We start from the raw sequence: 57,671 nt of genomic DNA, 5'->3' as shown, positions 1-57,671 counted from the left end.
CCCAGCAGCGAGCCGAACGGGTTCGCCGAGCCGGTGGAGGTGCTGCCGTTCAGGAACGTGCCGCCGCCGCCGACGGTGTTGCCGGTGGCAATCACCGTGTTACCGAGTGCAGTCACGACCGGGTTCGACGACGTTCCCTGCATCGTCGTGCCGACCGTGGAGACCGCGCCGCCCACCGTCTGCAGCAGGCCCTGTGCCTGACTGCCCAGGCCCGTGGTCGTCCCTACCGTGCGGGTCGTGTCCGACACCACATTGGTGATCGGCGTGATGGCCGATGAGAGTGCCGTCGTGGCCTGCACGACCGGGCCGCCCGTGAAGGCCTGCTTCAGGATCGCGCCGCCCGCAATGCCGCCCTGGCCGACGGTCGCGACGACGTTGCCGACCGCGCCGGTGAGCGTGTCGACCGGTGTGCCTGCCAGCGGGCCGCTCTTGCCGATGCCGGCGACGCCGCTACCCAGCGACACGCCCGCCTGGCCGAGGTCGGTCACGACATTGCCCGTGCTTGCGAGCGTGGTGCCGACGGGATCCGACGAGGCACCCGTTTGGCCGAGACCGCTGCTTACGCCGTTGCCAAGGGCGGTGACGGCGTTGCCGGTCTGCGTGAGCGCACCGCCGAAGCCTTGCGACGCTTGCGAGGACACGAGCGGCAATTGGGTGCTGGACACCTGGTCGCCCAGCGCGCTGACGACGTTACCGGCGGAGCTCACGATACCGCCGGCGCCGCTGGCCGTCGTGCCGACAGCGTTCGGGCTGCCCGAGGTGCCGGCTGAAGCGCCGCTGCCGCCACCGCCGCTGGAGCAGCCGGTCAGGGCGATGAGTGCGATGGCGGCCGAAGCCAGGAGGGTGCGTTGAAGTGCGTGGGTCATGATGTCTATCTCCCTTGATCGTGCTGAATGGTTGTCTGGTTACTTCTTGGCGCCGAGCAAACCGCCGAGCAGGCCGGTCACCGGCGCGAGCGGGCCGCTGCTGCTGCTCCCCGAGCCCGTGGCACCGCCGAGCGCGCCCGTCACGGAACCGAGCAGTGTCGTCACCGGCGCCAGGGCACTGCCTGCCGCCGTGCCGCCCGTCCCCGTCGATGCCCCGCCAGTGGCGCTGCCGAGTGCGCCGGTCAGACCGGACACCAGGCTCGTGACGGGGGCGAGCGGGCCGCTGCCCGATGTTCCGCCGGTGGCACCACCGAGTGCGCCGGTCAGGCCGGAGACGAGGTTCGTAACGGGAGCGAGCGGGTTGCTGCCCGAGGTGCCGCCAGTGGCGCCACCGAGGGCGCCGGTCAGGCCGGAGACGAGGTTCGTGACGGGGGCGAGCGGGTTGCTGCCCGAGGTGCCGCCCGCGGCACCACCGAGTGTGCCGGTCAGGCCGGAGACGAGGTTCGTGACGGGGGCGAGCGGGTTGCTGCTCGAGGTGCCGCCCGCGGCGCCACCGAGTGCACCGGTCAGGCCGGAAACGAGATTCGTGACGGGGGCGAGCGGACCCGAGCCCGATCCACCACCGAGGCCACCCGTCAGCCCGCCAAGGGCCGAGGTGAGGGGGGCGAGCGGGTTGGTGCTCGTCGGCGTGCCATGGGCCGCGCCGCCCAGGCTGGCCACGGTGTTGCCGACACCCGCGACGATGCCGCCGACGTCGGTGGCCGCCGGGTTGTTGACCTGACCGGCGATCTGGGTGCCGACACCGGCCAGGCCGCCGCCGATTTGCGCCAGCAGTCCGACCACCGGCGCGCCGAGGCCTGTCGTGTTACCTACCGTTTGCGTGGTGTTGGTCACGACGTTCGTGATCGGCGTGATGGCCGACGACAGCGACGTCGTCAGTTGCTGTACGGGGCCGCTCGTGATCGTTTGCGTCAGGCCGTTGCCCAGACTCTGGCCCGCCATGCCGACCGATGTCACGACACCGCCGAGCAGCGATGTCACGCCATTGACCGGCGTGTTGGCGAGCGGGCCGGTCTGCCCGAGGCCGGCGACGGCACTACCCAGTTGGGTGCCGGCCGTGCCGAGGTCGGTGACCGCACCGCCCACGCTGGCAAGCGTCGGATTGAGCGGATCGCTCACCGAGCCCAGCTTGCCGAGACCGTTCGTGATGCCGTTGCCGAGGGTCTGCACGGCGTTGCCGGTCGAGACGGCGGCGCCCGCCAGACCGCTTTGCGTCTGCGTGCTGACCAGCGGGAGTTGCGTGCCGGCAAGCGTGGTGCCCAGATCGCTGACAGTCTTGCCGACTTGCGTCACGACACCCGTGCTTGCGGTGGCGGCCACGGTGCCGATCGGATTGGTCGCGGCGCTCGTGCCGGTGCCGCCGTCCCCGCTGCCATTGCCATTGCCGCCGCTTCCGCCGCCGCCCCCGTTGCTGCCGAGGCTCGAGCCGTCGGTCACCGTCCCGGCGCCCGTGCCGCCTCCACCGCCGGTGCCCGCGCTGGTGCCGCTGTCGCCGAGCGAGCCGCTGGTGCCGCCCGAGCCAGAACTTGCGCAGCCGGTCATCGTGACAATCGCAAGCAGGCAGGCGGAAGCGAGAAGATGGCGTTGGATGTTTTTCATGATGGTGTCCTCTGGTCTGTGTGGGTCGTCAGGCAGGCGTGTCTTGCGCCGCCATTCGGCTGTTCATGCGTTGTGCAATCAGTGCGAACAGGAGCGCATCGACGACTGCGCTGTCGGGGCCGGTCATCGCCCGGGCCGAAGACGCGCGGGAGGCGCGCGTGGTGCTGTTCGAATCGGTCGGTGTGGCGGTGGCGCGTACGCCACCGCCTTGTGCACCGCCCCTCCCTGGGCTTGCGCCTCTACGATCGTTGCCGGCAGCAGCGCTGCGCTGCATTGCGGCGATGCGTTGCTGCCCGGCCGAGAGGGCAGCGCAGTGCGGCATCGTTTGTTTGGTATTGCCAATGATCATGGTGTCCCCCGGTGATCTTCAGCGTTGCGATGCTGGGATATGCGCAAGAGCTGTGCCAATCGTTAAGGCCGGGTTTGAATAACAGTTCTATTTTTTCTGTCGATAGGCTGAAAAGCCTGTATTTACTTGCGTTTCGGAAAGCAAGAATCTTTTGAATCGAGGGATCGCCGATCGCAGAAAGGGAGGCAAATCAGGGTTAACGCCATCGAAAATTGACGGCTCTCGGGCGAAATGCTGTTCCCGTTACGGGGGGCGTTACGGGTAACGTTACGTAACGTCTCCGGAAAAATTGCTGTCGAGTCGTGTAGAAATACGAAGCAAATCGGCTGGCCATGGGCTTGGCGACCTGCGTAAGGAAGGGAAAGGCGTGGAAGCCCGATATCGCGGCGCTGTCGAGCCAATCCTCTTGGTAGCGTGAGGCGGGCGTGGCGAAGATTGCGAGGCGATCGACGACGGCGAAGCGCTCTTGCGTCGATGAAGCGCGCGTGGGGCGCTATCGCTGAACCAGTTGAATCGCTATTTAATTAGGTGCTACAAGTATTGCGTGCGCGTGCGCGTGCGCGTGTGTGGTGGGACACCCATCATGGTTTTCCCTCGCGGGCGTTGTATTACCTGGTTTTGGAGTATTGTTTGATCTATCGAGGTAACGCTTTCTTACATTCTTCAGGGTGATTGGTAGCAAGACTCTAGTTTTTGTTGATCGGTTTAAATTAGCATCGAAAAAAGCGTACGCCGCCAAAAGGCTGGACCAACAAGCTTGAAAGTATTGGCGTACAAGGTAAAAGAGGTTCGCGAGCCACGCGGCGCAACGAACCCGAGGCCGAATTCAAGAAGAGATGAGCGATACGGCGCACGTGCGTCGGCGACCGGATGGCCGCTGATGCGTCGTTGTGCCCGAATGGGCGCTTGACGCCTTTTTTGTGGGAGCGTGATATGAAACTCGGCAATCGCATTCGGCTGTTCGTGCGTGACGAACGTGGGGTCACCGCACTGGAGTACGGCATTCTCGCCGCGATCGTGGCCGTGCTGATCGGTGGTGCTGTCTACACGAACCTGTCAGGGGTGTTCACTTCCGTCTTTGCGAAGATCACGTCGGTCATCACGTCCGTCGGCTCCTGAAACCCCCGCACCGCAAACCGCTTTGGCGCCGGTCAGCGATATGTCGCGCTGGCGCGAAGGCGACAAGCCCCTGCATGAGACTTGAGCAGTCGAAGCGAGGGTTGCGTTTGACAGTATTGGGAAGGACACCGTAGCTTCGCGGCGTCTTTCAGGTGCGTGGGTGGCGGTATTCGCGAGGATGCGAGTCATGCGGGCAATGCGAGCAGGGATGAACGGACGGCAGCGCGGTCTGTCTGGGCAGAAAGGTGTGACGGCGCTCGAGTATGGCATCCTGGCCGCGGTCGTGGTGATCTTGGTCGGCGCGACCGTCTTCACCAATTTGACGACCGTGCTCACCAACGTGTTCAGCAACGTCACGTCGGTCGCAGCGACTGCCGTGAATCACTGACGCGAGACACGCCGTGCTGATCTTGCTGTGGCTGTTGTGCGTGCCGATCGTGATCACCGACCTGGTTGCGCGCCGCATCCCCAATGCGTGGCTGCTGAGCGTGGCGGGGATGGCCGTCATCTGGATTGGGTGGCAGGCATGGCATGGTGAGCCTCGCGCGTTGTGGGTTCATGGAGTCGGCGGGCTGCTCGGATTGATCGCATTGCTGCCTTTCTGGTGGCGAAACGTGATGGCGGCGGGCGACGTCAAGCTCTTCGCATTGATCGGGCTGGTGGCGGGTTACTCGGCACTGCTGCCGGTCTGGTGTCTGGCGAGCGTGGCGGCAGGCGTGCATGCGCTGGTGCTGTTGACGGCGCGGGTCAAGTGGCTCTCGCGATGGCGTGATGCACTGGGCGCCTGCGCAGCCTGGCAAAGGATTTTGCAATGGCGTGCCGGTCGCGTCGGATTGCCCTACGGGGCCTATCTGGCAGCGGCGGCGCTCGTGGTGCGGTAATCGATGCAGTGGCTGTCCAGGCGGTTGAGCTAGTCGCAGTTGTAGTGCGTGAGGTAGCGGTACGTCGTGCGAGTCTCCACGACGCATACGAAGGCAGGCAATGACGAGTGCTGCGCAAAGCGGCACCGTAATAACGAGAAACGAGAGGCGCGGGCGACGCCGCGCAAATGGGTAGGAACAATGCGTCGCCAAACACGGCCACACAGTGCCGTGAGCGACGGGGAGCATCGTCATGAAGGTGTTTGGGGCACAGGCGGGATCCGGGTTGCGAGGCGCGCGCTCGCGCGGCGTCGCTGCGCTGGAATTCATGCTGATCCTGACGATTCTGCTGCCCGCGTTCTATGTCGCCGTTGCCTTCTCCATCACCATTCTTGCCCGGCAGATGCTGACGCAGGCCGCCTCCGAGGCTGGCCGTGCGATGTTGCGCGCCGGTACGATGGCGCAGCGTCAGGGGTATGCCACGCAGGCGATCAATACCACGCTGACCTGGCCATCGGCGTCGGCCGTGAGCGCCGGCTTCACCCCCGATGCGACCTATCCTTGCCCGGCGTCGGGCACCAGTGCCAGTTCGCAATGCATCGTTCACGTGACGTTGACGCTGACGCAGCCCATGACCGTCAATTGGCCGGGGCTGGGCGCGCTCGTGCCGCAACACGTGGTCGGCACCGCTGCGGTCACGCTGGACACGTCAACGCTGGGCGGCAGTTAAGTGACGCGAACGTGTGGGGGCGGATCAGCGAGCGTCGCGCCGGTGCCAAGGTCATCCGCTCCGGGAGACAGAAAAAAGATGTGCGGTTATGCCGAGTTGTCATGCCGCCGGTTCGCCGGCGTCCCGCAAGTTGTGACTGAACGGCCGACAGGCCCCAAGCCATGAACAAAGCCACCAAGATTCTTGCTGCTGTGCTGGTCGTCGCTGGTGTGTTGCTCGCGCTCTTCGCGTTGCGCCTCGGCACGGCCAACGCACCGGCGCCGGCCGCCACGCCTTCGCCGGTCACCCAGACGCTCACGCAGCGCTACCCGGCCGTGGTGGCGGCCAAGGCCCTCGCGCCGGGCCAACCCATCGATGCCGAAGGGGTGAAGCTCGTGACGTTCGACACTCAGACCGTCGGTGGCTTCGCCAACCCGGCCGACGTCGTGGGCCGCGTGCCGCTTGTCGCGCTCGCGCCTGGCGTGCCGGTCACGCAGAACACGCTCGCGCACGGCCTCGCCATGCAGCTCGCGCCGGGCGAGCGTGCCGTCGCGATTGCCGTGTCGGAAACCATTGGCGTAAGCAACCGCATCCGTCCGGGCGATTACGTCGATGTCTTCTTCACGATGAAAACCAATCGGCCGGCAGGACCGGCCGTGGGCTTGGTCGATGATACGCAGGCGCGTCTGCTGGCCTCGCGCGTGCGGGTGCTGAGCTACGGTAATGCCTCGCTCGACGACGTGGCGCCGCCGCCGGCGTCCCCGAGTGTGGCGTCCAGCGTGCAGGGCGCCACGACGACGGCCCCGGCGCCCGGGCAACCGGGCGTCAACGGCCAACCGCCCATGCCGGCAACGGCCGCCGTCGTGGCCGTGCCAGTGGCCGACGTCAACCGTGTGGTGCTCGGCACGCAACAGGGCAAGATCACGCTGGCGCTGCGCAACCCAGGCGACGACGCCAAACCCGACACGTCGCTGTTCCCGTCGCCACCGCCGGTGCTCGCGGGCAAGCCCGGACTCAAGGGCGAAGACAAGGCGGCGCTCGATACGCCCGAGAACCAGGCCTACGCCGGGATTGCCGCGACCGGACTCGCCGGCGCGCCGCCGCGTGCGCCGGCGGCAACGCCGCGTCAGCCGGGCGCCAGGGGCGGCGGCGCCACGATCGAGGTCGTACGTGGCGCGCAGCAAAGCACCGCCGCGTACTGAGATTGCCGAGACCTCGACGTTCGACCTGAAACGCCACGCCACTTAACCAACACAGTGACCGATATAGCCACGCCATGATCAGAAGCCAGGTTCGCACTGCCAGACAACAGCCCCGACGCGTGACCGGCATGCTGTTGTGCCTTGCCGCGCTGCTCGCGTGCGCTGCCACGGGTTCGGTGCGTTTGGCCGATGCCGCCGACGCCACCTCGCGTGCCGGATCGCGTTCGCTGACGCTGGGCGTTCACGAGCAACGCGAGTTGCAAGTGCCGGGCTCGCTCGAGCGCGTTGCCGTGGCCGATCCCGCGGTTGCGGACGTTGTCGTGCTCAAAGGCTCGGGCGGACGACGCGGCTCGGTGCTGGTCGTCGGGAAAACGGCGGGCACTACGCAGATCGCTGCGTGGCCGCGCGGCGGCGAACCGGTGCGCTGGGAAGTCCACGTGATAGGCAGCGTGCAAAGCGCCCTGGGCGATACCGGTACGGCCAGTGTTGACGCGCGCGGCGGCGCGGCCCTCATCAAGGGCCACGCGAATACCGTTGTTGAACACAGTGGCCTGCAGTCGGCGGCGGTCGATGCGGCGGGCAAGGGCGGCGTCGTCGTCGATCGTTCGACGGTTGGGGATACCGGTGTCGTGCAGGTCGACGTGAAGATTGTCGAGATCAATCGCAATATTCTCAATCAGTTGGGAGCGAGCTTCGGCGCATCGAAGAAGACCGGCTCGGGCAGCTTCGGCGTGGGTTCGGCGCTCAACTCCGCCTTTGGTGGTAGTGGCGGGGCGAGCACCGTACCCAACTTCGGCTCGTTCTTCGGCTCGATTACCCGTGGCGCATTCAGCATGTCGGCGCAGATCGACCTGCTGCAATCGAACGGTCTCGGCCGGGTGCTGGCGGCACCGACGCTGGTGGCGCTCTCGGGACAGAGCGCGAGCTTTCTCGCGGGCGGCGAGATTCCGGTGCCGCAGTCGGGTGGTCTGGGCACGACCACGATTGTCTACAAGCCGTTTGGCGTGGGGCTCACGGTCACGCCGACGATCCTTGCGCCGAATCGCATCGCGCTGAAGGTGGCGCCCGAGGCGTCGGACATCGACTATACGAACGCCATCGTGACCGAATCGACGCAAATTCCCGCGATCACGACGCGCCGCGCGGACACGACGGTGGAGTTGGGCGACGGCGAGAGTTTCGTCATCGGCGGCCTGATCTCGCGCACGACGACCGCCGCGGTTGACAAGGTGCCGCTGCTCGGCGATCTGCCGTTTATCGGCGCCTTTTTCCGCAATTTGAAGTACAACAGCGCCGAGAAGGAACTGGTGATCGTGGTCACGCCACATCTGGTCAAACCGATGGCGAAGGGCGTGGCGATGCCACTGCCGGGAGATACGCGTGAGCGTCGCCCGGGGCCGGTATGGGGCGCCTACCTGATGGGTGTGGCAAGCGATAGTGAATTGCCGGGGTTTTCGAAATAGCGCCGAACCGCGCACGCAGGCGGTACCGAGCGGCAACCGGGCGACAGCCGGGGCAGGGAAGTCAGGAGTGCAAACATGAACGCACCGACGCGAATACTGGACACCATGACGGAGTTGCATCGCTTCCTCTTTTGCAGCGCGCACGCAGGCCACGGTCAGTGGCTCTCGGCGGCGTTGCGCGATGAGGGCGTGGTGCTGCAGGAGGCCGGTCGTCCGGCGCAATTGCAGCAGCGCATCGGCGATCTCGACCCGCAGGTCGTATTGCTCGATTTTTCCGGCGAGCCGAGCGGCCATGCCGACGACACCGCCGACGGCAGCTTTGCCGGTGCCATCGAACTCGCGCAGATGCTCAAACGTGTCGCGCCCAAACTGCCGTTGGTGGCGGTGGGATCGATGGTGCGCGCCGATGGCATGAAGGCGGCCATCCGCGCCGGGGTCCACGACTTCATCGACATGCATTCGACGCACGAGGAGGCGCTTGATGTCATCCGCCGGGTGATCGATCAAACGCCACCGCCCAGCGCCGTTGCGCCCCAGCGTCACGGGCGCTTCGTGGTGTTGCTCGGCGCCCGAATCGGTGTCGGATGCAGCACACTCGCCGCGCATCTTTCGCAGCTCGGGCAGGAGATGGTCGTCGGCGCGCATCCCGAGAAGGCGACCCGGGCCGCGAAGGCGCCGGCGAACAAGGACGACAAGTTCGATGCCTCGCTGCTCGGTCACGTGGCGCTGCTCGATCTCGGCCTGCCGTCCGGTGACGGCCTGCTGTATCTCAATACGCAAAGCCAGTTCAGCTTCGCCGAAGCGGTGCAGAACCTGCGACGTTTCGATGAAACCCTCGTGCACACGGCCGTCTCGCATACGCCAAGCGGCTTGGCGGTGTTGCCGCTGCCGCTCGATCTCGGCGACATGCGCAGCGTGGCGGCGGCCGATGCGCTGGCGCTCACCGACCGTCTGCGCGCGTTCTTCGATCTGATCGTTGCCGATCTTGGCGGCTTCTCGAATCCGGCGTTCGTCGCGAGCCTCGTGCGCGCCGCCGACGAGGTCTGGCTCGTGGTCGACCAGAGCGTGGGCGCGATCGTTTCGCTCGCGTCGATGCTGCGCGATCTCGAAGAGAAGAGTGTGGAGCGCCATCACCTGCAGCTCGTGCTCAACCGCTACGATCCGCGTTACGGCATGGCGGCCGACCAGATCGCCAAGCGTTTCGAGATTCCGCTGCTCGCCACGCTGCCCGACCGCCCGTTGGCCATGCTCTCGGCGACCAATCAGGGCAAGTTGATTCTCGATACCGCGCGTAGCGATCCGTACGTGCGCGCGTTGCAACCGCTCGTCGAACGACTGCTCAGCGCGCAACATGCGGGGGCGGCGGCACAACGTCATTCGTCGGGCTGGCTGGGCCGATTCATGGGAAAGCACTGATATGACCGACTCCATCGAATTTGCCGACGACAAGCGCGCGTTCGCCAATTCACAGCAGTTTCAGGACATCAAGACCGCGGCACACGAACATCTGCTCGCGCGAATCGAGGAACTCGGTGCGGAGTTCGGGCGCTGGAGCCGCAGCGCGATCCAGCAGTTCGTCGATCTGGAGATGGACGGTTTCGTACGTTTGCGCCGCATCCCGATCAACGAATCGGAGCTGCGCCAGATCTCCGATGCGCTCACGAAAGAGCTTGCCGGCTTCGGCCCCATCGAGGATCTGCTCGCGGATCCGGCGGTGGAGGACATTCTGATCAACGGCTACAACGATGTTTATGTGTCGCGTCAGGGGGTGCTGGCGCGCGAAGCACTGCGCTTCTCGGACAATCAGCATCTGCTGCGCATCGTGCGGCGCATTCTCGCCCCCATCGGCCGTCGTCTCGACGAGTCGAACCCAATGGTCGATGCGCGCCTGCCCGACGGCGGACGTCTGAACGTCGTGATCGAGCCGCTGGCCGTCGACGGACCGGTGGTCTCGATTCGCAAGTTTCGCAAGGATCCGCTCAAGCCGTCCGACCTGCTCGCGCTCGGCAGCTTCAACGAAGAGATTTATGCGCTGCTCGACGCGGCGGTTCGCTCGCGCTGCAATATTCTTGTCTCCGGCGGCACCAGTTCGGGCAAGACGTCGCTGCTTAACGCGCTGGCCAGCTTCATCCCGGCGACCGAGCGCGTGGTGACCGTCGAGGACACGGCCGAACTCTCGCTCAACCACCCGCACGTGGTACGGCTCGAATCGCGTCAGGGCGGCTTCGACGGATCGGGCGAGGTGTCGATTCGCGACCTGATTCGCAACAGTTTGCGCATGCGTCCCGACCGCATCATCGTGGGCGAAGTGCGCGGCTCCGAAGTGCTGGAAATGATGCAGGCGATGAATACCGGCCACGAAGGCTCGATGGCGACGATCCACGCCAACTCGCCGCGCGAATGCCTCTACCGCCTGGAGATGCTCGCGGGCTTTGCCGGGTTTCAGGGCAGCGAGAGCAGCCTGCGCCGGCAGATCACGAGCGCGCTCGATTTCATCGTGCAGATTGGCCGGTTGTCGAGCGGGCGCCGGCGCATTTTGTCGATTACCGAAGTGACCGGGGTGTCGGATACCGTGATCTCGACGCAGGAGCTGTTCCGGCACGAGTCGGTCGTGGGGCCCGACGGCGAAGAGAAGGATCGTTGGATCTCGCTCGGCCTGCAGCCGCACTCGCCGAAGTTGCAGCGGTTCAAGGAGCTGACACGCCATGCGGCGGCAGCCGCGCAGGCGCAGAGCAACCCCCCACCGGATTCGGGCGGCGGGGGTGGCTTCTTCGGACGCCGTCGATGAATGTCATCGTGTTGTGGGTCGTCGGCATCGCCCTGCTGCTGATTGCGGCAGGGCTGGAGCTATGGCGCCGTACCCACCTGCGCGTGAGAGCGCAGGCGACGAGCGCGTTTCTCGAGCAGCAGCTCGCCCAGAATGCGCCGCGGTTCGCGGCGAACGAGGGCGCCGCCACGCGTGCGCCACGCCGCAAGTCGCTGCCGTGGGAGTTCTTCTTCGAGCGGGCGGGCGTACACACCGATCCGATGTTCTACACGATGCTGATCGCGCCCGGCCTGCTGCTGGTGATTCTGTTCTGGGCGTGGCACGGACCGCTCTCGGCCATCGTCGTGTTGTTGCTGTACGTGGTGGGTACGGTGCTGCGCTACTGGTTCAAGGCGGCGCGCCGGCATCGCAACATCGTGCGTCAGTTGCCGATCTTTCTCGACGGGATGGTGCGGATGCTGACCGTTGGCAATAGTCTGCCGGCCGCGTTCCAGACCGCCGCCGGCAATGCTGATATGCCATTGCGCGAATTGCTGGACCGTGCCGTGCGACAGGTGCAGGCCGGCGTCGATCTCGACGTGGCGCTCAAACAGATCGCGCGGGTGTATCACGTTGAAGAGATCTACCTGTTCGCATCGGTGGTCGACCTGTCCACCCGATTCGGGGGGCGCGCCGACCAGATTCTCTCGCGCATGGCCGGCTTCATGCGCGATCGCGAGCAGGCGCAAGCGGAGCTTTACGCGTTGTCTTCCGAGACACGGATGTCGGCCTGGGTGCTGGCCGCCCTGCCGATCATCGTCAGTGCCGTGCTGATGTTGCTGAATCCGAAATTCTTCGAGCCGATGTTCCAGGAGGCGTCCGGTCAGCGACTGCTCGCGATCGGCCTCGGTCTGGAAGTCTTCGGCGGCTTCCTGTTGTACCGACTTGCGAAGTCGCTGTGAGCGAGAGGGACTGACCCATATGCACCTCGCCAACTCACACTTCTGGATGATGCTGGGCCTGTTGATGGTCGCGGCCGGGCTGTTGCTCGCGGCGTCGGCCCTGCTGTTGCGTGCGGTGCGTCAGGGGCGCAGCGAACGAATGATCGATCAGGTGCTGGCCAGCCGTCAGCAACAGGCATTGGCGGCCCTGCGTGCGGCGAATGCGCCGCCCGGGCCGCAGGCGGCGCTCGAGGACGACCTGCAGGAAACGCGTGAGGGTGCGCGGCACGGCTGGCGCGCCCTGTTCGATCGCGCGGCGGCGCTGGGCAAGCAGTGGTCGGAAACGCGCCTTGGGCAGCATCTGATTGCGGCCGAAGATCGGCTTCTGCTTGCGCAATGTGGCTACGACAGCGTGCGGGCGAAGTCGCTCTTCCTGTTCGCGCGGGTGGCGCTCGCGGGGGTGCTGCCATTGCTGATCTGGTTGTGGTTTCCTGGCGGCGGGGGCGTCGGCACGATGCTGCGCCTGATCGGTGCGGCCGGGATCGGACTGCTCGTGCCGAAATTCTACGTGCAGCGCAAGGCGACGCAGCGCCGTCGCGAACTGATCGAGGAACTGCCGTTGCTCATCGACTTGCTGCGCTTGCTGCAAGGCGTGGGCCTGTCGATGGACCAGAGCCTGTATGTGCTGGTGTCCGATTTTCGCGAAGTGCTGCCGATTCTGTCGAAGGAGTTCGAAAGCGCCAATCGTCAGTACGCTTCGGGGCGCGGGCGGGAGGCGTCGATGGGCCGCTTGCGCGAGGTGTACGACAACGATGACCTGCGCGCACTGGTGCGGCTCATCGTGCAGGTCGAGCAGCACGGCGGCGCGGTACAGGAGCCGCTGCAACAGTTCAGCGATCGCTTGCGCGAGCAACGTCGGCAGACGATGAAGGAGCGTATCGGCAAGCTCACCGTGAAGATGACGCTGGCGATGATGCTGACGCTGTTGCCCGCACTGATGCTGGTGGTTGCGGGGCCGGCCATCCTGTCATTGACCAAATCGATGGAGGCTATGCGGTGACCCGACAGATTCAGAAACGACGTGCCGCAGGGCTCGCAGCGGTGGCTTGCGTCGCGCAACAACGCCGCACCGCTCGCGTGATGGCGGGCTCGCTGATCGCCATGTGCTGCGCAGTGTCGCTCGCCGGATGCGGCGGGCCGCGCATCGGCGGTTACGGTGCGCCGTCGGCCGCGGCGCTCATGCAGGCGGAGCAGAACGACGAAGCGATGGCCAAGGCAGCCAAGCCCGATACGCGCGAGCTGTATCTGTCGATGATTCGACAGATGCAGGAGCAGGGCGCGTACTTCGCCTCGCTGGCCCATATCGACCAGTTCCGGATGCAATACGGTGCCGCGCCGGATATCGACATTCTTCGGGCCGATGCCTTGCGCGAGACGGGGCAGCCCGACGCCGCCGAGCAAGCCTATCGGGCATTGCTGGGCGGAAGTGAGGCGGCGGCGGCCTGGCACGGCATGGGGCTGGTGGCGGCGCAGCGCAAGGATTACGCTGGCGCGGCGCAGGCGCTGCGTGAGGCCGTGACGCGCGCGCCCACGCAAGCGTTCTACCTGAGCGATCTCGGCTTCGCCCTGCTGCGCAACGGTGATACGGGCGCCGCGCGTGTGCCGCTCGCTCAGGCGGCCGAGCTGCGACCCGACAGTCGCAAGGTGTTGAGCAATCTGGCGGTGTATCTCGTGGTGAGCGGCGAGCGAGTGCGGGCCGACGAGGTGATGACGCGTGCCGACATGCCTCAGGCCACGCGCGACGCCATCGACAAACTCGCCGCCGATATCACCGCTCAGGGGCAAGCCCGCCGCGCGGCGGCTGATGCAGCCGCCGCTCGCGCCGCCGCGCAGGCAGCGGCGGCGATTCCGGCGCCACTGACGCAGGCCAGGCTCGCGCGTGCCACGGTGGCCGCCGACGCCACCGATGGTGCCCGCAACGACATGCCCACGTCGTTGCTCGACCGATTCAGCCATTCGCAGTGATGCGATGGCTTCCCCCTCATGCATAACGCAGCACGTACGACAAGAATCACGCAACGTCAGGGAGACGTGATGATGGCAGGCGAGAAACCCTACGGAACATCGGACGCCCGGCTGCGGCTGGCGGCGTGGCTCACGGTGGCGGCACTCGTGTGTTGGGCGGGCGCGGCCGCGGCGCAGATCAGCGCGCCGATCACGGGAACGATGGGCGGTGCCGACGCGCCTGGCATCGCCGCACCGGCACAGGCGGCCCCGACCGCCCCGTCGGCGCCTGCCGCCCGCGACGTGGCGCAGGCACCGGTGACACAAACGGTGACACAAACGGCAACCGCCCCCGCGGCACACACCGGACGCGTGCCGCGCAACGTTGTGCGGCGAGATACGGCGTTGCGCGTCGGCGAGCACGCGCAGGACGGCATGCTCGGCGACGAAACCGAAGCGTTGCTCGCGCTCCAGGCGAACAACCTGGCCGCCGGGCCGGGGCTCCCGATGCTCGGCTCGACAGCGTCGCGTGCCTATAAGCGCTATCTGGATAGCTTCACCTACCCGATTCCTCAGTTTTATCCGGCGATTGTCCAGGGCGACACGGGCACCGGCAACAATGGCGGTGGCGGTGCGGGTGCTGCACCTGCCGTATCGGGAGCTGGCGCAAGCCAGTAGCCTGTCATGACTGTGCGTGCGCGCGTGCGCCCAACGGATTGTGTCGCCTCGCCTCGTGGGCGGCAGCGCGGATCGATTCCCATCCTCGCCTTCGCCTTCGTGATCGTGGCATTGATTCTCGCGTTCGCGATCGATGCGGGCTACGCGTTCATGCAACGACGCGACTTGCAGCGCGCGGCCGACATGGGCGCGCTCGCCGGCGCACAAACGCTGCCGGGATGTGCCAATGCCACGTCATATGCCGCTGTCGTGCAGGCCAACGTCACATCGAACATGGGCAGCAACGTCACCGGCTTGCAGGTGACGTCGTCATGCGGCGTGTGGACATCGCCGTCGGCGTCGGCGACCGGCCCCGGCACGTTCGTCGCGACCAATGCCGGGAATGCGGCGAGTGGCAATGCCGTGCAGGTGAAGTTGTCGCTGGCCGTGCCGTCCTTCTTCCAGCTTGCCGGTACGCGTACGATCAACGCCATTGCCATCGCGCGCAAGGCGCCTGCGGTCGTGACGTTCACGGTCGACTCGGGACTGCTCACGCTCAGTACGAGCAACTCGGTGCTCGCGCCACTGCTTCAGTCGGTCGGCATCTCGCCAACGCTGTATGTCGCCGCCGCGCAGCAACTCGTCGGCGTCAACATCACGCCGCAGGGCTTGTTGCAGGCGCTCGGTGTTCCAGTGACCGGAGACGCCAGCGTGGCGTCGCTCTCGGGCGTGGCCGCCGTGAAAAACCTGACCGTCGGGCAGTTGCTGAGCGCGACGAACACCGCCCTTGCGACGCAGAACGGTGCGCTTTCGGTGTCGGTCACCGCGATGAACAATCTCATCAATGTGTTCGCCGGTAGTCCGGTGCTCAATCTGCCCATCAACTTGCTGGGTACGGCGACGACACCCGGCCTCATCGCCAACATCGACGCGGCCGGTGTGAGCGCGGCCAACGCGCTCACCGCCAACATCAGCGTCGCCGACCTGATTTCCGCGGCTGTCGTCGGCGCAAATGGCAGCAATGCCGTGGCGATTCCGTCCTTACCGATTCTGGGTGGCACGGTGTCGGTCGTGGCGCGGGTGATTTCGCCGCCACAGGTTGGCGTGGGCGGTGTCGGGGCGACGGCGACGACTGCGCAATTGCGGTTGTTCCTCACGGTGAACTCGTCAGCCGGCACGTTGGGCGGGTTGCTCAGCGGGCTGGGCACGCAGTTGAACCTGCCGCTCGTGCTTGAGGCGGCACAGTCGACGGCGACGGTGACGGCGCTGCAATGCGGTGCGACGCCTTCCGCGACCCTGCAAGTCAACTCGGGGCTAGTGAATGTCTGTGTGGGTGGCTCGGCCAGCGGCGTGAACGTCGCCAACAATGCGGCGAGCTGTACCACGCTCATGACGCAGCGCACTAACATCGCCACCTTGCTGGGATTGATTAACGTTGGCGGAAACGCCAACCTGTCGCTCGTGACGAATTCGCCGGCGCCGATGACGTTTACCGGGCCGTTCCCGCAGCAAGTCGGGCCGGTCGGTTCGAGTGTGAACCTCAGTCAGATTGTCAATGCGCTGCTCACGGGCCTGTCGCTCGATGTGAGTGCCGGGGGAACATCGACATCGAACACGATCGGCACCGGTCTCGTTGGCAGTGTGCCAACGGCGGCCGCGGGCGCCACGGTCACGACGGTCAACACGTTTCTCAGCACTGCCGCCGCAGGACTCACGGCGACGACCAACGCCCTCGGCACGACCTTGGGTGGGGTTGCCACCCTCAACCTGCCCCAGGTGGTGGGCGGCGTGGGCGGTCTCGTCACGGGGTTGCTCAATACGCTCGGTGATGTCGTGAACGGGATTCTCGGCGGCTTTTCGGATCTCGTGTGCAATCTATCGGGCAGCGGGGCGAATCAATGCCGCGTCAACGCCGTGTCGGGGTCGATCGGGACCACCGACATTTCGCCGGTGCTCGGCAGCGTGCTCTATACCTTGCTCAATCCGCTGCTCTCGCCACTGAGCACGTTGCTCAACACGTTACTCACCTCGCTGGGAATCACACTTGGCACCACCACCGTGACCGTCGACAGCATTAACTGCCAGAACGGACTCGTCCAACTGGTGTATTAGCGCAGCGGAGCAGGCGTGCAACTGCGAGACGCCCAATGCGGGCGATGCATATCAGCAATGAAATTCACCATGACGGACGCCCGGCGCGTCCGGCAACGAGCGGACCAGCATGAAAAGCAAGCCAGTACGTGAAGATCTTGACGTGTACGTGTGGGAAGGCAAGTCGGACATTGCCGAGCGCGTCGCGCATTGCCTCGCGAGCTTCGACATGGAAGTCATTCGTGCCGATGGCATCGATCTCTCGCGCGAGCGCACCAAGGCGCGCCCCTCCATCGCCGTCGTCAGCGTGTCGGTGATCGAAGGCGCATCGACCAACGCGCACGAGTGGCAGTTGGGCCACGGCATGCCCGTCATCTGGGTGGCGACCACGCCGCGCGAGAACGATCCACGGGTCTATCCACCCGAGTACAGCAACATCCTCACGCTCGATTTCTCCGGCGCGGAATTGCGCACGCTGATCTTCAAACTCTCGGGCGCCATCGCGCAGGCCGACCAGGCCCCCGCACCGGTCGACCCGCTCGTCGCGCAGTCGAGCGCCATGCTTAACTTGCTCGCCGAGGTCGACGCCTTTGCCGATTGCGATTCGAATGTGCTCATTCACGGTGAAACGGGGGTGGGCAAAGAGCGCATTGCGCGCCTGCTGCACGACAAGCAGAGTCACTACGGGCAGGGGCCATTCGTGGCCGTGAACTGCGGCGCGATTCCCGACGGCCTGTTCGAGTCGCATTTCTTCGGCCATGCCAAGGGGGCGTTTACCGGCGCGCTGTATTCGCACAAGGGCTATTTCGAGCAGGCCAACGACGGCACGCTCTTCCTCGACGAAATCGGCGATCTGCCGTTGTACCAGCAGGTCAAGCTGCTTCGGGTGCTGGAGGACAGTGCGGTGACGCGTCTGGGGTCGGCTCAGCCAGTGAAGCTCGACTTCCGGCTCGTGGCGGCGACCAACAAGCACCTCAAGACGATGGTGCGCGATGAGCTGTTCCGTGCCGACCTGTTCTACCGTCTCGCCGTCATCGAGCTGCACATTCCGAGTCTCGAGGAGCGCGGTCCCGTCGACAAGCTTGCCGTTTTCACCGCCTACCTCGGCAAAGTCGTCGGCGACAGCGATGTGGGCGCGCAAGTGCCCCTCTGGCTGCGCGAACTGGTCGAAGGCGGGGTGTTTCCCGGGAACGTGCGCGAGATGCGCAACATCGCCGAGCGCGTCGGCATTATCTATCGGCAACTGGGAGGCTGGGACGAGCGGCGCATCCGTCCCATCTTCGACGCGCTCTGCATGGGCACCATCGCCCGTGGCGACGATGGTGTGCGCAGCGCGGCGCAGGGGGATCGGGCCCGTTGGGACGCAGCCGAGCGTGCACGCATCGTCGCGGCGCTCGACGCCAACGGCTGGCGACGTCAGGACACCGCCAATGCCCTGGGCATCAGCCGCAAGGTGCTGTGGGAGAAAATGCGCAAATATCAGATCCTAGGCAACGATTCGGAACTGGCCAGCGAGTTCGACGCGGGCGGCGGTAACTAGCGCTCGCCGTACGGCGACGCCGCCGCATTTGCCTCGCGTGATTGGCAAACCGAAGGAAACGACTGAAAAGCCTGCGGCGTCGCGACGGCGGCGGCGGTGGGCCATCGCCATGGGATCGTGACCCGATAATGCCGCGTGCTGCGTGGGCAATACCTCGATTTGCACCTAAATGACGGGATTTGTCTGACATCCGGGTTCCGCTCAGGGGAACTCGCACGGTGTCCGCAGTTGCGCGGTATCAACAGATGAATTCTGGCGGGCACAATAACGCATTCGGCGCTTGGAAGCGGGCGCGTCAATGGATAGAATTGTTGGCGATTGCGGGCGTGCGGTTATCATTCCACAAATACGCGGGTCTCAGATCCTCGGGACGGAGTCCGGGGGGCGAACGAATGCGGCGAACAAGGATCGTGAAACGATCCGGTCGATAACAGGAAAACAGATCAGATGAAAATCAGTGATTGCCGGGGGCGGTTTTGGTTGGGCGTGGGGGTGGCATGCCTGGCCGCCTGGGGAACGTCAGCGGGGGCGGCGGACGCGGTGAAGGACGTGACGGGCGCGACGTCCGCCCAGCTCGCGGCGCCGGCAGTGGCTACCCCATCGGCCAACGCGCCGGCGGTCGCCTCGGGTACGATCCAGGAACTGCGCGATCGCATTCAGAACAAGGAAGTCTCCGAACTTCGCACGACTTACAACGGCCGCTATGGCGCGAGCCTGTTGTTTTATCCGCAGACGATGGGCTACTACGTCGCGCTGTTCCATGAAGGCCAGTTCTGGCGCGTCGTGAAGCTCGACAACGAGAAGAAGGCGGAAGCGCTCTACGGCGACTTCGTGCGCCAGACGCAGGTGCTCGCCGACGTCGAAATCCGCCGCATCAAGCTCGAAGCGCAAAAGGCCCTGATGGAGCGCCAGCTTGCCGCCAGCGAAGCGCGCCTGAGCGCGGTGCAGAACGACCTGGCGATCCAGCGTCAACAGGAACAGGCGCTGGCCGAGAACCAGCAGGCCGTGCGTGAGCAGGCCTCGGCGCTGGAAACCGAACGTACCGCAGCACGTATTCGTCTGAATGACCTGCAAGGCCAGATCCACTCGCTCGAAGCCGAGCAGAACAGTGCCGATTCGAGCCTCGTGCGCTCGGTCAAGAGCACCGGCCATCGCAAGGCGACGCGTCGTCGTTGAGCGGGTGCGGCGATGACTCGTCGGCCGCGATCCGGTCGACGTTGTCTTACGCGTTGAAAGAAACCGCCTGCATTCGGGCGGTTTTTTTATGTGCTGTCCCGTCGGAACTGCCCCGGGCGACCCATGGCTCGTGGCCTTGCTACACGCAATTTGCGGGGATGTCGACTCGTGAATGCGCATGGCTGGCATATGTCGCGCATTTGCAACTCGAAAATCGGCGTCGCGCCGACTATCCCACGGTGGGCTGAGGCGGCAAAACCCTTGTCGCGCCGCACTGGTCACGGCGCACGGCTCGAATTATCCTAGCGTAGCCTGCCATGTCAGACGTCCGGCACTCAGCACCTGTCCGGACTGGCGAGGGAACCGGCGCCCAGTTAGAATAACGCCCATTTTGTGCAGCGCAATAAAGCGATTACCCAAACCTTATGACGCAAAACATACGACACGGGCAGCGCCCTCAGGCTTTGCCCGCGCTCATGGTGGCGGCCATCGGCGTGGTCTTCGGCGATATCGGCACCAGTCCGCTCTATGCGCTCAAGGAATGTTTCGATCCGCAACACGGCATTCCGTTTAACCAGCAAGCCGTGTTCGGCATCATCTCGCTGCTGTTCTGGGCCCTGGTGATCGTCGTCTCTCTGAAGTATGTGCTGTTCGTGATGCGCGCCGACAACCGAGGCGAGGGGGGCGTACTCGCGCTCATGGCGCTGAGCCTGCGCAGCGTGCGCGCTGGCAGCAAGTGGGCGTCGGTGCTGATGATGCTTGGCATGTTCGGCGCCTGCATGTTCTACGGCGATGCGGTCATCACCCCGGCCATCTCGGTGATGTCGGCGGTCGAGGGGCTGGAAATTGCCGCGCCGTCGCTCTCGCGCTTCGTGTTGCCGATTACCATCGTCATCCTGATCATCCTGTTCTCGATGCAGAAATCGGGTACGGCGAAAGTCGGACGCCTTTTCGGACCCGTCATGGTGACGTGGTTCGTGATTCTCGGCGTGCTCGGGGTGAACCACATTGTCGCTGCACCTGAAATCATCAAGGCGATCAACCCGTACTACGGCATCCACTTCATCCATACGCATGCCCTGCAAGCCTACATCGTGCTCGGCTCGGTGTTTCTGGTGCTGACCGGTGCCGAGGCGCTATACGCCGACATGGGGCATTTCGGCATTCGGCCAATCCGATTTGCGTGGTCGTTCCTCGTGTTCCCGGCATTGACGCTGAATTACTTCGGACAGGGTGCATTGCTGCTGAGAACGCCAAAGGCTATCGAAAACCCGTTCTTCCTCATGGCCCCGGACTGGGCGCTCGTGCCGCTGGTGATAGTGGCGACCGCGGCGACCGTGATCGCCTCGCAGGCGGTGATTTCCGGTGCGTTCTCGCTGACCAGTCAGGCCATTCAGCTCGGCTATGTCCCGCGTATGAAGATCCTGCATACGTCGGATCGCGAAATCGGCCAGATCTACATGCCGGTGATCAACTGGGCGCTGCTGCTGGTCATCATGTGGATCGTGCTGGCCTTCAAGTCGTCGAGTAATCTCGCGGCAGCGTACGGTATTGCTGTCACGACGACGATGGTCATCACGACGATTCTGGCCTGCGTGGTCATGGTCAAGGTCTGGAACTGGAACAAGTTCCTGGTGGCGCTGATCATCACTGGGTTCCTGGTGGTCGACTTTGCCTTCTTCGGCGCGAACCTGATCAAGGTGGAAGAGGGCGGCTGGTTGCCGCTGGCGCTGGGCGCGTTCCTGTTCTTCATGCTGATGACCTGGCACAAGGGCCGCCAATTGCTGCGCGAGCGCACGGCCGCCGACGGGATTCCGCTCGCGCCGTTCCTGCAGGGGCTGCTCGCGCATCCGCCACATCGCGTGGCGGGCACCGCCATCTACCTGACCGGTGGCAATACGCAGGTGCCAGTGAGCTTGCTGCACAACCTCAAGCACAACCGCATCCTGCACGAGCGCACGATCTTCCTCACCTTCCGCACGGTCGATGTGCCTTATGTCGAGGACCTCAACCGCATCGAAGTCCAGGATCATTCCGGCGGGCTGTACAGCGTGGTTGCCACCTTCGGTTTCAACGAGACGCCAGACGTCAAGGAGACGCTGAATTTACTCGAGGCGAAGACGGACATGCACTTCGAGTTGATGGATACGTCGTTCTTCCTCGCGCGCGAGACGGTGGTGCCGACCAAGCTGCCGGGGATGTCGATCTGGCGCGAACGTCTGTTCGCCTGGATGCACCAGAACGCCGCCAAGCCGACCGACTTCTTCAGTATTCCCGCTAACCGCGTGGTCGAGCTGGGGACCAAGATCGAGATCTGATGACCGTGTCCCGTGCCCCATGGGTGCGGGTAGGCTGCGCTGTCTGACATCGCGGCGCGTGAACCTGAAGCAACGAACCTCCAAGCGTTGGCGATCTCGCCAGCGCTTGGGGGTTTTGCGTTTTGGCGAGCCGAAAAAAAAGCCCACCTTCCGAAGAAGGCGGGCCGATCGCAACGAAGCAGGACGCGGCGCGAGGAAACGCTTGCGCGCCGTGCGTCAGACGCGTGAGCGCCAGGGCCTGATTTATCGCTTGAGCTTGGCGAACGCGGCTGCCATCGCGTTCACGGTCTCCGGTTCGCGCTGACGTTGACCGCCACTGCCACGGTGTCCGCCGCCATTGCCACCATTGCCGCTGCGTGCACCCCCACCGCCACCACCACTGCTCGGGCGATCGCCGGCGCCGGCCACCGGCAGTTCGTCGTTCAGGCGCATGGTGAGCGAGATACGCTGGCGGCGCGGATCGACCTCGAGCACCTTCACCTTCACGATGTCGCCGGCCTTCACGACTTCGTGCGGATCCTTGATGAACTTGGTCGACATCGCCGAGACGTGCACCAGACCGTCCTGATGCACCCCGATGTCGATGAACGCCCCAAAGGCGGCCACGTTCGTCACCACGCCTTCGAGCTGCATGCCCGGCTTGAGGTCGGTGATCTTTTCAACCCCTTCCTGGAACGTCGCCGTCTTGAACTCCGGACGCGGATCGCGGCCCGGCTTCTCGAGTTCGGTCAGGATGTCCTTGACGGTCGGCAGGCCGAAACGCTCGTCGACGAATTCAGTCGCCGAGACGCTGCGTACAACCGAGCCGTTACCCATCACGTCGCCAATGCTCTTCTTGATTTTCGCCAGAATGCGTTCGACGACCGGATAGGCTTCCGGGTGGACCGATGACCGATCGAGCGGATTGTCGCCACCGGTCACGCGCAGGAAGCCGGCGGCCTGCTCGAAGGTCTTGTCGCCCAGACGCGGCACCTTCTTGAGCGCTTCACGATTCGGGAACGGGCCGTTGCTGTCGCGGAAGTCCACAATGTTCTTCGCCAACGTGCTGTTCAGCCCCGATACGCGCGCGAGCAGCGGTGCCGAGGCGGTATTGACGTCCACTCCCACGGCGTTCACGCAGTCCTCGACCACGGCGTCGAGCATGCGGGCCAGCTCGCGCTGGTTCACGTCGTGCTGATACTGGCCCACGCCAATGGCCTTCGGTTCGATCTTGACGAGTTCGGCGAGCGGGTCCTGCAAGCGGCGCGCGATCGACACCGCGCCGCGCAGCGACACGTCGAGTTCGGGGAATTCCTTCGCGGCGAATTCGGACGCCGAGTACACCGAGGCCCCCGCTTCCGAGACCACGATCTTCTGGAGCTTGAGTTCGGGATGGCGCTTGATCAGCTCCAGCGCGAGCTTGTCCGTCTCGCGCGACGCAGTGCCATTGCCGATGCTCACGAGTTCCGCGCCGGTGGCGGCGGCGATCTTGGCGAGTCGCGCAAGTGAGCCGTCCCAATCGCGGCGCGGTTCGTGCGGATAGATGGTGTCGGTGCCCAACACCTTGCCGGTGCGATCGACCACAGCCACCTTCACGCCGGTACGCAGGCCCGGGTCCAGACCGATCACGCCCTTCTGGCCGGCCGGTGCGGCAAGCAGCAGCGCCTTGAGGTTGCGCGCGAACACGCGAATGGCTTCGCTCTCGGCGCTTTCGCGAATTTGCGTGAGCAGTTCCGATTCGAGGTGCGGCTGCACCTTCACGCGCCAGCACCAGCGGCAGACGTCGCCGAGCCACTTGTCGGCAGCGCGATTCTGCTGGCGAATGCCGAAGTGCCCGGCGATCACGCCTTCGCACGGATGCGGGATCTGCGCGTCGAGTTCTTCGCCCAGGCCCAGCTTGACCATCAGGATGCCGAGGTTACGGCCGCGGAAGAGGGCGAGCGCACGATGCGACGGCACGGCGGCGATCGGTTCGGCGTAGTCGTAATAGTCGCGGAACTTCTCGCCTTCCTCGCTTTCCTTGCCTTCCACGACCTTCGACGACACGACGCCCTGATGCCACAGGTAGTCGCGCAGTTTGCCGAGCAACTCGGCCGTCTCGCCGAACTGTTCCGACAGGATGTCGCGGGCACCGTCGAGTGCGGCCTTGACATCCGCCACGCCTTTGTCGGCGTCGACGAACTTGGCGGCTTCGGTTTGCGGGTCGAGCGTCGGGTCGGCAAGCAAGGCCTGCGCGAGCGGCTCGAGACCGGCTTCGCGAGCGATTTGCGCGCGGGTGCGACGCTTCTGCTTGTACGGGAGATAAAGGTCTTCGAGCGTCTGCTTCGTGTCAGCCGCCTCGATGGCGGTGCGCAGCTCGTCGGTCAGCTTGCCTTGCTCGTCGATGTTCGCGAGGATCGCCGCACGGCGCTCTTCCAGCTCGCGAAGATACAGCAGGCGCTCTTCGAGCGTACGCAACTGCGTGTCATCGAGGTTGTCGGTGACTTCCTTGCGGTAGCGCGCGATGAAGGGCACGGTGGCGCCTTCGTCGAGCAGTTGCACGGCGGCGGCCACCTGACGCGGCTGCACGTTGAGTTCGTCGGCGATGCGTTGAACGATCTGAAGGGCTACGTTTTGCGTCATGAGTGTTGCGAGTTACCCAAGTGCCAGGAGCGGGGCATTTTGCCATAAACCGCGGGCGCGTCCGGGCAGGCAATGCTAAAATTTGGCATCACTCTGCTCAACCTCATGATTTCCTTCGCAAATTTGTTTTCGCGCCTGTCTTTGTGCCGTCATGCCGCCGTGGGCGCGTTCGGTATCGTGGTGGCGGCTGCCCTCGTGCCCGGCGCGTCTTTCGCGCAGGGGCTCTCGGCGGCCGAGGCTGCCGGGCGCACGACCGAACAGCTTCGCGTGCCGCAGATCCCGTTCGATGCCACGGCCGACCGTACCCCGTCGCCGGCCAGTGCAGCCAACGCGGCCAACGCTACCATTGACGAGGGCGACAAGCCGGTCGCCTATGACGACAACCTCGATCTGCACCCCGCTGACGACGATTTTGCCGGCCGCCGCGCCGTGCTCGAGCGCCAGCGTGCCTGGATCGACTATCGCTTCGAGCAGGCGAAGTACGAGTGCGCGTCGAAGTTCTTCGTGAACTACTGCATCGACAATGCGCGCGACGACCAACGTACCGCGCTCAAGGCCGTTCGCAGCCAGCGGCTGGTGCTCGAAGACCAGGAGCGCAAGGCGCGTGCGCAGGAGCGTGACGAGCGTCTGGCGGAAAAGCGTGCGCAAACGGCGGCCGAAGCGCCGCAGCGCGCCGCGGAACGTGCGCAGAATGTCTCCGATTACGAAGCCAAGCAGGCCGAGTATCAGCAGCGCGTCACCGAGCGTACGGGCCAGGCACCGCAGCGGGCGGCCAACGCCGAGCAGTACGATGCCAAGCAGGCCGCACAGCAGCAGAAGCTCGACGACGCGAAGGCGAGCGCGGCGCGCAAGGCGACCGAGCGCGAAGACAACGTGCGCAAGTTCAACCAGAAGCAGCAGGACGCCATCGAGCGTCAGAAGAAGTCGGACGCACGCCGCAAGGCGTCGGACTCGGGCGACGCGCCGTCGCCGAAGCCGTTGCCGGGGCAGTAAGCCATGTCACGATCCGTGCCGCCGCGTTGCGTGGTGATCCGTCATGACGCATCGTGGTTGGGTACGCCGTCGGGGACGGAGGGTGTGCGCCGGCCCCGGAATCTTTCGAGAGTCGCAGGAGCGTGAGCACGATGCAGCATGATCTTCACTCCGTCGGGCGCCGCATCATCGAGTTGCAGATCGAACACCGCGATCTCGACTTCCTGATCGACAAATTGCTGATGGAGCCGGCGTACGATGAACTTCAGGTCACGCGGCTCAAGAAGCGCCGTCTGAAAATCAAGGACACGATCACCCTGCTGCAAGTGCAGCAAATGCCGGACCAGCCCGCCTGAGCGCGGACACCGCGCAACGTTTGCGACACGCGCCCGAGCGTCGGCGCGATTGCTTTTTTCATTGCCGGCGTTGCGAATCCTGTACCCGTGATTCGCGACACCTTTGAGTTTTCTTGCCGTTTTGACCGATTCCTCCGCCGCCTCCAGCGAATTTCCCGACATCTCCCCAAGCCCCGCCGAGACGCCTACGTTCCATGGACTCAAGCCGCTTGCCGCCAAGCGCGAGCGCGAGTTGCAGGAGATCTTCGGCGACGGCGGGATGCTGGCGCGCGCGATCGATGGCTATCGCTCGCGCGAACCGCAAACCGAGATGGCGCGCGCCGTGGCCGCCGCGATGGATACGCACGACACGCTGATTGCCGAAGCCGGGACCGGCACGGGCAAGACCTACGCGTATCTCGTGCCCGCCATGCTCTGGGGCGGCAAGACGATCATCTCGACCGGCACCAAGCACTTGCAGGATCAGATTTTCGCGCGCGATATCCCCACGGTGCGCAAAGCGCTGGCGGTCCCCGTGACGGTGGCCATGCTCAAGGGGCGTGCGAATTACCTGTGTCACTACTATCTGGAACGCGCCCAGCAGGAAGGGCGCTTCGCGTCACGGCATGAGGCGGCGCAGTTGCGCGAGATCGTGACGTTCGCGCAAATCACGCACAGCGGCGACAAGGCCGAACTGGCGTCGGTGCCGGAGAATGCGCCGATCTGGGCGCAGGTCACGTCCACCCGCGACAACTGTCTGGGTCAGGAGTGCCCGCGCTACAAGGATTGCTTCGTGATGCAGGCGCGCAAGGAAGCGCAGCAGGCCGATCTCGTCGTCGTCAATCACCACCTCTTCTTTGCGGACGTGATGCTGCGCGACACGGGCATGGCCGAACTGCTGCCGAGCGCGAATACGGTGATCTTCGACGAAGCGCATCAGTTGCCCGAGACCGCCACACTGTTCTTTGGCGAGACCGTCTCGACGGGGCAACTGCTCGAACTGGCCCGCGACTGCGTGGCCGAAGGGCTGATCCACGCGCGCGATGCGGCCGACTGGGTCAAGCTCGGGGCGAGCCTCGAACGGGCGGCGCGCGATGTGCGCCTGACCTTTGGGCAGGACAATACGCGAATGTCGGTGGCGCAATTGGCCGACGATCACGAATTGTTCGGCGCGCTCGACAGCGTGGACGTTGCGTTGCAGGACATGATCGAGACGCTCCAGCACCAGGCCGAGCGGGCCGAGGCGCTGGGCACTTGCTTGCGTCGCGCGCTGGAGTTGCATCAGCAACTCGAGCGTTGGCAGACGGGGGCGACACCGCCCGCGCCCGGCGAGGCGCCATTACCGTTGCTCGATCCGGATGCGCCGCGTGTCACCGATGGCAAGCGAGAAAAAGCCGCCAAGGCGCGCGAGGCAGATGCCGCGCGGTTGGCGGCTGAAGCGAAGTCGGTGTCGGGAACTTCGACGGGCGAGGGGGCAGCGGAGAAAACCTACACGCCGCCGGAGACGGTGCGCTGGATCGAGGTGTTCTCGCAGGCGGTGCAATTGCATCAGACGCCGCTCTCGATTGCGCCGATCTTTTCGAAACAGCGCGCCGGTGCGCCGCGGGCCTGGATCTTCACGTCGGCCACGTTGTCGGTGCGTGGCAATTTCATGCACTACGCGGCGCAGTTGGGCCTTGACGCCGGCAAGTCGCTCACGTTGGCCAGTCCATTCGATTATCCGAATCAGAGTCTGCTCTACGTGCCGCGCGGATTGCCGCAACCCTCGGCGCCGGGCTTCACCGACGCTGTGCTCGACGCCGCCTTGCCGGTGCTCGAAGTGAGCGGGGGGCGGGCCTTCGTTCTGTGCACGACGTTGCGTGCGGTCAACCGCGCGGCGGAGCGCTTGCGTGATGAGTTCGATCGCCGTGGCTGGCCGTATCCGCTGCTAGTGCAGGGCGAGGCGAGCCGAACCGAATTGCTCGATCGTTTTCGCGCCCTCGGCAATGCCGTGCTGATCGGCAGCCAGAGTTTCTGGGAAGGGGTGGATGTGCGTGGCGAGGCCCTTTCGCTCGTCATCATCGACAAATTGCCGTTTGCGCCGCCTGACGACCCGGTGCTGGCCGCGCGGCTCGATGCGCTCACGAAGAAGGGGCTGAGTCCGTTTGCCGTGCATCAGTTGCCGCAGGCGGTCATCGCGCTCAAGCAAGGGGCGGGGCGGTTGATTCGTTCCGAGGCGGATCGTGGCGTACTGATGATTTGCGATCCACGTCTGGTCGATAAGCCTTATGGGCGCCGGATATGGCAGAGCCTGCCGCCGTTCAAGCGCACGCGTGAGCTGCCCATCGTGCGTGGCTTCTTCGACGAGATTGCGGCCGACGCGGGCGACTGACGCGCTGACGGGGCGTCGGCAGGGATAGGGCGGCGCGGGCGGCGCGCACCGATTCGTCGACGGCGTCGATGGGCCTCAGTGCCGAAGGCATCGCCTGCAGAAGCAAAAAAGCCCTCGCGCGAGCGAGGGCTTTTCCATCGTGCAGGCCGCGACGACGTTTAACGCCAGAGCTGCCACCAGGACTTCTTGTCGCCGCTGGTGTCGGTGCGATGGCCGACGGTCAGATAGCCGCTCTTCGGATAGGTCTTTTCCATCACGCGACGGGCATCGTCACGCAGCTCGGTCATGCCGAGTTTGTCGTACGACTTGATCATGATGCCCAGCGCGTCTTCCAGCGCCGGCGCCTGATCGTAGTCCTTCAGCGCGCTTTGTGCACGATTGACCGCCGCGAGGTAGGCGCCGCGACGATAGTAGTACTCGGCGGCATGCACATCGTGGGCGGCCATGGCGTTGACGGCATAGCGCATGCGCAGCGCAGCGTCGTTCGCGTACTTGCTGCTCGGATAGTGTTCGACCAGGTACTTGAAGCTGTCGTAGGCCGCGCGCAGTGCCTTCGGGTCGCGTTCGCTGAGATCCTGTCCCGAGAAGCGGCCGAACAGGCCCAGGTCGTCATTGAAGTTGATCAGACCCTTGAGGTAATAGGCGTAATCGATCGACGGGCTGTCCGGATGCAGTCGGATGAAGCGATCGATGGCGGTGAGCGCCTGCGCCGGCTCGTTGTCCTTGTAATAGGAATAGGCCGTGTTGATTTGCGCTTGCTGGGCGTGCGGGCCGAACGGGTCGCGCCCTTCGAGCAACTCGTAGTATTTGGCGGCCTTCGTGTAGTCGCCGCTATCGAAGCTGTCCTTGGCTTCCGAGTATAATTTGTTCGTCGACCAGCCGGCCGTTTCGTCGACCTTCTCCGGCAGAATGCCGCAGGCGGCAAGGCTGCCGACCACGACTGCGGCCAGCGTCAGATGTTTGACAAGTTTCAGGGCTTGCATGCTCGTTAGCTTCACTTCTCGATGACCCATTCAATTCTGCCGGATTATAGCGTAACCGCCTCATTTGCCACGGAAAATGCGGAGGATTCGTCTGACGACGACCTCGATTCGCTTCCAGAGGCTTTCCCCAGCGCGGCCGATGGCCTCCTTTCCGAGGCGTCCTTGCCCGGTGCCGCCTCGTCGGGCGGGGCGGGCGTCGGCGCGCCGCTCAGCGCCACGCTGCCCGAGTCGCTCGCCGGGGAGCGACTCGACAAGGCGCTTGCCCAATGTTTTCCCGAATACTCCCGCAGCCGTTTGCAGGCGTGGGTCGAAGACGGTCGCGTCACACTCGATGGCGAGGCCGCCAAGGTGCGCCAGAAGGTGGCCGGCGGTGAGGCCGTGCTCATCACCCCGGCGGCGCTGCCCGAACAACTCGCGTTTGCCCCCGAGCCGGTGCCGCTCGAAGCCGTCTACGAGGACGCAACACTGGCGGTCTTCAACAAACCGGCGGGCCTGGTCGTGCATCCGGCCGCGGGGAACTGGTCCGGGACATTGCTCAACGGCCTGTTGTATCGCTATGGGCAAGCGGCCGCCGATCTGCCGCGCGCCGGTATCGTTCACCGGCTCGACAAGGAGACGTCCGGCCTGATGGTCGTGGCGCGCACGCTGGTGGCGCAAACCGATCTGGTGCGCCAGTTGCAGGCGCGTACCGTCAAGCGTCATTACGCGGCGCTGGTATGGGGACGTCCCCCGCAACGCACCGTCGTGGACGCCCCCATCGGTCGTGATCCGCGCGAGCGCACCCGCATGGCGGTCGTGCCGGGGCAAGGCGGCAAACCGGCGCGCACGCGTGTTGTGACTGTCGCCAGTGCAGAATGGGAAGGTTCCCCGGTGTCGCTCGTGCTTTGCTCGCTCGATACGGGCCGTACGCACCAGATTCGCGTGCATCTATCGCACCTCGGCCATTCGTTGTTGGGCGACCCGCTTTACAAGCCTCGACATAAACGTCCGGTGCTGCCGGGCGAATTCGCGCGTCAGGCGCTGCATGCCTGGCGACTGGGTTTGATTCATCCCGACGACGGCCGTTTCGCGCACTGGCAAGCGCCGTTGCCCGACGACCTGCGCCAGCTCATGACCACGCTTGGACTCGACTTCGATTTTTCCACGCTCCCCGATTCGCTCGATGACTTCTTCCCTGCCTGAGCAAGACCTGATGCCTGCGGACTGGATCATCCCGGACTGGCCCGCCCCGGAGAACGTCCGTGCTGTCTTCACGACGCGCGCTGGCGGTGTGAGCCAAGGGCCGCAAGCCACTTTCAATCTGGGTGTCAAGGCGGACGACGATCCCGCCGCCGTTCGCATCAATCGTGCGTTGCTCGCGGCACGCACCGGGGTGCCGTCGGCGTGGGTGGCGCAAATCCACGGCCCGCGCGTGGTCGATGCGCAAGCGGCGCTCGAGGCGGCGCAAGCGGGTGAACCGTTGCAGGCGGATGCCAGCGCGACGAACGCGCCCGGTGTGGCAAGCACCGTCATGGTGGCGGACTGCCTGCCGGTGCTGCTGTGCGACGTGCAAGGGCGTGCGGTGGCCGCCGCGCATGCCGGGTGGCGTGGACTTTGCGCCGGCGTGATCGAGCAGACGGTGCTGGCGTTGCGAGCGCGCTTGCCGAAGGGCGAGGCCGACGCGCCGGTGCTCGCATGGCTCGGTCCCTGTATTGGCCCGCAAGCGTTCGAGGTCGGGCAAGAGGTGGGCGAGGCGTTTCTCGCCGCGGCGACGCCGGACGAGCGTCAAGCGACGCAGGCCGCGTTCATCCCGCATGGCGATCCGGACGCGGGAAAGTCGTTGGCGGATTTGTGTGCGCTCGCGCGGTTGCGACTGGCCCGCGAGGGCGTGACGCAGGTCTCGGGCGGGCAGTGGTGTACGGTCAGCGATCCGGCGCGTTTCTATTCCTACCGTCGCGACCGGACGACGGGGCGCATGGCAGCACTGGTGTGGCGCACTACCTGACGCCGTCCACGTCGCGGCCGGCTTCATCAGGGGAGACAGGTCAATGTGGCGGCGCAGGTGGCGCAGGTGGCGTAGGTGGCGTAGGTGCGGTAGGGGGTGTCGGGGATGCCGTGGGTGTAGAGGCCGAGCGCGGCGTGGTGTCGTGATCGGGTGGAGAAAGGGTTTGGGTGACGGCGTCATCGGGGCGCAGCCGGCGGGCACGCCGCATCCGACTTCCTGCGATGTAGAGCCAGAGTACCGTCGGGGCGAGGCCGCCGCCGAGAAAGATAACGATACCCAGTGCAATGCTCGGTGCGGTGATGGCAACCATCGCAATGACATAAAGCCAGCCGAGAATGATGATCAGCATCGGGACAAACGCGTATTCAAATCGGTGGGACGACAAAAAATGCAGGCAGGACGTACGTTGCAAGCATTGACACGCTTGCGCGCGCACGCAAGAATGCTTCGCAGGTGGGGCGGATCGCTAAGCAAGCGCTGCGTGCCACCGCGTTTCGGGCGCCGCCCGTGAACGCAACGAACGTGACACTCAGGCTACCATGAATCGCGCCAGTGCCAACTTCGATCCGGCCTCGTTTGCCGCCTCGTTTGCCAAGCAGTTTCCCTCCGCTTCGCTCTCCGCTCAGGACATGTCGCAGTGGTTCAAGGCCGCCCAACAATTGTTCGGGGCGATGCCGGGGGTTGCCGGCCCGTCATTCTCCGCCGCCCCTGGGGCACCCTCTGCCGCGAATCCGTTCGCGGGGCTTTTCGATCTCCTGGGCAAGGCGGGCAGCCTGCCGCCGCCGACGTCATTGCACGTCGATCCGGCGCGTCTGAATGCGCTTCAGACGGAATACGCCCGCGAATTTTCCGAACTTGTCGCCAGCTTCGCGCAACCTGGACTGGACTCTGCGCCTGCGCTGGGCGACCGGCGTTTCGCGGGCGATGGCTGGCGCAATCCGTTCTACGCCTTGCCCGCGGCGTTGTATCTGCTCAATGGTCGCTTCCTGCTGCGCATGGCCGAGCTGGTCGATGCCGACGCCAAGACGCGCGAGCGGATTCGGTTTGCCATCGAGCAATGGGTAGCGGCCAGTTCGCCGGCCAACTTCATTGCGACCAATCCCGACGCGCAGCAGCGCCTCGTGCAGACGAAGGGCGACAGTCTGCTCAACGGCATGCAGCACCTGCTTGCCGACATGGGCAAGGGCAAGGTGTCGCAAACCGATGAGACGGCGTTCGAAGTCGGTCGCAACGTGGCGACGACCGAAGGCGCTGTGGTCTTCGAGAACGACCTGATCCAGCTCATCCAGTACAAACCGCTCACGCCGACGGTGCATCAGCGCGCGCTGCTCGTCGTGCCGCCGTGCATCAACAAGTACTACATCCTCGACCTGCAGCCCGAGAACTCATTGATCCGCTACGCGGTGGAGCAGGGCAACACGGTGTTTGTCGTGTCGTGGCGCAACCCCGATGCGTCGCTCGCGCACAAGACGTGGGACGACTATGTGGGCGAGGGGCCGATTGCGGCAATCGACGTGGTGCGCGAGATCAGCGGGCAGCCGCAGATCAACGCGCTCGGCTTCTGCGTCGGCGGGACGTTGCTCGCCGCCGCGCTTGCGGTATTCGCCGCGAAGGGTCAGAAGGGCGCCAGGTCGCCGGTCGCGAGCGTGACCTTGCTGACGACGCTGCTGGACTTTTCCGATACCGGCGTGCTCGACGTCTTCATCGACGAGCCGCATGTGCAATTTCGCGAGCAGACGATCGGCGGTGGCGCCGGGCGTGCGCCGGGCCTCATGCGCGGCGTGGAGCTGGCGAATACGTTCTCGTTCCTGCGCCCGAACGACCTCGTCTGGAATTATGTGGTCGACAGCTATCTGAAGGGCAATGCGCCTCAGCCGTTCGACTTGCTGTACTGGAACGGTGATGGCACCAATCTGCCGGGGCCGATGTTCTGTTGGTACCTGCGCCATCTGTACCTGCAGAACGAATTGAAGCGGCCGGGCGTGGTGCAGACGTGCGGTGTGCCGCTGGATCTGGGCGGCATCGATGCCCCGGCATACGTGTTCGGTTCGCGCGAGGATCACATCGTGCCGTGGACGTCGGCGTTCCGTTCGCTGCCGTTGCTTGGCGGCGAACGTCGCTTCGTGCTTGGTGCCTCCGGTCACATCGCGGGCGTGGTCAATCCGCCGGCCAAGAAGAAGCGCAGCTACTGGCGCAACGACGACGTGGGTGTCGATGCCGACGATTGGTTGGCCGGCGCGACGGAACACCCCGGCAGTTGGTGGAGCGACTGGAGCGAGTGGCTGGCGGGCTATGCAGGAAAACGCGTCAAGGCGCCGAAAGCCTATGGTAATGTTGTTTATGCCCCTATCGAACCGGCGCCCGGTCGCTACGTGAAGGCCAAGGCCTGAACGAGCGGCAACGACGGGCATCCCCCGCGGGTTCGACTCATTTGAAAACGAGGAAAGTGACATGACGGATATCGTAATTGTGTCGGCTGCGCGCACCGCGGTCGGTAAATTTGGCGGCTCGCTCGCCAAGGTGGCGGCGCCGGATCTGGGCGCCATCGTGATCGACGAAGTTCTCAAGCGCGCGAAGCTCAAGGGCGAGGACGTGAGCGAAGTCATCATGGGTCAGGTGCTCACGGCGGGCTCGGGCCAGAACGTGGCGCGACAGGCATCGATCAAGGCAGGGCTGCCCGCCATGGTGCCGGCCATGACGATCAACAAGGTGTGCGGCTCGGGCCTGAAGGCCGTGATGCTCGCTGCCAACGCGATCACCGCGGGCGACGCCGACATCGTCGTGGCGGGCGGTCAGGAAAACATGAGCGCCGCGCCGCATGTGCTGCCGGGCTCGCGTGACGGGTTCCGCATGGGCGACGCCAAACTGATCGACACGATGATCGTCGATGGCCTGTGGGACGTGTACAACCAGTTCCACATGGGCATCACGGCAGAGAACGTCGCCAAGGAATATGGCATCACCCGTGAAATGCAGGACGCGTTTGCTGCCGCTTCGCAGAACAAGGCCGAGGCCGCGCAGAAGGCCGGCCGCTTCGACGCGGAGATCGTGCCGGTCTCGATTCCGCAGCGCAAGGGCGATCCGCTGGTGTTCAACACCGACGAATTCGTCCGCCACGGCGTGACGGCCGAGTCGCTCGCGGGCCTGAAGCCTGCATTCGCGAAGGACGGCACGGTGACGGCGGCCAATGCCTCGGGCATCAACGACGGCGCCGCGGCCGTGGTCGTGATGTCGGCCAGGCGCGCTGAACAATTGGGCCTCACGCCGCTCGCGCGCATCGTGGCGTATGCGAATGCGGGCGTCGATCCGAAGGTGATGGGCATCGGCCCGGTGCCGGCATCGCAGCGTTGCCTTTCGCGTGCGGGCTGGAAGGCCAGCGATCTGGACCTGATGGAAATCAACGAAGCCTTTGCGGCGCAGGCACTGGCCGTGAACCAGCAGATGGGCTGGGACACCTCGAAGATCAACGTGAACGGCGGCGCCATCGCCATCGGTCACCCGATCGGGGCGTCGGGCTGCCGTATTCTCGTGACGTTGTTGCACGAGATGGCGCGCCGTGATGCGCGTCGCGGTCTGGCCTCGCTGTGTATCGGCGGCGGCATGGGCGTTGCGTTGGCGCTCGAGCGCGTCTGACGCGTCTTGGAACAGCGTTTGACAACAATCGAATCGGTATCGCCCGTGCGTCCAGTGCGCATGGGCGCACGCTGAAGTCGGCAGGAGACGAAAGGCACGCGTGGGAACGCGCGCCTTGTGCGTCAGTCAATTGGCAGTCGCAACAGGCGGCAGAGATGTCGCTATTTTTGGGGGAAGCTTTCCATGACTCAACGCATTGCATATGTGACAGGTGGGATGGGCGGTATTGGTACGTCCATTTGCCAGCGGCTGCACAAGGATGGCTTCAAGGTCGTGGCGGGATGCGGGCCGAATTCGCCGCGCCGCGTGAAGTGGCTTGAAGATCAGAAAGCGTTGGGGTTCGACTTCATCGCATCCGAAGGGAACGTCGGTGACTGGGAATCGACCAAGGCCGCGTTCGACAAGGTCAAGGCCGAAGTCGGCGAGGTCGACGTGCTGGTGAACAATGCGGGCATCACGCGCGACGTCGTCTTCCGCAAGATGACCCGCGAAGACTGGGATGCGGTTATCGACACCAACCTCACGAGCCTGTTCAACGTGACCAAGCAGGTCATCGAGGGCATGTGCGAGCGTGGCTGGGGCCGCATCATCAACATCTCGTCGGTCAACGGACAAAAGGGTCAGTTCGGTCAGACGAACTACTCGACGGCCAAAGCCGGTATCCATGGCTTCACGATGTCGCTCGCGCAGGAAGTGGCGACCAAGGGTGTGACCGTCAACACGGTGTCGCCGGGGTATATCGGCACGGACATGGTGCGCTCGATTCGTCAGGACGTGCTCGACAAGATCGTGGCGACGATTCCGGTCAAGCGCCTGGGCGAACCGGGCGAGATCGGTTCCATCGTGGCATGGCTGGCGTCGGAAGACTCCGGCTTCTCGACGGGGGCGGACTTCTCGCTCAACGGCGGCCTTCACATGGGCTGAGCGGGAACGGGGCGTGGGTGCCGGCCAGTCGTGCGCCACGCGCCCTGTTGCGGGTTAGGGCTTTGCCGCATAGCAGCAAACGTCCTAGAATCGATAATATGTGACTAACCCCGACCGCCGGTCGGGGAAGTCCTTCATAAATGCAGGAAACCCACCGCATGGCCGCGAGCAAGAAGACTGACGAACGCCTGATCAAAAAGTATCCGAACCGGCGTCTGTACGATACCCAGACCAGTACGTACATCACCCTTGCCGATGTGAAGCAATTGGTGCTCGAGACCGAGGAGTTCAAGGTTGTCGATGCCAAGTCGGGCGAGGATCTGACCCGCAGCATTCTGCTGCAGATCATTCTGGAAGAAGAGACCGGCGGTGTGCCGATGTTCTCGAGCGCCATGCTGTCCCAGATCATCCGTTTCTACGGACATGCGCTGCAGGGCATGATGGGCACGTATCTCGAGAAGAATATCCAGACGTTCATCGAAATTCAGAACAAGCTGGCCGATCAGTCGAAAGGCATCTACGAAGGCGCGGCCTTCAATCCCGACGTCTGGGCGCAATTCATGAACATGCAGGCGCCGATGATGCAGGGGATGATGACCAACTACATCGAGCAATCGAAGAACCTGTTCGTGCAGATGCAGGAACAGATGCAAAGCCAGGCGAAGAACATGTTCAGCACGTTCCCGTTCCCGGGGGCGCCGGGCGCACCGGGCGACCCGAACAAGAAGCCCTGAACGGGTTGCCGGCGGTGCGGTGCGGCACGGGGCGAGCGTCGCGACGATCGGCAACATAGTTGGAACGCCCTACGGGCGAACAGGGTAAAATACGCGGTTGTTCGCCGCAGGGCAGTGCTTGCGGCGTTTTCGGCGAAGGGTGGGCGCTGCGTTACGCGCGACACCGTGTCATCGCCGCAGCCGCGCGAGGCAGGGCTCAGGCCAAGGCTTCGCCGGTCGAACGTTACCCGAATTTACTCACAGGATTTCGCCCCATGTCCCGCCCATCGCCCGCCGGCACCCCCAAGGTCGGCTTCGTTTCGCTCGGCTGCCCCAAGGCGCTGGTCGACTCCGAGCAAATCCTGACGCAACTGCGCGCCGAAGGTTATGACATCGCCGGTACCTATGACGGTGCCGATCTCGTGGTGGTCAACACGTGTGGCTTCATCGACGACGCCGTCCAGGAAAGCCTCGACGCCATCGGCGAGGCACTGGCCGAGAATGGCAAGGTGATCGTCACCGGCTGCCTGGGCGCGAAGAAGGACGCCGCCGGTCAGGACATCGTGAGCGCCGTGCACCCGAAGGTGCTGGCCGTCACCGGCCCGCATGCCGTGGGCGAAGTGATGAGCGCGGTGCATACCCATCTGCCGAAGCCGCACGATCCTTTCTCCGACCTTGTGCCGCCCGCCGGCATCAAGCTCACGCCGCGTCATTACGCGTATCTGAAGATCTCCGAAGGCTGCAATCACCGCTGCACGTTCTGCATCATTCCGTCGATGCGCGGCGATCTCGATTCGCGCCCGGTGGCCGAAGTGATGCTCGAGGCCGAGAACTTGTTCAAGGCCGGTGTGAAGGAGCTGCTGGTGATCTCGCAGGACACCAGTGCGTACGGTGTCGATGTGAAGTACCGCACCGGATTCTGGGCAGGGCGTCCGCTCAAGACCCGCATGACCGAACTGGTCACGGCGCTCGGCGAGTTGGCCAAGCAATATGGCGCATGGGTGCGTTTGCACTACGTCTATCCGTACCCGCACGTCGACGAGATCATTCCGCTCATGGCCGAGGGGCACATCCTCCCGTATCTCGACGTGCCGCTGCAACACGCGCATCCGGACGTGCTCAAGCGCATGAAGCGCCCGGCCTCGGGCGAGAAAAATCTCGAGCGCATTCAGACGTGGCGCAAGCTGTGTCCGGATCTGACGATCCGCAGCACGTTCATCGCGGGTTTCCCGGGCGAGACGGAAGCGGAGTTCGCGTATCTGCTGGACTTCCTGCGCGAAGCCGAACTGGATCGCGTGGGGTGTTTTGCCTATTCACCGGTGGAAGGGGCCAAGGCCAACGAGTTGCCGGGGGCGTTGCCCGACGAGGTGCGTGAGGAACGCCGCGCACGCTTCATGGAAGTGGCCGAGGAGATCTCGGCGCAGCGTCAACAGCGCAAGGTCGGCACGACGATCCAGGTCATCGTCGACGAGATCAATCAGGACGGTGGTGTGGCCCGCTCGGCGGCCGACGCCCCGGAAATCGACGGCCTCGTGTACATCGAGCCCACCCCGAAGGCCGCCAAGCGGCTGAAGATCGGTGAGTTCGTGAACGTCACCGTGACCGGCGCCGACGGCCACGATCTGTGGGGCGAGGTGGTCTGATGGCGCTCACGCCTACGTCAATCCCGCAAGTGCTGGCCATGGGGGAAGCCATGGTCGAGTTCAACCAGTCGCCCGGCGACGCCCGCCAGTATTTACAGGGCTTCGGCGGCGACACGTCCAACTTTGCCATCGCGGCGCGTCGCCAGGGGGTGAGCACGGGCTTCGTGAGCGCGCTCGGCGATGACCGCTTCGGTCGCATGCTGCTTGATCTGTGGCGCGAGGAAGCCGTCGATACGAACTTGGTTCGCGTCGATGCGCAGGCGCCGACCGGCGTCTATTTCGTGTCGCACGACGAGAGCGGGCACCATTTCGACTATCTGCGCGCGGGGTCTGCGGCGAGCCGTTATTGCCCGCAGGATCTGCCGCGCGAGGCGTTGGCGGGGGCCGCCTTCCTGCATCTGTCGGGGATCAGCCTGGCGATCAGCGCAAGCGCCTGCGATGCCGCTTTCGAGGCGATGTCGATAATCCGCGCGGCTGGCGGCAACGTGTCGTTCGATACGAATCTGCGCCTGAAGCTGTGGCCGCTGGCCCGTGCCCGCGCCACGATGCGCGAAGCCTTCCGCCTGACCGACGTCTGCCTGCCGAGCTGGGACGACGTGACGGCGGTCACCGGGCTGGACGATCGCGATGCCATCCTCGACGCACTACTGTCCTACGGCGTGAAGGTTGTGGCGCTCAAGCTGGGGCGCGAGGGCTGCTACGTCGCCACGCCAGACGAGCGTCGTATCGTCGCGCCGCATCCGGTCAAGGCCGTTGACGCTACCGGGGCCGGCGATTGCTTTGGCGGGGCCTTTGTGGCCCGTCTGGCGCTGGGCGACGATCCGTTCGCGGCGGCGCGCTACGCGAACGTCTGCGCAGCGTTGTCGACGACCGGATACGGCGCCGTCGCACCCGTCCCGCGCGCCGAGCAGGTGCTCCAGACACTGGCGGGCTGATCCGCCATCAACGCATGACCTGCCGGGGCACGCCGATGCCCCGGCTTCCCCTTCGCTTCGCCCGCAATCTCACTCATCGAAGTTTCCCTCCAGTGCGCCGGACATCGCGGTAACTCCCGTGGCGCTATACTCGTTGCCAGCTGATATTCATCCGGAGAAGAGACATGCAACGAGAAGTCGTGATCGTCAGCGGTGTGCGCACCGCGATTGGAGATTTTGGCGGCAGCCTGAAGGATTTCGCACCGACGCAGCTCGGTGCCATCGTCGCGCGCGAGGCCATGGCGCGCGCTCAGGTTGGCGGCGACGACGTCGGCCACGTGGTGTTCGGCAACGTCATTCACACCGAACCCAAGGATATGTATCTGGCCCGCGTGGCCTCGATCGAGGCAGGTGTTAGCCAGCATGCGCCGGCGATGACCGTCAATCGCCTGTGCGGCTCCGGTCTTCAGGCGGTCGTGTCCGCCGCGCAGTCGATTCTGCTGGGCGACACGGACGTGGCGATGGCGGGCGGTGCGGAGAGCATGAGCCGGGCCCCGTACGTGATGCCGGGTGCCCGCTGGGGCACGCGCATGGGCGAATCGCGTCTGGTCGACATGATGCTCGGCGCGTTGCACGATCCCTTCGCCAACATTCATATGGGCGTGACCGCAGAGAACATCGCCAAGAAATGGGGTATCACGCGCGACGATCAGGACCGTCTCGCGGTCGAGTCGCATCAACGCGCCGCGCGCGCCATGGCGGCTGGCTATTTCAACGACCAGATTGTGCCCATCGCGATCAAGTCGAAGAAAGGCGACGTGTCGTTCACGACCGATGAACACGTGCGCGCGGATGTGACGCTGGCCGACATGGCGAAGCTGCGTCCCGTATTCGAGAAGGACGGCACCGTCACTGCCGGGAATGCATCGGGTCTGAACGACGCCGCCGCCGCCCTGATCCTCATGGAGCGCGCCGAAGCCGAGCGTCGCGGCGCCAAGCCACTCGCGCGCCTGGTCAGCTATGCCCATGCCGGTGTCGATCCGAACTATATGGGCATCGGGCCGGTGCCGGCGTCGCGCAAGGCGCTGGAGCGCGCCGGACTCAAGGTCGACGACATCGATGTCGTCGAAGCCAACGAGGCGTTCGCGGCCCAGGCGTGTGCGGTCACGCGCGATCTCGGCTTCGATCCGGCCAAGGTGAATCCGAACGGTTCCGGCATTTCGCTGGGACACCCGATCGGCGCGACCGGTGCGCTGATCACGGTCAAGGCCTTGCACGAGTTGCAGCGCATCGGCGGACGCTACGCGCTGGTGACCATGTGCATTGGCGGCGGTCAGGGCATTGCCGCCGTGTTCGAGCGCGTGTAAGTTACTCCCGGGGGCCGGTGTCGTTGCCGGCCCGAGTCTTTCCGGAGCCGTAATGACGCAAGACAATCGTAAGCCCCTCGATACGCCGGAAGCCAACGGCTGGCACTGGCAAACGAATATTCTGCATACCGACACGCATGTGCCGGCAGGGTTTGCCGCGATGCCGGTGCCCGTCGCCCGTGCATCGACGGTGATCTTCCCCGATCTGGCCGCCATGCGCGCGCTCGACTGGAAGAACGACAGCCAGTGGCGCTATGGTCTGCACGCCACCCCTACGTCGATGGAGTTGATGCGGCGACTGGCGGCGCTCGAGGGCGGCAAGCACTGCCTGCTGTTTCCCTCGGGGCTTGCCGCAATCTCCAACGTGTACTTCGGTCTCGTCAAAAGTGGTGACGACGTCCTCATCCCGGACAATGCCTACAGCCCGAACCGAGAGCACGGCGACTGGCTCGCCGAGTCGTTCGGTATCTCGGTGCGCTATTACGATCCGATGATCGGCGACTCCATCGGTGCGCTGATTCAGCCCAATACGCGGGTGATCTGGCTCGAGGCCCCGGGCTCGGTGACGATGGAGGTGCCCGACGTGCCGGCCATCGCGCGGGTGGCGCGTGAGCGTGGGGTGCTCACCGCCATCGACAACACGTATTCCGCTGGCCTGGCGTTCCGTCCGTTCGATCACGGCGTGGATATCTCGGTGCAGGCCCTCACCAAGTACCAATCGGGCGGCAGCGACGTGCTGATGGGCTCGGTCGTGACGGTCGACGACACCGTGCACCACCGTCTGAAGCAGGCGCGCATGCGCATGGGCGTCGGGGTGTCGGCCGACGATTGCAGCCTCGTGTTGCGCAGTCTGCCGAACATGCAACTGCGTTTCGAGGCGCACGATCGTGCCGCAATGACGTTGGCGACGTGGCTGGGCACGCGTGACGAAATCTCGGCGGTGCTGCATCCGGCATTGGACGATTGTCCCGGCCATGCGCATTTCCGCCGTGACTTCACGGGCGCGGGCGGCCTGTTCTCGGTGGTGTTCGACGAGCGCTACACGCCCGCGCAGGTCGACGCGTTCATCGAAGGGCTGCGCTTGTTCAAGATCGGTTTCAGTTGGGGCGGGGCGCACAGCCTGGTCGTGCCGTATCGCGTGCCGTCCATGCGCACTGCAACGCCGTGGCCGCACAAGGGTGCACTGGTGCGTTTCTACGTCGGGCTCGAAGACGTGCGCGATTTGCAGGCCGATATCGACGCGAGTCTGACGGCGCACCTCGGCGCCTGACGGACGGGGCGGGCGCTCCCCCGAACCTCTTGAAAGCGGGGGCGCATCGCCGGCACATCGTGCCGGCGACGGTCAATCCTTGCGGAACAGCGACAGCACCGCGTCCAGTCCGGCGTAGTTGAGCGCGACGGACGCCTTTTCCCGCACCACCGGTTTCGCACGAAATGCCACCGAGAGTCCGGCGATGGCCATCATCTGCAGGTCGTTCGAGCCATCGCCCATGACGATTGCCTGATCGGGGCGGGCGCCGAGCTGCGTCGCCACTTCCGTCACGGTGCGTGCCTTGACCTCGGCATTGACGATTTCGCCGAGCACACGGCCTGTGAGCTTGCCGTTGACGATCTCCAGCGTGTTGGCGCGGGTCACATCCAGATTCAGACGCGTCTTCAATCGTTCTGTGAAGAACGTGAAGCCACCGGACACCAGCAGCGTGCGGATGCCGAGTGCCTGCACGCCGTGCAGCATCGTTTCGGCGCCGGGCGAGAGTTGCAGGCGCTCGTCGAAGACCTTTTCCAACGCGCTAGCATCGAGTCCCTTGAGCAGTGCCACGCGTCGCGTGAGGCTCTCGTTGAAATCCTTGATCTCGCCGCGCATGGCGGCTTCGGTGATGGCCGAGACTTCCGCCTTCAGTCCACAGTAGTCGGCAATTTCGTCGATGCACTCGATGGTGATGAGCGTCGAGTCCATGTCCATGGCCACCAGCTTGAAGTCCGTGAGGCGGCGGTGGCTGTCGACGAGGACCGTGTCGACCTCGTGCTGCTGAGCGAACGCGCCCATCGCCGCGCGCAGGGCGGGCGTGTCGACGACGTCGGCAATGCGTGCCGCGCCCGGGGTGAACGTGACGTTCGCGCCAGGGACGAAAGCGCCGACGGCCGCTTGCAGGTGAGACGGGAATTCGGTGGCGGGCGTCGCCGGGGTAGTGGCGGTGGCGGGCGGCGTGCCGCCCAGAATGACGAGATCGTGGGCCATCGTGAAGTCGAGAGTCGTGCGTTTTGCTTGCGATCGACATTCTACCGGGTTGCGGCGATTCGACGCTGGTTTCCCGAAGTTTCCCCGAGGGGGCGTGTCATCCGGGCCGTCAATCGTCCCGCCCCGGACGCCTCGCCTCAGCCATCGTGGGCGACGCGACGTGCGCGGCTTGGTGGAAGCGCGTCGAACTTGTGCCAGACGCGTCGCAGATGCCGGCTCGACCCGAAGCCGGTGCGCTCGGCGATGCGCTCCAGATCGAGCTGGCTATTGCCGAGCATTTCGCGCGCCAGCGCGATGCGCAGCCGATGCAGGTAATCGATGGGCGCGACGCCCGCGTGCTCGCGAAAGAGCCGGGTCACGTGCCGCTCGCTCGCGCAAGCGATGTCCGCCATCGAGGCGAGCGTCCAGTCGTGCGCGGGATCGGCGGCGATGGCGTCCTGCACGCGATGCAGTGCCGGGTGCAAATGATTGCGGCCTTCGAGCCACGGGGACAACTGCGGGTCGGCGCCCGCGCGTCGGGCGTAGACGACCATCTGGCGCGCAACGGCCGCCGCGCACAGCGGGCCGGTGGCATCGGCGATGAGCGTGAGCATCAGATCGAGGCCGGTGGTCACGCCCGCGCTCGTCCACACATTGCCGTCATGCACGTAAAGCCGATTGTCGGCCACCCGGGCACTTGGTGCCAACGTGCGCAGGGCGTCGCAACTGCCGTGATGCGTGGTGCAGGCGCGGGCGTCGAGCAGTCCCGCGCGTGCGGCCAACAGCGCGCCAGTGCAGATGCAGGCCAGTTGATGCGTGGAACGTACGACGCGCTGAAGCCAGGCGATGGCAAGGGACTCGGCATCTTCCGGGGACGCTACCGAGACGTCCGGTGCCGTGCCGCCGTCTACCGCCGGCACCGGAACCCGCACCGGCACCGGCAGCGGCTTTTCGACGGTTCCCGTGACGACCAGCCAGGCGTCGTCGGGGATCTCGTCCGGCAATACCGCGAGCGGCGAGACGCACAGGCCGATCGACGTCGCCACCGTGGGCTGCGTGCCGACGTAATGCAACACAAAGCGCACGTCGTCCTGCTGATGATTGGCGATGCGCAAGGCTTCGGCGGGTGCCGCCACGTCGAGCAGCAGCGCATCGGGCATGACCAGCAGGTAGACGGGTTGCAATCGCGGCATCGCAGCGGGCATTCAGGTCAGATTCGGACAACGTGTGCGGGTTGAACTCGACATTACACCGCGGCGAGCGCTTCCTCAACCGTCACGATGCGAGCGAAGCGATCGACGAGCACGGTCTCCGTGCGCTCCTTCAACTCCGCGACCGACAGCTCGCGCCCGGTGCGCGGGTGCTGCATCGGGAACGTGAGGGTGGCCTCGGTGACGAAGTCCACCGCATAACCGGCGTCTGACGCGGCGCGCGTGGTCGTCTCGCAGCACTGCTCGGTGCGGATGCCCGAGACGATCAGGCGTGTGATGCCATGCTCGACGAGCCATGCGCCGAGCGTGGAGCCGGCCAGGGCGCTGTGCTTGACCTTGTCCACCGTGAATGCCGGGGCGATGCGCAGTTCTTCGAGCGTGCGTACGAAGCCGGAATCGCGCGAGAACGCGCCCGAGCCAATGTGGAAGACCTGCACGACAGGCACGCCGCGCGCCACGGCGCCGTCGACCAGTGCCTGCTGGCGATCGAAATACGTGGCGAGATCGTCTTCGCGCCAGTACGGGCGCTGGCGGAATGATTCCTGGGCGTCGATGACGAGCAGGGCGGTGCGGGAGGTTTGGGCGGCTTGGTTTTGCGACATGAACGACTCCGTAGGGTCAGGTGACGATGGGGACATCTTATGGCGTCTCCCGACGCCCCGACAGCCCACCCGCAGACCGGAACCGGACGGATCCGGACATCAGGTTGGGCGACGCGTCGCCTCGGTCGTCTCCGTCGAGTCAGTCGAACCTATGGAACTCGTCTCCCGTCTCCCGCCTCCCCGATCGAACCCACCAACCCCACCAACCCCGTCAACCCCGTCAACCCCGTCAACCCCGTCAACCCCGTCAACCCCGTCGAACCTGCGCGCCACCCTCGCTATCGGCGCGTCGGACGCTCAGATCGCGACGCTTGTGCCAATGCCCGCGGCTTGGGCGCGCTCATACAGCGCGGCGGCAAGCGCAACATCCTGCGCGCCCATGCCGAGCGATTTGAACAACGTGACGGCTTCGGCATCGGTGCGTCCGGGGTGCTTGCCAATGACCAGCTCACCGAGTTCCGCGAGCAGGTCCTCCGGCCCGATGCCGCCCTCGGCGGCTGCGGCAAGATAGTCGCCGGATTCGTGGATCGTCGACTCGCGCCGGTCGACGAACAATTGCGCACGCGCCATGAGCGCGGTGTCGGCCTCGCGGTGACGCGGCGTGCTGCTGCCCACCAGGTTGACGTGCGTGCCCGGTGCAATCCAGCCGGCTTGCAATACCGGGTCAGTGGCGTTGGTCACTGTGACCACGATATCGGTGTCGCGCACGGCCGCTTCGACGCTCTGCACGGCTTCGAGGCGAAAGCCGTAGTTCGGTTGTTCCCTGTCGACGAACGCCTGCGCGCTCGCGAGCGAGCGGCTCGCGACGCGCACGTGTCGCAGTTCGCGCGCCGCGGCAAGCGCCGCGAGATGCCAGTGCGCCTGATGACCGGCGCCGATCAGCGCGAGACGCGTGGCGTCGTGGCGGGCGAGTCGCCGTGTCGCGAGCCCCGTCACGGCGGCGGTGCGAATGCCGGTGATCTCCGCCGCGTTCATGATCGCGAGGAGTTCCCCCGTCAGGCCGCTCATCAACAGGACGCAGCCTTGATGCGGATCCTTGCCGAGGGTGCTGTTGCCGGGAAAGAAGGTGCCGACCTTAGCGCCGTAGACCGGCATGCCGGCCGCCGTGCCGCCCAGGAACGCGGGCATCATGCCGAGCATGCCCTTCGCGCCGAGCGCCTCGGGCGGACGGATGATCTGGCGCAACGGCAGGTGAATCTGCTCGCGGGCCAGGGCGCCGAACATCTCGGACATGACGGGAATCGCATCCGCCACGGGCATGAGCGCGGCGATTTGCGAGGCGTCGAGCAGCAGTACGGGCGGCGTGGGCGAGGTGGCGGACATGCGGCATCCTGGTGAAGGGGCGGGAAAGACGTGTTGGAATGTGCCGGAAAGGTCTGAAAGCGGCTGGCGCTCACGCGACGACGCGACCCTGGGGTCGCGTCGGAGAGCCGCACGACAGCCGCACGACTGCGACGTGAAGTCGCTCAACTGCTCGCTTCGGCCGCGAGGGCGGCTTCGATATGCCGGTTGAACGTAGCCGTGTCGGTGTTGGTGCCGCACAGCAGCACCCCCACGCGCTGGCCCACGAGTTTTTCACGCAGCGGGCCCATCAGCGCGGCGGTAGCCGCGGCACACGCCGGCTCCACGGCCAGCTTCAGTTGACGGAACAGCGTGAGCATGCCCGCGCGCATCTGGTCGTCGGTCACTGTGACCAGTTCGTCGATATGACGGCGGCACAGCGTGTAGCTGTACAACTCCGAGTGCGGTGCCATCAGGCTGTCGGCAATGCCGCTCATCGATCCCATCTTGACGGGGCCGCCCGTGGCGAAGCTTTGTGCCATCGAGTCGGCACCCGCCGGCTCCACACCGTACACCTTCACGTGCGGGGCGAACCGCTTGAACGCCGTTGCCACGCCGGCAATCAGCCCGCCGCCGCCGATGGGCACGATCACGGCGTCGAGATCGGGGGCTTGCTGTGCCCACTCGTAGCCCAGCGTGGCCGTGCCCAGCACGGTGCGGTAACCGTTGAACGGATGCACGAAGTAGCGGCCTTCCTCTTGCTCCACACGCTTGACCATCTCGAACGCCTCATGGACGTTTTCCGCCAAGATCAGCTCGGCGCCATACTCGCGGCACAGCGAGGAGCGTGCCGGGCTGGCGGTCTTGAGCATGACCGTCTTGGCGGAGATCCCCATCGCTTGCGCGGCATAGGCGACCGCCACGGCATGGTTGCCGGCGGACACACAGGTCACGCCCGCCTTGCGCTGCGCGTCGTCGAGCGAGAGCAGGTTCGAGAACGCGCCGCGCGCCTTGAATGTGCCGGACGCCTGCAGCAGCTCGTACTTGAACGTCACCTGGGTGTCGCCCAGCGTTGGAAAGTCGCTGCGCGTGAACACCGGCGTCGTGCGCACATACGGGCGCAGCTTGTCGTGCAAGGCGGCGATGGCGTCGCGGGTCGGAACGGGTTGCCCGTCGAGGGTCTCGGCGTGCGGGGCAGGGGTCGGTTGCGTCACTGGGACATGGTCTCCGTCGTGTGGGATACCCGGGATGGGCGCGCACCGGGTGAACGGGTGCGCGCCCCGCGACCCGGGGCCGTTAGACCTTCGCCGAGATCAGCGTAGCCCGAGCTTGCGGGTGCGCAGCAGCGCGGTAATGCTGATGAGCGCGGCGAAAATCAGGTAAAAGCTCGGCGCAAGTTTGTTGCCCGTGGCGCCGATGAGCCACGTGATGATAAACGGGGCGAAGCCGCCGAATACCGTTGCTGCGATGTTATACCCGAGCGAGAGGCCGGTGGTGCGTACCTGGACCGGAAACAATTCCGTGAGCAGGGCCGGCAGGGCGCCGAAATAGGTCGTCATCAGCAGGCCGAGCACGATCTGGAAGGCCATCAGTGCGCCGAACGTCGGGTTCGCGTCGAGTACACGGAACATCGGGTAGACGAGCACCAGCAGCGCGACGGCGGCCGTGAGCATCGGCTTGATCCGGCCGTGGGTATCCGACCAGTGGCCGACAATGGGGGCAACGATCAGTTGCACAACGCCCGTGAGCAACACCGCCGAGAACGCGGCCGACGACGGCAGGCCCAATTGCTTGACCGCGTACGTCGGCATGTAGAGCACCAGGTAGGTCGCCACGGTGGCCATCACGACCACGCCGATGGCGAGCAGCAGGCGCTCCTTCTGGCTGGCGAACGTGTCGCGCAGCGGGCTCTGCGTGGGCTCGATGTCGAGGAATTCCGGCGTTTCGTCCAGACGTCGGCGAATGTAATACGCGACCGGACCGATCATCAGGCCGAAGAAGAACGGCACGCGCCAGCCCCACGACATCATGGCTTCCGGCGACAGATTGCCGGTCAGCAGCGCACCGAAACCGGCGGCGAGCAGCGTAGTGAGCCCTTGCGAGGCGACTTGCCAGCTCGAGAAGAAGCCGCGGCGTTGCGGCGCGTGCTCGGCGAGAAACGCGGTCGCGCTGCCGAATTCGCCGCCCGCCGAGAAGCCCTGCACCATGCGGGCGATGACGATACCGACCGGTGCCAGCACGCCGATGGTGGCATACGTTGGCATAAGTGCAATGAGCAGCGTGCCGACCATCATCATCAGAATCGACAGGGTGAGGGCCGCCTTTCGGCCTGCGCGGTCGGCGTAGGCGCCGATCACGATGGCGCCCAGCGGGCGCATGAAGAACGACACGCCGAACGTGCCGAGGGTGAGCAGCAGCGACACGGTGTCGTTGCCGGTCGGGAAGAACAGTTTGGCAATGGTCACGGCGAAGAAGCCGTACACCACGAGATCGAACCATTCGAGGGCGTTACCGATCGAGGCCGATACGATCACACGCCACGCGTGCGGGGAAGTGCGGGCGGCCGAGGCCGTCGTGTTGGGGGCTGCGCTTGCGCTCATGGGCGAGATCTCCGATACCTGTCTGACGTACGTGATGGTTATCTAGCAGAAGGATGTCCTGTGCGCCCTTGCGATAGGCGTCTGGTACTGCGTGCTGCCGACTACGTACTACGTACTGCTAACGGCATGCCGCGGGTGTGCTAACGCCATGCATATTGCATTCGACCCGGTGGCCTTGGCGGATGCCGCGTTGGCACCGCCAAGTCGCCGGGCGAGGGGCCGGCCGCCGGCATCCGGTTGGCGTCCGGTAGGCGCCGGGTCGGCACCCGTTCGGCATCAGACCCCGTTGCAACGTCAATCGACACGTCCGCCTGAGCGAGTCAGACGTTGCTTCAGTCGTCGCCTCGATTGTTCGCTTCAGTCGTCGCCTCAGGCGCCGACAGTGTTGCTGCGAATCAGCTTGCGCAGGAACGACTCGCACTGCGCGATCTGCTCCAGCGACACGAACTCATTGGGCTTGTGCGCCTGTTCGATATTGCCCGGGCCGCACACGATCGACGGTACGCCCGCACGCTGGAACTGACCGGCTTCGGTGCCGTAGGCGACCTTGCGCTTGTCGGTATCCTTGGTCAGCGCGCGCACGAGTTGCGTAATGGCGTCCTGCTCCGAGGCGTCCAGCGCCGGGGCGGCGGCAATCCGCTTGAACTCGATGCCCGCGTTCGGGTGCTCTTTCTGCATCTTCGGGATCAGCTCGTCCGTGGCGTATTGCTGAATGCGCTGGAAGATGCCATCGGCGTCCACACCCGGCAGGTTGCGGTATTCGAAGACGAACTCGCACAGCGCCGGGATCGTGTTTAGGGCGATACCGCCCGAGATCGTGCCCGTCTGCGCCGTGGTGAACGGCACGTCGAACAATTCGTCGAACGGGCCATTCTGCTTGAAGTGGTCGGCCAGATCGCGGATGTAGCAGATCAGGCGGGCGGCGTATTCGATTGCGTTCGAGCCCTTCGGTGTGAGCGACGAGTGCGCCGCATGACCACGCACACAGCACTGGTAAGCGTTGATGCCCTTGTGGGCGACGATCACGCGCATGCTCGTCGGCTCTCCGACGATGCAGCCGTCCGGGCGGATGCCGCGCTCACGCAATTCGGCGAGCATGACCGGTGCGCCCACGCAACCGATTTCCTCGTCGTAGGAGAACGCAAAATGGAACGGCGTCTTGAGCTTGGCGTCGCGCATTTCCGGCAGCAGCGTCATGACCGAGCCGATGAAGCCCTTCATGTCGCACGTGCCGCGGCCGTAAAGATTGCCGTCGCGCACCACCGGCTTGAACGGGTCGGTGTCCCACGGCTGGCCGTCGACCGGCACCACATCGGTGTGGCCCGAGAGCACGATGCCACCTTGGGTGTTGCCGTCCGCGGCGGGCAGCGTCACGAACAGATTCGCCTTGCGCTGCGTGGCGTCGTAAGAGAGCCACGGTGCCACACCGGCATGCTTGAGGCTGTCGCGCACCGTCTCGATCAGGCCGAGGTTCGATTCGCGGCTGGTGGTGTCGATGCTGACCAGCTTCGTGATCCAGTCGAGCGATGCCGGCGGGGCCTCGTTGGCGGCCTGCGGGGCGATGGCTTGGGGGGAAGCGCTTGTCATTCGAATCTCCGGGAATCTCCGGTCGGACGTGACTACGTACCGGTACCGGGGAAATATTACTCAAAAACAATTTAGACGTAAAAGATTGGGTGAACAACCATTCCCGTCTTATGGGAAAGCGCGCGCCGGGCTAGGGTTTGCCCGGGCGTGCGGATATCAGGCGGCCTTGGCGCCGGGCGAGCCGAGCCCGCGCAGCGTCTCCTTGATCGCGCGAACGCGGTCAGTCAGTTGTGCGTGCTTCACTTCGATGCGCAGCTTGTCCTGTCCGGCAAGCTTGATGTGGCGATGCGTTTGCACCAGGGCGATGATGCGCATCGGGTCGACCGGCGGCGTCGGCTCGAATTGCAGCGCGATGGCCTCCTCGCTCGCGTCGATCTTGACGATGCCCAGCGGCTTGGCCAGCAGTCGCAGGCGGTGGGTCTCGATGAGCGCCTGCGCCTGCTGCGGCAGTTTGCCGAAGCGATCGACGAGTTCTTCCTGGATCGTGTCGATGGCATCGGCCTGCGTGCCGTTGGCAAGGCGCTTGTAGAGCGAGAGACGCTCCTGCACGTCGCCACAATAATCGCTCGGCAGGATGGCCGGAACATGCAGATTGATCTCGGTGGTCGCAGAGAGCGGCGCGGTGAGATCCGGTTCACGGCCGGCTTTCAACGCGCTCACGGCGTCGGCGAGCATGTCGGTGTAGAGCTGGAAGCCGATCTCGTGGATTTCGCCCGATTGTTTGTCGCCCAGCACTTCGCCGGCGCCGCGAATCTCCAGATCGTGCATGGCGAGATAGAACCCGGCGCCGAGTTCTTCCATCTGCTGAATGGCTTCGAGACGCCGCTGTGCCTGCTTGGTCAACGCTTTCGGATCGTGCACGAGCAGATAGGCGTAGGCCTGGTGGTGCGAGCGTCCCACGCGGCCGCGCAACTGATGCAGCTGCGCCAGGCCGAACTTGTCGGCGCGATGCATCAGAATCGTGTTGGCGGTCGGCACGTCGATGCCGGTCTCGATGATGGTGGTACACAGCAGCACGTTGGCGCGCTGGGAGACGAAGTCGCGCATCACGCGTTCGAGATCGCGCTCATGCATCTGCCCGTGGGCCACGACGATGCGGGCTTCGGGCACCAGCGCTTCCAACTGCGCCTTGCGGTTCTCGATGGTCTCGACTTCGTTGTGCAGGAAGTAGACCTGCCCCCCGCGCTTGAGCTCGCGGAGCATGGCTTCGCGAATGACGCTGTCTTCCTCACGGCGAACGAAGGTCTTGATCGCCAGACGCTTCTGCGGCGCGGTCGCGATGACCGAGAAGTCACGCAGGCCTTCGAGCGACATACCGAGCGTACGCGGGATCGGGGTGGCGGTCAGCGTGAGCACGTCGACCTCGGCGCGCAGCGCCTTGAGGGCTTCCTTCTGCCGCACACCGAAGCGATGTTCTTCGTCGATGATGACGAGGCCCAGACGCTGGAACTGGATATCGTTGGACAGCAACTTGTGCGTGCCGATCACGATATCGACCTGTCCGTCGTTGATGGCCTTTACGCTGGCGTTCACTTCCTTGGCCGTCTTGAAGCGCGAGAGTTCGGCGATGCGCACCGGCCAGTCGGCAAAGCGATCGGAGAAGGTTTGCGCGTGCTGCTCGGCGAGCAGCGTGGTCGGCGCCAGCAGCGCGACCTGCTTGCCGTCGAGCACGGCGATGAAGGCGGCGCGCAAGGCCACTTCGGTCTTGCCGAAGCCGACGTCGCCGCACACCAGGCGATCCATCGGGCGCCCGCTCGTCATGTCGCTCATGACGGCGGCAATGGCAGCTGCCTGGTCCGGCGTCTCCTCGAAGCCGAAGCTGTCGGCGAACTTCTCATAATCGCGCGGCGACAGTTCGAAGGCGTAGCCGGAACGCGCCGCACGACGCGCGTACAGGTTGAGCAGTTCGGCCGCGGTATCGCGAATCTGCTGCGCCGCCCGACGCTTTGCCTTCTCCCATTGGCCGGAGCCCAGCGAGTGCAACGGTGCGGTATCGGGATCGGCACCGCTGTAGCGCGAGATCAGGTGCAACTGGGACACCGGCACATACAGCTTGCTGTCGCCCGAGTATTCGAGATGGAGGAATTCGGTCTCGCCTTCGCCGAGATCCATGCTGACCAAGCCCTGGTAGCGGCCGATGCCGTGCTGGCTGTGAACGACCGGGTCGCCGACCTTGAGTTCGGCCAGGTCGCGCACCATCGAGTCGACCGACGTCGCCTGTTCCTGGCGGCGCTTGCCGGCGCGGCGCGCGAGGCCTTCGTACAGCTCGTTCTCGGTGATGAAGGCAAGATCTTCCGTCGGCAGCAGAAAGCCTGCGGCCAGTGGCGCAATGCCGATCGCGAAGCGCGCATCTGACGTCAGGAAGTCTTCAAACGACTCGACGGACGACGGCCTCAGGTCGTGGTCATGCAGCAGTTGCAGCAGCGTCTCGCGACGACCGGCCGAGTCGGCGCACAGGAGCACGCGGGCCGGCGTTCTGGCGAGATAGGCGCGCAGGGCGGCGAGCGGGTCGTCGGCGCGGCGGTTGATGGCCAGCGGCGGCAACGGGATCGCCCAAGTGCCGTCGCCCGGCGTGGGCAGCGTCAGGCGCGCGAACGGCTTGGCGAGCGTGAAGAAGTCCTGATCGAGCAGGAACAGCTGCTCGGGCGGCAGCACCGGGCGCTCGCGATCGTGCGACAGGAAGTTGTAGCGCTGGCGGGTGTCGTTCCAGAAACGCTGGATGGCCGCGTCGAGATCGCCCACGAACACCAGTTGGGCGTCGGTGGGCAAATAGTGGAACAGGGTGGCCGTCTCGTCGAAGAACAGCGGCAGGTAGTATTCGATGCCGGCCGACGGCACACCGCTGCCGATGTCCTTGTAGATCGGGCTGCGGCTCGGATCGCCTTCGAACACCTCGCGCCAGCGGCCGCGAAAGGCGGTGCGGGCGGCCTCGTCGAAAGGGAATTCGCGCCCGGGCAGCAGGCGCACTTCCTTGACGGGATAGAGACTGCGCTGCGTATCGGGGTCGAATGCGCGAATGCTGTCGATGGTGTCGTCGAACAGATCGAGACGATAGGGCAGGGCCGAGCCCATCGGGTACAGATCGATCAGTCCCCCGCGCACGCAGTATTCGCCGGGGCGCATCACCTGGCTCACATGCTCGTAGCCCGCGAGCGTGAATTGCGACTTCAGGCGGGCTTCGTCGAGACGCTCGCCTTGTGTGAAGAAGAACGTGTAGGCGGCCATGAAGCTCGCCGGGGCCATGCGGTAGAGCGCAGTGGTGGCGGGTACGAGGACGATGTCGCAGCGCTTCTCGCCGAGATCGTGCAGCGTGGCGAGTCGTTCGGAGACCAGGTCCTGGTGCGGCGAGAACGTGTCGTAGGGCAACGTCTCCCAGTCGGGCAGCAGCCGCACGCGGGCTTCGGGCGCGCACCACTTGAGTTCCTGCTGCAGGCGCAGGGCGTCGGTGGCCTGCGCGCACACGACGGCGAGCAACGGCAGGTGCTCGCGATTGTCGTTGAAATAGCGGGCAATGAGCAGGGCGTCGCTCGAGGCGTGCGAGCCGGCAAAGGCGTAACGCTGTCCCGCTTTCACGAGCGGCACCGGCGCGGTATTACGGGATAGGGCGTTGGCGGCGGACATAGAGGAACGTTGCAGAAATGGCAAAGCACGGGGCTCCGTTCGCATGGAGCCCCGTGACAGTCAGCGTCTATTATAAAATCCCTGCTTTCCCCTTACCTGCGTTTTATTGTGAGCGACCGACTTTTTGCCGTCATCCCGTGTGCCGGGGCCGGTGTACGCGCCGGGGCCGACGTGCCCAAGCAATACCGAAGCGTGGGCGGACGAGCCATGCTGCACTATGCGCTCGCTGCGTTCGACGCGTGTTCCGAGTTTGCGCAGACCGTGCTGGTGCTGGCCCCGGACGACAACCATTTCGATGGCAGGCGCTTCGGCACGCTGCGTTTCGCGGTGCGCCGCTGCGGCGGGCCGTCGCGGCATGCGTCGGTGCTCGGCGGACTGCAGGCGCTTACCGAGTTCGGGGCGCAGGACAGCGATTGGGTGCTCGTGCACGATGCAGCGCGTCCCGGCATCACGCCGGCGCTGATTCGTGCGCTGGTCGAGGCGCTGCGCGACGACCCCGTCGGCGGCATCCTTGCGCTGCCCGTGGCTGATACGCTCAAGCGTGAGCAGGCGCCGGCGACGACCGGCGGATTGGCTGCCGTGCAGGCAACTGAATCGCGCGACGGCCTGTGGCAGGCGCAGACGCCGCAGATGTTCCGTCTCGGCATGCTGCGTCAGGCGCTGGAAGACGCGCTCGCCTGCGGCGCCGAAGTCACCGATGAAGCCAGTGCCATCGAACGTATGGGCCATGCGCCAAAGCTCGTGCGCGGCAGCCTGCGCAATTTCAAGGTGACCTATCCCGAAGATTTCGCGCTCGCCGAGGCCTTTCTGGGCACTGCCAAGTCCGGTTGAGGGCTTGGCGAGTGTTGGCAGTACCGAGCCGACTAACTGCTAACCGACTAACCGACGCACCGCATTCTTTCGCATCTGGCGACTCCCCATGACTGAACAAGCTGTTTCTCAATCCCCGCTCGCGACGTTGCCCAAGCTGCGCATCGGCCAGGGCTACGATGTGCATGCGCTCGTGCCGGGCCGTCCGCTCGTGATGGGCGGCGTCACCATCCCGTTCGATCGCGGCCTGCTCGGCCATTCGGACGCCGATGTGCTCCTGCACGCCATCACCGACGCCGTGCTCGGTGCGGCGGCGCTGGGCGACATCGGACGGCACTTCCCCGACACCGATCCCACGTTCAAGGGTGCGAACAGCGTGGTCTTGCTCAAGGAGGCCATGCGCCGCGTGCGTGAGCAGGGCTATGAGATCGTCAACGTCGACTGCACGGTGATTGCGCAGGCGCCGAAGCTCGCACCGCACATCGCGGCCATGACGCAATCGATCGCCGAAGCGCTGGGCGTTGCCGTCGCTCAGGTGAACGTGAAGGCGAAGACGAACGAGAAGCTGGGCTACCTCGGTCGTCAGGAAGGGATTGAAGCGCAGGCGGCGGCACTGCTCTTCGCGCGTTGAGGTGAAGACGGCGAAGAGGCTAAGGGGAGATGACGGCCCGGCGCGCGATTTCGTGACGCCCATGCCCGTCAACCCATAAAGCACAACGGCGCTACCGGACGAACCCGGTAGCGCCGTTGTGGTTTCGGCGGCTCGCACCAGCGTGGGCGCTTGGGGGCTTGGACGCTCAGTCCCCGGTCCCTGCGCTGCTCAGACGCTTATGCCGTCTCGGCGGCGATGACCTGCGCGGCGGCGTTGATCACGGCGGCGATACGGCCGACGTCACGCAGTTGCGCGGTGCTCATCCCGTGCTCGGCGGCGAGCAGGTGGGCGTGCGACTTCACGCAGAAGTGGCACTTGCCGATGATGGACGCCGCGAGGGCATACATCTCGAAACGGCGCTGATCGACACCGCCGCGCGTGGCATAGCCATTCATGCGCAGCTGGGCCTTCTCGTTCTTCAGATCGGCGTTGTCGGCCATCTCGAGATACGGATACCACGTGTTGTTCATGCCCATGAGCGCGGCAGCGGTCAACGCGCCTTCAAGCTCCTCCGGGGCGAGTACGCCGGATTCGCGAATCGCCTTGACGATCGGCTGGCTCTTGGCGGCAAAGGCGGCGGCAAGCGCCACGCCCACGGCGTCGTTGCCTTCCAGCGAGGAGCGGGCGATGGTGCCGTCGAGGTTCAGGCGGATATCCTTGGCATAGTCAGGGATTTGCGCCTTAATCGCGGTGATGAATTCCATAAATTTCTCCTATTGCTTTGGGCTGAAAAAGCCCGCTTGCGCGGGCTTCGAGGCGACGCTTACAGCGTTGCACCGCCAACAGCGCGGTTGCACGGGCAGAGTTCGTCCGTTTGCAGACCGTCCAGAATGCGCAGCACTTCTTCCGGGTTACGACCGACGTTCAGGTTGTTCACCGAAACGTGCTGGATGACGTTGTCCGGGTCGACGATGAACGTGGCGCGCAGGGCCACGCCGGCGGCCTTGTCGCGCACGCCGAGTTGGTCGATCAGGGCGCCGGTGGTGTCGCCGAACGAGTAGTGGTTCAGCTTGTTCAGGTCCTTGTGTTCGCGGCGCCATGCCAGCTTCACGAATTCGTTGTCGCCCGAACCGCCGAGCAGGACAGCGTCGCGTTCTGCGAAGTCGTTGGCCAGCTTGCCGAACTCAACGATTTCGGTCGGGCACACGAAGGTGAAGTCCTTCGGGTAGAAGTAAATGATCTTCCACTTGCCCGGGAACGAGGCTTCGGTGATCGTTTCGAAAGCCGAGACGCCGTTTTCTTCGTGGTTGTTGAAGCCGGGCTTGGCAGCTTCTACCGAGAATGCTTCGAGTTTGTCGCCGACAGTCTTCATCGATTGACTCCTAAATTAGTGCGGTTTATGTCGAGATGTCGCTGGGACATCGCAACCAGCAACTGACCGGGATCATACGATTCCGGTCAACCCATGCATCATACGCTATCAAAAAATCGGTAGCAATAGTTAATTTTTATGTTGGGGATAGTTAAAACAAATCCCGTTGATAGGCACTGGCTCGGCGCCGGACGGGCAAGCCTTGAGCATAGTCAAGATTTCGCCCTCCGTTATTTAGCAAGCGGAAATGACACAATGATTTCAAGGCCGGGCCCCGGACGCACATTGCGCACCGAGGCGTGACCCTTGTAGCGCATGGCGATGCGCTGCACGATCGCCATGCCCAGGCCGGTGCCGTCTGCCTTCGTGCGGGCGGTGTCCACTCGGTAGAAGGGGCGGAATACCAGAGCGAGTTGTTCCTCGGGAATGCCGGCGCCGGTGTCGCGCACGCAAAGCTCTACGCGCTCGCCGAGCACACGTGTCGTGATGTGGACGTTGGCGACATCGGTTTTGGCGTCGCGGCCGTACTTGCGTGCGTTTTCGATCAGGTTCGTGAGCAGACGCTTGAGGTCGGTACGCTCGGCGAGCACCGGGGCGGCGTCGGCGAGTTCAATGCTGAGATTCAGGTCGTCGCGGCCTTCGAAGGCGGCAGCCGTATCGCGGACGATGTCCGACAGGTCGAGCGACTGCATCGTGCGCGATGCCGGACGGGCGTAGTCGAGGAAGCGGCCGATGATCTCGTCCATCTGTTCGATGTCGCTGATCATGTCGCGTTTGACCGATTCGTCGGACGGACTCATCTCCGTCTCCAGCCGTAGCCGGGCGAGCGGGGTGCGCAGATCGTGCGAGATGCCCGCCAGCATCAGCGCCCGGTCGGCTTCGAGGCGATCGAGTTCATCCACCATTTGATTGAAGCTGCGATTGGCTTCGGCGGCCTCACCCATGCCGCGCTCGGGAAGCGGGTCGGGACGTTGCCCTTCGCCGATGGCGCGGGCCGCGTGGGCGAGCCGGGCGAACGGGCGATTCACGAGCGCGGTGATAAAGGCGGCGCCGATGAGCGAGAGTGCCAGTGCGAAGGTTCCCCAACTGAAGAGTTGAAGGCCGGTTGCCGTGTCGATACGGTCCTGCTCGATGGCGACCCAATAGTCGTCTTCATCGATCTTGAAGCTGATCCACATCGCGGGAATCTCGTTGACCGAGGCGGCGATGACCGTGTCGGTGCCCAGGCGCCGCTGCACGTCGCGCACGATCAGATCCTGGACCACGCCCCCCGGTTGTATCTCGATCTTGTCGGCGGGCTCGCGCGGGTACACGCGAATGCCTTCGGTGCTCTCGAGATCCTGCAGCAGTGCGCGACGCAGGTCGGGCTCGGAGTAGAGCAGAGCGGTGCGCGTGAGCTTGACGATCGACACGAGCTGCTGTGCGACGCGCTGTGCGCGCGGCTCGCGCTCGATTACGCGAAAGCTCTGGTACCAGGCGGCCAGGCTGACGCCGATCAATAGTGCGATAAGGAAAAAAGTACGCCAGAACAGACCGCCGAACAGCCCGCGTACCATCCGAATCGGATGCATGGGGTTGCTCCGTCTAAAGCGTGATTGGCGCGTGTCGACAGGCCCGACGTGCTGAATGGCAGGTGC

At 65.0% G+C, this 57,671-nt stretch carries 48 protein-coding genes (1 of these 48 running past the window's edge); 31 read left to right on the top strand and 17 right to left on the bottom strand.

Translation table 11 applies throughout. From position 1 onward, the window contains the following. The 3 genes in view from PEP31012_RS09500 to PEP31012_RS09490 are tightly spaced (at most 39 nt apart) and all read right to left on the bottom strand, a layout consistent with a single transcriptional unit that may run on beyond the window. Positions 1-866, bottom strand: partial view of a collagen-like triple helix repeat-containing protein gene (locus tag PEP31012_RS09500; protein WP_150589102.1) — the 5' portion only. 301 nt of this gene lie to the left of the window's left edge; 866 of the gene's 1,167 nt are visible here — the first part of the coding sequence; it begins with the start codon at positions 864-866; its stop codon lies off the left edge, out of view. Positions 867-905: 39 nt separating this feature from the next. Then, positions 906-2,525: a collagen-like triple helix repeat-containing protein gene (locus PEP31012_RS09495; RefSeq protein ID WP_150589101.1), complete on the bottom strand. Its 1,620-nt coding sequence runs from the start codon at positions 2,523-2,525 to the stop codon at positions 906-908. 28 nt (positions 2,526-2,553) lie between these two features. Continuing rightward, positions 2,554-2,874, bottom strand: a complete 321-nt coding sequence (locus tag PEP31012_RS09490; protein WP_150589100.1) for a hypothetical protein — start codon at positions 2,872-2,874, stop codon at positions 2,554-2,556. 933 nt (positions 2,875-3,807) lie between these two features. Here PEP31012_RS09490 and PEP31012_RS09485 point away from each other — a divergent pair. From PEP31012_RS09485 to PEP31012_RS09410, 16 genes are all read left to right on the top strand, one after another. After that, on the top strand, positions 3,808-3,993 hold the full coding sequence (locus PEP31012_RS09485) for a Flp family type IVb pilin (RefSeq protein ID WP_150589099.1): 186 nt from the start codon (positions 3,808-3,810) through the stop codon (positions 3,991-3,993). 208 nt (positions 3,994-4,201) lie between these two features. After that, positions 4,202-4,381: a Flp family type IVb pilin gene (locus tag PEP31012_RS09480; protein WP_217427124.1), complete on the top strand. Its 180-nt coding sequence runs from the start codon at positions 4,202-4,204 to the stop codon at positions 4,379-4,381. Between the two features lie 13 nt (positions 4,382-4,394). Next, the gene (locus PEP31012_RS09475; RefSeq protein WP_174978179.1) at positions 4,395-4,874 is read left to right on the top strand and encodes an A24 family peptidase; all 480 of its coding nucleotides are present in this window, start codon (positions 4,395-4,397) and stop codon (positions 4,872-4,874) included. Between the two features lie 232 nt (positions 4,875-5,106). Then, on the top strand, positions 5,107-5,583 hold the full coding sequence (locus PEP31012_RS09470; protein WP_150589097.1) for a TadE/TadG family type IV pilus assembly protein: 477 nt from the start codon (positions 5,107-5,109) through the stop codon (positions 5,581-5,583). A gap of 161 nt (positions 5,584-5,744) precedes the next feature. Then, positions 5,745-6,764: a Flp pilus assembly protein CpaB gene (cpaB, locus tag PEP31012_RS09465; RefSeq protein WP_150589096.1), complete on the top strand. Its 1,020-nt coding sequence runs from the start codon at positions 5,745-5,747 to the stop codon at positions 6,762-6,764. A gap of 128 nt (positions 6,765-6,892) precedes the next feature. Further along, the gene (locus PEP31012_RS09460; protein WP_150589095.1) at positions 6,893-8,227 is read left to right on the top strand and encodes a type II and III secretion system protein family protein; all 1,335 of its coding nucleotides are present in this window, start codon (positions 6,893-6,895) and stop codon (positions 8,225-8,227) included. Between the two features lie 75 nt (positions 8,228-8,302). Continuing rightward, positions 8,303-9,643, top strand: coding sequence for a hypothetical protein (locus PEP31012_RS09455; RefSeq protein ID WP_150589094.1), 1,341 nt, complete (start codon positions 8,303-8,305; stop codon positions 9,641-9,643). A 1-nt stretch (position 9,644) separates the two neighbouring features. After that, a complete protein-coding gene (locus tag PEP31012_RS09450) occupies positions 9,645-11,015 on the top strand; it encodes a TadA family conjugal transfer-associated ATPase (RefSeq protein WP_150589093.1) in 1,371 nt (456 codons plus the stop codon). Continuing rightward, the gene (locus PEP31012_RS09445) at positions 11,012-11,935 is read left to right on the top strand and encodes a type II secretion system F family protein (RefSeq protein WP_150589092.1); all 924 of its coding nucleotides are present in this window, start codon (positions 11,012-11,014) and stop codon (positions 11,933-11,935) included. Before PEP31012_RS09450 ends, PEP31012_RS09445 begins: the two co-directional genes overlap by 4 nt. A gap of 19 nt (positions 11,936-11,954) precedes the next feature. After that, a complete protein-coding gene (locus PEP31012_RS09440; RefSeq protein WP_150589091.1) occupies positions 11,955-12,974 on the top strand; it encodes a type II secretion system F family protein in 1,020 nt (339 codons plus the stop codon). Further along, on the top strand, positions 12,971-13,939 hold the full coding sequence (locus tag PEP31012_RS09435; RefSeq protein WP_150589090.1) for a tetratricopeptide repeat protein: 969 nt from the start codon (positions 12,971-12,973) through the stop codon (positions 13,937-13,939). Before PEP31012_RS09440 ends, PEP31012_RS09435 begins: the two co-directional genes overlap by 4 nt. Positions 13,940-14,008: 69 nt before the next feature. Then, positions 14,009-14,596, top strand: coding sequence for a DUF3613 domain-containing protein (locus PEP31012_RS09430; protein ID WP_174978178.1), 588 nt, complete (start codon positions 14,009-14,011; stop codon positions 14,594-14,596). A 6-nt stretch (positions 14,597-14,602) separates the two neighbouring features. Further along, complete coding sequence (locus tag PEP31012_RS09425) at positions 14,603-16,687, top strand: pilus assembly protein TadG-related protein (RefSeq protein ID WP_150589088.1); 2,085 nt, start codon at positions 14,603-14,605, stop codon at positions 16,685-16,687. Between the two features lie 109 nt (positions 16,688-16,796). Beyond that, complete coding sequence (locus PEP31012_RS09420) at positions 16,797-18,206, top strand: sigma 54-interacting transcriptional regulator (RefSeq protein WP_150589087.1); 1,410 nt, start codon at positions 16,797-16,799, stop codon at positions 18,204-18,206. Positions 18,207-18,653: 447 nt separating this feature from the next. Further along, positions 18,654-19,382 carry a DUF2968 domain-containing protein gene (locus PEP31012_RS09415; protein WP_150589086.1) on the top strand — a complete coding sequence of 243 codons (729 nt, stop codon included), beginning with the start codon at positions 18,654-18,656 and terminating at the stop codon, positions 19,380-19,382. A gap of 425 nt (positions 19,383-19,807) precedes the next feature. Continuing rightward, the gene (locus PEP31012_RS09410; RefSeq protein ID WP_150589085.1) at positions 19,808-21,700 is read left to right on the top strand and encodes a potassium transporter Kup; all 1,893 of its coding nucleotides are present in this window, start codon (positions 19,808-19,810) and stop codon (positions 21,698-21,700) included. Between the two features lie 243 nt (positions 21,701-21,943). Here the strand turns inward: PEP31012_RS09410 and PEP31012_RS09405 are convergent, their stop codons facing one another. Then, a complete protein-coding gene (locus tag PEP31012_RS09405) occupies positions 21,944-24,301 on the bottom strand; it encodes a Tex family protein (RefSeq protein ID WP_150589084.1) in 2,358 nt (785 codons plus the stop codon). 105 nt (positions 24,302-24,406) lie between these two features. Between PEP31012_RS09405 and PEP31012_RS09400 the strand changes: the two genes are divergently transcribed. The 3 genes from PEP31012_RS09400 (at position 24,407) to PEP31012_RS09390 (ending at position 27,979) form a co-directional block, all read left to right on the top strand. Further along, positions 24,407-25,294: a colicin transporter gene (locus PEP31012_RS09400; protein WP_150589083.1), complete on the top strand. Its 888-nt coding sequence runs from the start codon at positions 24,407-24,409 to the stop codon at positions 25,292-25,294. 131 nt (positions 25,295-25,425) lie between these two features. Beyond that, positions 25,426-25,629, top strand: coding sequence for a YdcH family protein (locus PEP31012_RS09395; protein ID WP_150589082.1), 204 nt, complete (start codon positions 25,426-25,428; stop codon positions 25,627-25,629). Positions 25,630-25,750: 121 nt separating this feature from the next. Continuing rightward, positions 25,751-27,979 (top strand): ATP-dependent DNA helicase, encoded by a 2,229-nt coding sequence (locus PEP31012_RS09390; RefSeq protein WP_150589081.1) that lies wholly within the window; start codon positions 25,751-25,753, stop codon positions 27,977-27,979. A 158-nt stretch (positions 27,980-28,137) separates the two neighbouring features. Here the strand turns inward: PEP31012_RS09390 and PEP31012_RS09385 are convergent, their stop codons facing one another. Then, a complete protein-coding gene (locus tag PEP31012_RS09385; protein ID WP_150589080.1) occupies positions 28,138-28,962 on the bottom strand; it encodes an outer membrane protein assembly factor BamD in 825 nt (274 codons plus the stop codon). 21 nt (positions 28,963-28,983) lie between these two features. Between PEP31012_RS09385 and PEP31012_RS09380 the strand changes: the two genes are divergently transcribed. Further along, entirely contained in the window at positions 28,984-30,144 is a 1,161-nt protein-coding gene (locus PEP31012_RS09380; protein ID WP_174978177.1) for an RluA family pseudouridine synthase, read from the top strand. Further along, entirely contained in the window at positions 30,125-30,946 is an 822-nt protein-coding gene (gene pgeF / locus PEP31012_RS09375) for a peptidoglycan editing factor PgeF (protein ID WP_425494942.1), read from the top strand. Before PEP31012_RS09380 ends, pgeF begins: the two co-directional genes overlap by 20 nt. Positions 30,947-30,986: 40 nt before the next feature. Here the strand turns inward: pgeF and PEP31012_RS09370 are convergent, their stop codons facing one another. Then, on the bottom strand, positions 30,987-31,295 hold the full coding sequence (locus PEP31012_RS09370) for a hypothetical protein (protein WP_150589079.1): 309 nt from the start codon (positions 31,293-31,295) through the stop codon (positions 30,987-30,989). 190 nt (positions 31,296-31,485) lie between these two features. Here PEP31012_RS09370 and phaC point away from each other — a divergent pair, with 190 nt between their 5' ends. The 8 genes from phaC to PEP31012_RS09330 all read left to right on the top strand — a co-directional run bounded on the left by phaC (position 31,486) and on the right by PEP31012_RS09330 (position 41,410). Beyond that, a complete protein-coding gene (gene phaC / locus PEP31012_RS09365; protein WP_174978176.1) occupies positions 31,486-33,336 on the top strand; it encodes a class I poly(R)-hydroxyalkanoic acid synthase in 1,851 nt (616 codons plus the stop codon). 61 nt (positions 33,337-33,397) lie between these two features. Continuing rightward, positions 33,398-34,579 (top strand): acetyl-CoA C-acetyltransferase, encoded by a 1,182-nt coding sequence (locus tag PEP31012_RS09360; RefSeq protein ID WP_150589078.1) that lies wholly within the window; start codon positions 33,398-33,400, stop codon positions 34,577-34,579. Positions 34,580-34,762: 183 nt separating this feature from the next. Continuing rightward, positions 34,763-35,503, top strand: coding sequence for a 3-ketoacyl-ACP reductase (locus PEP31012_RS09355; RefSeq protein WP_150589077.1), 741 nt, complete (start codon positions 34,763-34,765; stop codon positions 35,501-35,503). Positions 35,504-35,661: 158 nt separating this feature from the next. Further along, positions 35,662-36,237 carry a polyhydroxyalkanoate synthesis repressor PhaR gene (gene phaR, locus PEP31012_RS09350; protein WP_150589076.1) on the top strand — a complete coding sequence of 192 codons (576 nt, stop codon included), beginning with the start codon at positions 35,662-35,664 and terminating at the stop codon, positions 36,235-36,237. A gap of 254 nt (positions 36,238-36,491) precedes the next feature. Then, positions 36,492-37,859, top strand: coding sequence for a 30S ribosomal protein S12 methylthiotransferase RimO (gene rimO, locus PEP31012_RS09345; RefSeq protein ID WP_150589075.1), 1,368 nt, complete (start codon positions 36,492-36,494; stop codon positions 37,857-37,859). Continuing rightward, positions 37,859-38,794, top strand: coding sequence for a sugar kinase (locus PEP31012_RS09340; RefSeq protein WP_150589074.1), 936 nt, complete (start codon positions 37,859-37,861; stop codon positions 38,792-38,794). Before rimO ends, PEP31012_RS09340 begins: the two co-directional genes overlap by 1 nt. Positions 38,795-38,958: 164 nt before the next feature. After that, complete coding sequence (gene bktB / locus PEP31012_RS09335) at positions 38,959-40,140, top strand: beta-ketothiolase BktB (protein WP_150589073.1); 1,182 nt, start codon at positions 38,959-38,961, stop codon at positions 40,138-40,140. Positions 40,141-40,192: 52 nt separating this feature from the next. Then, entirely contained in the window at positions 40,193-41,410 is a 1,218-nt protein-coding gene (locus PEP31012_RS09330; protein WP_150589072.1) for a cystathionine beta-lyase, read from the top strand. 72 nt (positions 41,411-41,482) lie between these two features. Here the strand turns inward: PEP31012_RS09330 and serB are convergent, their stop codons facing one another. The 8 genes from serB to mfd form a co-directional block, all read right to left on the bottom strand. Then, the gene (gene serB / locus PEP31012_RS09325) at positions 41,483-42,379 is read right to left on the bottom strand and encodes a phosphoserine phosphatase SerB (RefSeq protein ID WP_150589071.1); all 897 of its coding nucleotides are present in this window, start codon (positions 42,377-42,379) and stop codon (positions 41,483-41,485) included. 137 nt (positions 42,380-42,516) lie between these two features. Next, the gene (locus PEP31012_RS09320; RefSeq protein WP_150589070.1) at positions 42,517-43,551 is read right to left on the bottom strand and encodes a GlxA family transcriptional regulator; all 1,035 of its coding nucleotides are present in this window, start codon (positions 43,549-43,551) and stop codon (positions 42,517-42,519) included. Between the two features lie 53 nt (positions 43,552-43,604). After that, positions 43,605-44,171: a cysteine hydrolase family protein gene (locus PEP31012_RS09315; protein ID WP_150589069.1), complete on the bottom strand. Its 567-nt coding sequence runs from the start codon at positions 44,169-44,171 to the stop codon at positions 43,605-43,607. A gap of 297 nt (positions 44,172-44,468) precedes the next feature. Beyond that, positions 44,469-45,494 (bottom strand): ornithine cyclodeaminase family protein, encoded by a 1,026-nt coding sequence (locus PEP31012_RS09310; RefSeq protein WP_150589068.1) that lies wholly within the window; start codon positions 45,492-45,494, stop codon positions 44,469-44,471. A gap of 143 nt (positions 45,495-45,637) precedes the next feature. Beyond that, positions 45,638-46,666: a threonine/serine dehydratase family protein gene (locus PEP31012_RS09305; protein WP_150589067.1), complete on the bottom strand. Its 1,029-nt coding sequence runs from the start codon at positions 46,664-46,666 to the stop codon at positions 45,638-45,640. Between the two features lie 99 nt (positions 46,667-46,765). Further along, entirely contained in the window at positions 46,766-48,052 is a 1,287-nt protein-coding gene (locus PEP31012_RS09300; protein WP_150589066.1) for an MFS transporter, read from the bottom strand. 369 nt (positions 48,053-48,421) lie between these two features. Further along, positions 48,422-49,639, bottom strand: a complete 1,218-nt coding sequence (gene argE, locus PEP31012_RS09295) for an acetylornithine deacetylase (protein WP_150589065.1) — start codon at positions 49,637-49,639, stop codon at positions 48,422-48,424. Between the two features lie 156 nt (positions 49,640-49,795). Beyond that, positions 49,796-53,260, bottom strand: a complete 3,465-nt coding sequence (gene mfd / locus PEP31012_RS09290) for a transcription-repair coupling factor (protein WP_150589064.1) — start codon at positions 53,258-53,260, stop codon at positions 49,796-49,798. Positions 53,261-53,368: 108 nt separating this feature from the next. On the opposite strand from mfd, the gene ispD reads away from it, so the two are divergent. Continuing rightward, positions 53,369-54,091, top strand: coding sequence for a 2-C-methyl-D-erythritol 4-phosphate cytidylyltransferase (gene ispD, locus PEP31012_RS09285; RefSeq protein WP_150589063.1), 723 nt, complete (start codon positions 53,369-53,371; stop codon positions 54,089-54,091). An 88-nt stretch (positions 54,092-54,179) separates the two neighbouring features. Next, the gene (gene ispF / locus PEP31012_RS09280) at positions 54,180-54,701 is read left to right on the top strand and encodes a 2-C-methyl-D-erythritol 2,4-cyclodiphosphate synthase (RefSeq protein ID WP_150589062.1); all 522 of its coding nucleotides are present in this window, start codon (positions 54,180-54,182) and stop codon (positions 54,699-54,701) included. A 197-nt stretch (positions 54,702-54,898) separates the two neighbouring features. Here ispF and PEP31012_RS09275 read toward each other — a convergent pair whose 3' ends face one another. From PEP31012_RS09275 to PEP31012_RS09265, 3 genes are all read right to left on the bottom strand, one after another. Continuing rightward, positions 54,899-55,426 (bottom strand): carboxymuconolactone decarboxylase family protein, encoded by a 528-nt coding sequence (locus PEP31012_RS09275; protein WP_150589061.1) that lies wholly within the window; start codon positions 55,424-55,426, stop codon positions 54,899-54,901. Positions 55,427-55,485: 59 nt separating this feature from the next. After that, the gene (locus tag PEP31012_RS09270; protein WP_017234080.1) at positions 55,486-56,034 is read right to left on the bottom strand and encodes a peroxiredoxin; all 549 of its coding nucleotides are present in this window, start codon (positions 56,032-56,034) and stop codon (positions 55,486-55,488) included. Positions 56,035-56,264: 230 nt separating this feature from the next. Continuing rightward, positions 56,265-57,605, bottom strand: coding sequence for an ATP-binding protein (locus PEP31012_RS09265; protein ID WP_150589060.1), 1,341 nt, complete (start codon positions 57,603-57,605; stop codon positions 56,265-56,267). Between the last annotated feature and the right edge of the window lie 66 nt (positions 57,606-57,671).

The organism is Pandoraea eparura, assembly GCF_902459725.1.
GTDB lineage: Bacteria > Pseudomonadota > Gammaproteobacteria > Burkholderiales > Burkholderiaceae > Pandoraea > Pandoraea eparura.
The sequence above is the reverse complement of the archived record's forward strand: the minus strand, read 5'-3'. Positions and strand labels throughout refer to the sequence as shown.

What these genes read in the sequence shown, in the direction of transcription:
- PEP31012_RS09410 (WP_150589085.1), top strand. Translation starts at nt 19,808, where the DNA reads ATGACGCAAAACATACGACACGGGCAGCGCCCTCAGGCTTTGCCCGCG.
- PEP31012_RS09425 (WP_150589088.1), top strand. Translation starts at nt 14,603, where the DNA reads ATGACTGTGCGTGCGCGCGTGCGCCCAACGGATTGTGTCGCCTCGCCT.
- PEP31012_RS09445 (WP_150589092.1), top strand. Translation starts at nt 11,012, where the DNA reads ATGAATGTCATCGTGTTGTGGGTCGTCGGCATCGCCCTGCTGCTGATT.
- PEP31012_RS09300 (WP_150589066.1), bottom strand. Translation starts at nt 48,052, where the DNA reads ATGAGCGCAAGCGCAGCCCCCAACACGACGGCCTCGGCCGCCCGCACT.
- PEP31012_RS09415 (WP_150589086.1), top strand. Translation starts at nt 18,654, where the DNA reads ATGAAAATCAGTGATTGCCGGGGGCGGTTTTGGTTGGGCGTGGGGGTG.
- PEP31012_RS09450 (WP_150589093.1), top strand. Translation starts at nt 9,645, where the DNA reads ATGACCGACTCCATCGAATTTGCCGACGACAAGCGCGCGTTCGCCAAT.
- PEP31012_RS09370 (WP_150589079.1), bottom strand. Translation starts at nt 31,295, where the DNA reads ATGCTGATCATCATTCTCGGCTGGCTTTATGTCATTGCGATGGTTGCC.
- phaC (WP_174978176.1), top strand. Translation starts at nt 31,486, where the DNA reads ATGAATCGCGCCAGTGCCAACTTCGATCCGGCCTCGTTTGCCGCCTCG.
- PEP31012_RS09385 (WP_150589080.1), bottom strand. Translation starts at nt 28,962, where the DNA reads ATGCAAGCCCTGAAACTTGTCAAACATCTGACGCTGGCCGCAGTCGTG.
- cpaB (WP_150589096.1), top strand. Translation starts at nt 5,745, where the DNA reads ATGAACAAAGCCACCAAGATTCTTGCTGCTGTGCTGGTCGTCGCTGGT.
- PEP31012_RS09490 (WP_150589100.1), bottom strand. Translation starts at nt 2,874, where the DNA reads ATGATCATTGGCAATACCAAACAAACGATGCCGCACTGCGCTGCCCTC.
- bktB (WP_150589073.1), top strand. Translation starts at nt 38,959, where the DNA reads ATGCAACGAGAAGTCGTGATCGTCAGCGGTGTGCGCACCGCGATTGGA.
- PEP31012_RS09455 (WP_150589094.1), top strand. Translation starts at nt 8,303, where the DNA reads ATGAACGCACCGACGCGAATACTGGACACCATGACGGAGTTGCATCGC.
- serB (WP_150589071.1), bottom strand. Translation starts at nt 42,379, where the DNA reads ATGGCCCACGATCTCGTCATTCTGGGCGGCACGCCGCCCGCCACCGCC.
- PEP31012_RS09430 (WP_174978178.1), top strand. Translation starts at nt 14,009, where the DNA reads ATGATGGCAGGCGAGAAACCCTACGGAACATCGGACGCCCGGCTGCGG.
- PEP31012_RS09380 (WP_174978177.1), top strand. Translation starts at nt 28,984, where the DNA reads ATGACCCATTCAATTCTGCCGGATTATAGCGTAACCGCCTCATTTGCC.
- pgeF (WP_425494942.1), top strand. Translation starts at nt 30,125, where the DNA reads ATGACTTCTTCCCTGCCTGAGCAAGACCTGATGCCTGCGGACTGGATC.
- PEP31012_RS09470 (WP_150589097.1), top strand. Translation starts at nt 5,107, where the DNA reads ATGAAGGTGTTTGGGGCACAGGCGGGATCCGGGTTGCGAGGCGCGCGC.
- argE (WP_150589065.1), bottom strand. Translation starts at nt 49,639, where the DNA reads ATGACAAGCGCTTCCCCCCAAGCCATCGCCCCGCAGGCCGCCAACGAG.
- PEP31012_RS09320 (WP_150589070.1), bottom strand. Translation starts at nt 43,551, where the DNA reads ATGCCGCGATTGCAACCCGTCTACCTGCTGGTCATGCCCGATGCGCTG.
- mfd (WP_150589064.1), bottom strand. Translation starts at nt 53,260, where the DNA reads ATGTCCGCCGCCAACGCCCTATCCCGTAATACCGCGCCGGTGCCGCTC.
- PEP31012_RS09405 (WP_150589084.1), bottom strand. Translation starts at nt 24,301, where the DNA reads ATGACGCAAAACGTAGCCCTTCAGATCGTTCAACGCATCGCCGACGAA.
- PEP31012_RS09395 (WP_150589082.1), top strand. Translation starts at nt 25,426, where the DNA reads ATGCAGCATGATCTTCACTCCGTCGGGCGCCGCATCATCGAGTTGCAG.
- PEP31012_RS09460 (WP_150589095.1), top strand. Translation starts at nt 6,893, where the DNA reads ATGCTGTTGTGCCTTGCCGCGCTGCTCGCGTGCGCTGCCACGGGTTCG.
- PEP31012_RS09340 (WP_150589074.1), top strand. Translation starts at nt 37,859, where the DNA reads ATGGCGCTCACGCCTACGTCAATCCCGCAAGTGCTGGCCATGGGGGAA.
- phaR (WP_150589076.1), top strand. Translation starts at nt 35,662, where the DNA reads ATGGCCGCGAGCAAGAAGACTGACGAACGCCTGATCAAAAAGTATCCG.
- PEP31012_RS09265 (WP_150589060.1), bottom strand. Translation starts at nt 57,605, where the DNA reads ATGCATCCGATTCGGATGGTACGCGGGCTGTTCGGCGGTCTGTTCTGG.
- PEP31012_RS09480 (WP_217427124.1), top strand. Translation starts at nt 4,202, where the DNA reads ATGAACGGACGGCAGCGCGGTCTGTCTGGGCAGAAAGGTGTGACGGCG.
- PEP31012_RS09310 (WP_150589068.1), bottom strand. Translation starts at nt 45,494, where the DNA reads ATGTCCGCCACCTCGCCCACGCCGCCCGTACTGCTGCTCGACGCCTCG.
- PEP31012_RS09360 (WP_150589078.1), top strand. Translation starts at nt 33,398, where the DNA reads ATGACGGATATCGTAATTGTGTCGGCTGCGCGCACCGCGGTCGGTAAA.
- PEP31012_RS09315 (WP_150589069.1), bottom strand. Translation starts at nt 44,171, where the DNA reads ATGTCGCAAAACCAAGCCGCCCAAACCTCCCGCACCGCCCTGCTCGTC.
- PEP31012_RS09270 (WP_017234080.1), bottom strand. Translation starts at nt 56,034, where the DNA reads ATGAAGACTGTCGGCGACAAACTCGAAGCATTCTCGGTAGAAGCTGCC.
- rimO (WP_150589075.1), top strand. Translation starts at nt 36,492, where the DNA reads ATGTCCCGCCCATCGCCCGCCGGCACCCCCAAGGTCGGCTTCGTTTCG.
- PEP31012_RS09440 (WP_150589091.1), top strand. Translation starts at nt 11,955, where the DNA reads ATGCACCTCGCCAACTCACACTTCTGGATGATGCTGGGCCTGTTGATG.
- PEP31012_RS09420 (WP_150589087.1), top strand. Translation starts at nt 16,797, where the DNA reads ATGAAAAGCAAGCCAGTACGTGAAGATCTTGACGTGTACGTGTGGGAA.
- PEP31012_RS09275 (WP_150589061.1), bottom strand. Translation starts at nt 55,426, where the DNA reads ATGGAATTCATCACCGCGATTAAGGCGCAAATCCCTGACTATGCCAAG.
- ispF (WP_150589062.1), top strand. Translation starts at nt 54,180, where the DNA reads ATGACTGAACAAGCTGTTTCTCAATCCCCGCTCGCGACGTTGCCCAAG.
- PEP31012_RS09400 (WP_150589083.1), top strand. Translation starts at nt 24,407, where the DNA reads ATGATTTCCTTCGCAAATTTGTTTTCGCGCCTGTCTTTGTGCCGTCAT.
- PEP31012_RS09485 (WP_150589099.1), top strand. Translation starts at nt 3,808, where the DNA reads ATGAAACTCGGCAATCGCATTCGGCTGTTCGTGCGTGACGAACGTGGG.
- PEP31012_RS09355 (WP_150589077.1), top strand. Translation starts at nt 34,763, where the DNA reads ATGACTCAACGCATTGCATATGTGACAGGTGGGATGGGCGGTATTGGT.
- PEP31012_RS09495 (WP_150589101.1), bottom strand. Translation starts at nt 2,525, where the DNA reads ATGAAAAACATCCAACGCCATCTTCTCGCTTCCGCCTGCCTGCTTGCG.
- PEP31012_RS09330 (WP_150589072.1), top strand. Translation starts at nt 40,193, where the DNA reads ATGACGCAAGACAATCGTAAGCCCCTCGATACGCCGGAAGCCAACGGC.